Source organism: Spirillospora sp. NPDC029432, assembly GCF_040703975.1.
Taxonomy (GTDB): Bacteria; Actinomycetota; Actinomycetes; order Streptosporangiales; family Streptosporangiaceae; genus Spirillospora.
The window spans coordinates 115,344-173,014 of the sequence record NZ_JBEZWH010000006.1 but is presented as its reverse complement, the minus strand read 5'-3'; the positions used below and the strand labels follow the sequence as shown (position 1 = coordinate 173,014).

The following is a 57,671-nucleotide window of genomic DNA, read 5'->3' as shown; positions in this document are numbered from 1 at the left end:
CACATGAAGTGCTGACACCGCGGGAGGGCGCGGTGCACATGTCCGCTGAGATGCGCGCGCACTTCGGTCTGGAGTTCGACCCGGACGAGCTCCCGGACGGCGAGTTCCTGTCGCTCGATCGAATCAGCCTCACCACGCACACCGGAACGCACATCGACGCGCCCTCGCACTACGGCTCGCGGGCCCGCTACGGGAACGGGACGCCGCGGCACATCGACGAGATGCCGCTGGACTGGTTCTTCGCACCCGGTGTCGTCCTGGACCTCACCGCAGTGGACTCCAAGACGGTGGGGGCCTCCCATCTGGAGAAGGAACTCTCCCGCATCGGCCACCGTCTTGAGCCCTCGACCATCGTGCTCCTGCACACCGGCGCCTCGAGCTGGGCCGGCACGCAGCGCTACTTCACCGACTTCACCGGCCTGGACGGCTCCGCCGTGAACTTCCTCCTGGACGCGGGCGTGCGGGTCATCGGCACGGACGCGTTCAGTCTTGACGCCCCGTTCGGCCACATCATCTCCGCCTACCGGCGGACGGGTGACCGTTCGGTGCTCTGGCCCGCCCATTTCGCAGGCAGAGAGCGCGAGTACTGTCAGATAGAGCGACTCGCCAACCTCGACGCCCTGCCGGCACCGCACGGGTTCACGGTCGCCTGCTTTCCCGTGAAGATCACCTCCGCGGGCGCGGGATGGACCCGAGCGGTCGCCTTGATCGACGACTGACCGGCACCGCACACCGGGCCCACGGTGCCGCGGCCGCCCGTCCAGCGAGCCGGCCCCTCCGCCCGCAGCGCCCTCGACGCCGGACCCGGCCCCGGACCCGGTCCCGGCTTCGACGCCGCCGATCGATCGAGCGCGGGTGAGAGCCCTTCGCCGCCGTCCTGCCGCAGCAGGACGGCGAAGCGCTGCCGGGCCGCCCGACACGGGGAAAGCAGCCTCATCGAAATCCCCTCGACTACGAGTCGAGGGGTTATCGACGTCCGAGCCGCATGCTGCCATCGACGGCGAAGTCCACCAAAGAAGCTCCCGCGATGTTCTTCGAGGTCCCGGCGTCGGACGATCGCCTTGATCGACATCCCTGTCTTCGATCCGCCCGAGAACTCGTCCGCACGCGGCACTGAGGTAGAGGTTTCCATGGATTTTCGAGTGCTCGGCCCGGTGGAGATCATCCATGGACATCGCGATGTGATGCCGACCGCACCGAAGCCTCGACAGGTGATCTCCCTTTTGCTGCTCCGGGGAAACCGCGTCGTGCAGACCTCCGAATTGATCGACGAGCTCTGGGAGAGCGGCCCGCCGTCAAGCGCGATGACCACGCTGCAGACGTACATCTACAAACTGCGAAAGATCATGGCCGGCTGCGGGGCGGGGGAACGGCTGGAGACCCGTCCGGGCGGCTATCTGCTGACGGTTCCGGACTACTCGCTCGACCTGCGGCGATTCGAGCGCGAGGCCGATGAAGGACGCCGCCTGCTGGAGGACGGCGACCCCCAGCGCGCGGCGGAGGTGCTGAACGGCACCCTGGGCCTGTGGCGCGGCCCGGCGCTCGCCGACGTCGTCCAGGGCAAACTGCTCTCGTCCTACGTGACACGCCTCGAGGAGCTGCGGTTCCGAACGCTGGAGCTGCGGATCGAAGCCGACCTGCGCCTGGGCCGCCACCGTGAACTCGTCAGCGAGCTGAAGTCCCTCGTCCGTACCCATACGCTGCGCGAGGACCTGCACGGATCCTTGATGATCGCGCTCCACCGGTCCGGCCGGAGGCACGAGGCACTCGAGACCTATCGAGTACTCCGCGACAACATGATCGAGGACTTGGGGCTGGAACCGGGGCCCGAGCTCAAGCGGTTACACCAGGCGCTGCTGTCGGATTCCGTGCTCGATCCGCCGTCCACGCGCCACCGGGCCGGCCCGCCGCGCGAAACGATCGATCCGGTTCGGCGTGAAGTGGCCGATCTCGGTGGCCTGGGCGCCTGCCTTGGACCGTTCGATCACGCCGCCGTTCCCGCCCAGATCCCCGCCGACCTCGCGGACTTCACCGGCCGGGCGGCCATCATCGACGAGATCACCTCGTCCTTCGAGAAGGAAAGGGAACAGGACGCCGGCTCCGGCCGCACCGCGACCCGGATGGTACTGGTGACGGGCATGCCGGGGGTGGGGAAGACGGCGCTCGCGGTCCATCTCGCGCACAGACTCCGCCCGCACTTTCCGGACGGGCAGCTCTACGCGGAGTTGCAGTGCTCGACCGACGGCGGCCGGGACGTCTCAGGCGCGCTGTACGGGTTCTTGTACGCACTGGGGATCCCGGCGGACCAGATCCCCGATTCCACGAGGGAACGCAGCAAACTGTTCCGTTCGACCACGGCCGGCCGGCGCCTCCTGGTCGTTCTGGACGACGTCGTGTCCCCGAGCGAGGTCGCCCAGCTGTCGCCCGGCGACCCCCGGTGCGCGGTGATCGTCACCAGCCGCCGCAGAGTGCACGCGCTGGCGGCCGACTGGAAATTCGATCTCGACATCCTCGACGGCGACGAGGCCACCGAGCTGCTGGCCCGCATGGTCGGGGCGGCCCGGCTGGCGAGGGAGCCGCGGGCGGCGGCGAGGCTCGCGGAATTGAGCGGCAGGCTCCCGCTCGTGCTGCGATGCATAGGCGGCCGGCTGGCCGCGAGACCGGAGCTTCCGCTCGGCGAGATGGCCGACAAGCTCGCGCGGTCACCGCGGGTGCTGGACATGCTGCGCATCGGTGAGCTCGACGTGCGTTCCCGGTTCGACGGCAACTACGACAGCCTCAGCCGGCTGGAGCAGAGCGTCTTCCGGCTGCTCAGCATGCTCCCGTCCGCCGATTTCACGGTCGAGAGCGCGGCCGAGCTGCTCGGCTGGGAGAGCACCACCGTGGAACAGGTGATCGAGCGGATCGTCGACAATCACTTGATCAGGATCACCGGGTGCCGCGGCGAGACACGCTACGCCTTCCATACGGTGGTGCGGAGCTATGCGCGCGAGCGGCTGTCGGCGACGCTCAAGTACCGTCCGCCGGAGAAATCCCACCCGACGCTGAGTCTCGACCCGATGGTCGATGTGCGGCCGTGACGCCTCCTCGGCGTTGTCTGTGTACTCCAGCTCGATTCGAGTCGCGCGGATTACGTTCGGACGCCATGAGAGCTGCAGCGGACGACACCGTCCCCCCAGTTGTGATCGTGACCGGCGGCGGCACCGGCATCGGCCGGTCGACCGCGCGGGCCTTCGCGGACGAGGGCGCGCGCGTCCTCATCGTCGGGCGGAGCCGGTCCACCCTGGACGAGTGCGCCAAGGGGTACGACGACATCCACCCGGTCGTCGCCGACATCACCGACCCGAACTCGCCCGCCAGGATCGTGCGAGCGGCCCTGGACGGGTTCGGCCGGATCGACGTCCTGGTGAACAACGCCGCGGTCGGCCGGTTCGGGGGCCTGGCGGACATCGACCGGGAGACGGTCGAGGCGATGTTCGGCACCAACCTGTTCGCGCCGATCCTGCTCGCGCAGCAGGCGCTGGACGCCCTGGAGGCGACCCGCGGAGTCGTGGTCAACGTCGGAACCGCCGGCGCGCTCGGGTTGCGTTCCTGGCCGGACAACGCGCTCTACGGCGCGAGCAAGGCCGCCCTCGACTTCCTGACCCGGTCCTGGGCGGTCGAGCTCGCGCCGCGCGGCATCCGGGTGGTCGGTGTCGCGCCGGGGATCGTCAACACGGGGGTCGGCGTGCGCGCGGGCATGTCCCCCGAGGCCTACGACGGGTTCCTTGAGCACATGCGCGCGCGCATCCCGTCCGGGCGGATCGCGCGTCCGGAGGAGATCGCGTGGTGGATCACGCGGCTCGCGGGCCCCGAGGCCGAGTACGTGAACGGCACGGTGCTGGCGCTCGACGGAGCCCTGTCCGTCACGTGACCCCATGACGTGAGCCCGGTCGGCGACGGCAAGCCCACCCGTTCACACCCAAGAGGTATCCGCACGTAAAACGAGGGGATCGCCCACGATGTCGGAATCCGCGCCCGAGACCGGTGCGAATGGCACGGTCACGTTCGTCAACAGGTTCACCCTGCACGCCGCGCCCGAGGAATTCGAGCGGGTCTTCGCGGAGACCGCCGAGTTCATGGGCCGGCAGCCGGGCTTCCTCGAGCACACGCTGTTCCGGCAGCTCGATAAAGCCGACGGCTACCTGAACATCGCCCGGTGGCGGGACGTCGAATCCTTTCGCCGTGCCGTGGCGCACCCGGAATTCCGGCCGCACGCCGCCGCGCTCCGCGCGCTGAGCACCAGCGAGTCGAGTCTCTACACCCCGCGGCGCACTTTCGCTGCCGCCGAGGCGTCGCAGCGCCTGGAATAGGTGTCATCACGCCGGGCGGGACCGGGCGCCAAGGCATTTCCGGAAGCGCACTGCCGCGCGTCGTCGCCGATGGACATGCCGCGTATCTCTCGAGGCCGACTCGTGCCTCAATGCCTTTATCCGTGCTGATGATTCGAGTGAGCGTCGATTAATCGACGACTTCCGCTATGCGATGCTCAATAGGTCAAAGCCGATCATCCGAGGAGATGGCGATGAGTGATCAAATCCGTGCGGTGCGTCGAATGGTCAGCGCCTACAACACCGGCGACACCAACGACGTCGATGAGTACATCCACCCGGAGTATCTGAACCCGGGCGCGCTGGAACATGGGGACTGGCAGGGGCCGCAGGCCTTCGCGATGGCGGTCAAATGGCTGAAGCTGACCTTCTCGGAGGAGGCGCGCCTCGAGGAGGTCAAGATCGAGGAGCGCGGTGAGTGGGTACGCGCGTACCTCGTTCTCTACGGCCGGCACGTGGGGAATCTCGTGGGTTTCCCGGCCACCGGCCGCCCGTTCTCCGGCGAGCAGATCCATCTGTTCCGGTTCGTGGACGGGAAGATCAGGGATCACCGGGACTGGCCGGACTACCAGGGCACCTACCGGCAGCTCGGGGAGCCGTGGCCGGAGGCCGGCGGCTGGCGGCCATAGGACCGGGCGCTTCTTCCGGCCCTGCGGGTGCGAGGGCCCGACGGCCGGCACATGCCCGATCCGCGCGGCCTCCGGCCGGCCGCGCGGGCGCGGGTCCTGGCCGAACGCCGCGGGCCCGCCCGCCGAGCCATGGGCCCGGCCGGGACACCACATGCCGGGACGGCCCGTTCGCACATATGTTGGAGACATGTGCCGCAACATACGAGTCCTGCACAATTTCGAGCCGCCGGCGACGGAGGACGAGGTCCAGCAGGCAGCGCTGCAGTACGTCCGCAAGATCAGCGGGTCGACGCGCCCGTCGGCCGCGAACGCCGAGGCCTTCGACGCCGCTGTGGCCGCCGTCGCCGACGCCACCCGCACCCTGCTCGACGCGCTGGTGACCAAGGCGCCTCCACGCGACCGAGAGGCCGAGGCCGCCAAGGCGCGTGCCCGGGCCGCCGAGCGCTACGGGACCAGTCCGGCACGGTGACCGCACCGCCGGCGCCGCGGGTCTCCTGGTGCGATCGGAGAGGTTCGCGGGATCAGCTCACGGCCTGCTTGATGAGGGCGGTGAGCGTCTCCTCGGCCTTCTCGGTGAGCTCGGTGACGGCGTACGAGGTGGGCCACAGGCCGCTGAGATCGTCGAGGTTCGCCTCGGTGGTGAACCCGAACGACGAGTAGCGCTCCTTGTCCACGTTCCCGCTGCGGAAGAAGCAGACCACCTTGCCCTTCCTGGCGTAGGCCGGCTGGCCGTACCAGAGCTTCGGCGCCAGGTCCGGTGCGGTGCTGGTGACGATGGCGTGGATGCGTTCGGCCACCGCGCGATCGGACGGCTCCATCTCGGCGATCTTCGACAGCACGTCGAGTTCGGCGGCGGCGGCCTTGTCGCCGCGACCGCGGCTCGACTGCTTCTTCAGCTCCGCCGCGCGTTCCTTCATCGCGGCCCGCTCCTGCTCGGAGAAACCCGCCGACTTCTCGTCGCTCATGATCGTCGCCCTTCTGCTCGTGATGGTGTGCGGTGCTCGTCACGCTAGCGTCGCCGGGACGCCGGCGCTTCTCCGTTCCTGATCGATACCGCAGGAGCCCCGGTGGTCGGCCGCCGTCCTTCGCCTCCCGGTGCGGTGTGCCGCCGATGCCGGTCCTAGCGGCAAAGGCCGGCGGCTTCGGCCGCCTCGCTTCGCGGCGTTTTTCTGCTGGTCATGAAATCGTCGACCAGGGTGATGAATGCCTTCTTGTCCTCATCGGGCAAGGCGAAATATCCGGCGAGGACCTCGGCGGCGCCCGGGTGCACGAAGGTCATCGGCTGGTCGCGCCGGTGAAGCGGCTCGATGACGCACACGTCCTCCGGCCTCGTGCCGTGATAGGGCATGTCCGTCGCGACGGTGTGCCACAGCTGGTCCTTGGGGATGGCGCCACGGGCGCGCGCGACCGCCTGCTCCTTGATGCACCGCGGGGCGTGGCTGGCGGCGGAGATCTGCACCACCTTCTCGACGCCCCTCTCGGTGAACAGCTTCGCGGCGGTCTCGATCTCGTCCACGGTGTTCTTGATCTCGCGGGTGACGATGATGTTCTCCATGGTCGCGCGGAGCGCCGCCACCTGCTCCCGGCCGAGCCTCGCGAACAGGTGCCGTAATGTGGGGAACTCGTGAAGCCGGTCGAAATTGTCCAGCAGGAACCGTTTCGTGTAGTGGCCCTCGTCCAGCCCGTCTTTCCATGACGGCCCGCGGCCGATGACGACGCATTCGGCGTGTTCTGTCGGCTCCAGTTGCAGAAGAACCCGGGTCAGCGTCGCGATGTCACCCAGTTCGTCCCGCTCCGGTATGCCGCCTACCAGATCCTCCCAGGCCATGGTCGAAAGGTGTCGGCAGTGCACCAGAATACCAATCTTGGTCACTCATTCTCCCGGTTGTCCGCACCCTTGCCTTTCAAGGATTGTAGGGGCCGCCATCGTTCGTCGAAACACCCGCGGCGAAAGCCGAGCGCCGCCGGTCCGCGGTGCCGGTGTACGGCACCGCGGACCGGCGGCGCTTCGCTCTATTTCACGCGTCGCGGCGCTTGAGCAGGATCGCCGCGGCGGTGAGCAGGACGGCGGTCCACAGGCAGAACACCCCGAACCCCTGCCAGGGCGTGAGCAGGTCGTCCTGGGCCTGCTTGGCCTGCCCGATCAGCAGGCCGGCCTCCGTCGGCAGGTAGGAGTGGAGGTACTCGCCGGCCTTTCCGGGCACCAGCTGGACCAGCGGAGCCAGCACCAGCACGAACCCGATCACCCCGGTGATCCCGGCCGCCGTGTGCCGGACGAGGGCGCCGATGGCGAGGGAGAACAGGGCGAGCACGGTCAGGTAGAGCCCGCTGCCGACGACGGCCCGGAGCACCCCGGGGTCGCCGAGCGAGACCGAGATCTTGCCCTCCAGCATCGGGGCCCCGATGAAGTAGGAGACGAACGCGGTCGCGACGCTGACGACCAGCACCAGCAGGCCGAGCACCGCCGCCTTGGCCGCGAGCATGGGCAGCCGCGCCGGCACGGCCAGCAGGCTGGCCCGGATCATGCCGGTGGAGTACTCCGACGCGATCACCATGACGCCGAGGACGCAGATGGTCGGCTGGCTGATCAGGAAGCCGCTGCCGAGGATGACCGCGACCGGGTCCGCGGCCGCCAGGGCGCGGTCCTCCGCCGTCATCGCGTCCCACTCGGCGACGGTCAGCCCGACCAGCAGCGCGGTGAAGCCCGGGAAGAGCAGGGCGAGCAGGGCCAGCGTCCAGACGGTCGACCGGACCGACCGGATCTTGGTCCACTCCGACCGCATCAGCCGGCCGAAGCCGGCGCGGCCGACCGCGGGTCCCGCGGCCGTGCCGACGGTGGTGGCGGTCATTCGGCACCTCCCTGGCTCTTCGGCTCGGCGCCGGCGGCGCCGTACTCCACGCTCTCCCGGGTCAGCTGCATGAAGGCCTCTTCCAGCGAGCCGCGCTGCTGGACGACCTCGTGCAGCACGAGCCCGCCGGCCGCGGCGATCTCGCCGATCCGGGCCGCGTCCATGTCCGCGACGCTCAGCTCGCCGTCGGCGTCGCGGGTCACCGTGGCGCCCTCACGGGCGAGGGCCTTGGTCAGCCGCTCCGCGTCCGGGGTGCGCACCAGCACCGTCTGCTTCCTGCCGCGCTCGATGAACTCCTCCGTCGAGCAGTCGGCGATGAGGCGGCCCCGGCCGATGACGATGAGGTGCTCGGCGGTCACCGCCATCTCGTTCATCAGGTGGCTGGAGACGAACACGGTCCGGCCCTCGGCCGCCAGGTCCTTCATGAGCGTGCGGATCCAGACGATGCCCTCCGGGTCGAGCCCGTTGACCGGCTCGTCCAGGATGAGCACGGCCGGGTCGCCGAGCAGCGCGGCGGCCAGCCCGAGCCGCTGCCCCATGCCAAGGGAGAAGCCACCCGCCCGCTTGCGCGCGACGTCGTGCAGCCCGACCAGCCGGAGCACCTCCTCGACGCGCTTCTTGCCGATGCCCTGCGTCTGGGCCAGGCACAGCAGGTGGTTGTAGGCGCTCCGCCCGGAGTGGACGGCCTTGGCCTCCAGCAGCGCGCCGACCTTGCGGAGCGGCTGCGGCAGGTCCCGGTAGTGCCGGCCGTCGATGGTGGCGTCGCCGCCATGGGGACGGTCGAGGCCCAGCAGCAGGCGCATGGTCGTCGACTTGCCGGCGCCGTTGGGGCCGAGGAATCCGGTCACCTTGCCGGGCTCGACGGTGAAGGAAAGGTCGGCGACGGCGGTCTTATCGCCGTACCGCTTGGTGAGGTTCACGGCTTCGATCATCTGGTCCGTCCTGGGAAGTGCCGCTGGGAATGGGAGCGAGGCACCAGCACAGCCCGCTCTCGGGGTTCCGGTCTGGGGACAGGCTCACCGCTGACGCGGCTCGGTGAAGCGCGGCCTGTCGCCGGAGGGGACGCGGAGGGGACGCGGAGGGCGCGGTCGGAGACGCCGTACGGCCGGCCGCTCGGGTCCTGCGGCATCTCGGCGCCCGCGGAGCGGATCCGCTCGAAGGCGGCGCCGTGCGGCAGGCCCTCGGGCGGCCGCCCGATCATGGTCTGCGCGTCGGCGGGCGGGGCGCCCGGGCCGGCGGCAGGCGGTTCGAGGACGGTGTCCGCGTCCGGTCGTCGACCGCCGGGAGGCATTGTGACAACTTGATCTCCATGCGTCGGATGCTACGGAGGCGGATACGGGATTGGCTTCTCCATTCCTGACCGTTCACAGACCGATCTTGAAGACGCCGTTCCCGACGTATCGGGACCGCTGACGCGCCGCCAATTCCCGGTGGTCAGCCGGTGGCGAACTCGGCCAGAACCCGGCCGAGAACGTCCATCTCCACCCGGTGCCATGAACCGGGCAACTCCATTCCCCGGCCGTTGGGCAGCGCGGCCGCGGTCGCCCGCGCGGCGGCGCGCAGCCAGTCGCTGGTGCCGTCGCTGTTGACGACCAGCGCCGGCGTCCGGAGACCGGCCAGCCGCCGGACCGGGACGCTGTAGTCGCCGCAGATGGCGGTGTCGTAGGCGAGCGTGTGGGCGTTCGCCTCGTTCCCCGCCCACAGCGGGCCCCGGCGCCAGTCGGCGATCACTTCGGGGGAGAGGTCCATCAGCTCGGCGAGGAAGTACTCCGCGGCCTCGCCGCGCCTGCCGTCGGCCAGCATCGCCCGGAGGTTGTCCATGAAGTCGGCCGGGGGCCTCGGATGACCGTCGACCCGGTAGTAGGGCTCGTGCAGCGCGAGCTTGGTGATCGGGACGCCGGCCATGGCCGCCTCGAGCGCCAGGTTCGCGCCGCAGGACCCGGCGAACACCGCCGCCCGGCCGCCGGCCTCGCCGATCACGGCCTGGAGGTCCTCGATCTCGCGTTCGACGGCGTAGGCGGGGGAGTCGCCGCTCTCGCCGCGTCCCCGCCGGTCGTAGACGTAGGTGGTGCAATGCGGCGCCAACTCCGGAACGAGCTGATCGAAGATCGTGTGATCGCGGAACGCGCCGTTGAGGAGCACGATCGGCGGGCCGTCGCCCCTCTTCTCGTAGGCGATCGTGGTGCCGTCCGGCGAAACGACCTTGCGCATCGCGCTCTCCTCTCGCCGATGAAAGTGTTTCCGCGCCGTCAATTTCCGGCACACCGGTTGACGGCCGGTCGAGAAGCGGTCGCACCCCATCGCCCGCCGCGGCGCCGGTGCGCCGGCCGGAATGGATCACCGCTGCCGTCCGGAGTGATCATTCGGAGGCCAATGCGCGATCAGGCGAGTGGGCCGGGGCCGCTCGGGCCGCCGGGCGGGGCGAGAAAGCGAGGTCACGCGCACGGAGGCGCTGGTGAGAGACGCGCCGAGAGATTCGAGCGCCTATGTCTCGGACTCGGAGACGTTTAGTGAGCGGGTTTCCACGGGCCCGATCCGGAGGCTGTGGGAGCGATTCCAGACCCGTTTATTTGTGCCGGTAGATTAGCAGTAGGTGGACTCCGCAGCAAGGTGCGCGTCACCCGAGATGCTCTTTATCGAAGGTCCATGCGGAAATCGGCGCGGAAGCCTTTTGGCCCTGCTGTGGCGGAGGGCGGGGGCACGGTAGGACGACGACCGCGGCGTCCGCCTGTAGACGGGTTGATCGCCACAACCATGCCCCTGGAACCAGGAGTCGCGGGTGTTGGACGCCACTCTCGTCCACTGCGACCGGGTGGTCGCTGACCTGCCGCTACCTCGCAGGGGCCGGCGGCGTGGTCTTCGCCCCGCAATGAGCCTGGATCTCGGAAAGAGGCCAACCGCGCCCACGCCCGGCTGCGCGGACCGGGCGAGCGCGCCATGCCCTGCTCCGGCCGGCGCGTCTCGCGCAAGATCCACTCGGCCCGATCAAGGTCGGGCGCCCGTGCAAGACGATCATTGTCCCGCAATATCGGCAGGCAGCTCGCGCGGCCCAAGGATGAAAAGGTCCCGCGAGGGGCGGGTAAGAGGAATGTTACCTTGCGGAATGCGGGTGCCGGGTTATTATACTTTCTTTTTGCCTGACCTGCGGAGGCGCTATTCGCGGGTAGCTTGCGGGGAAAATCGAGGCGCCCATCGTAGTGTTTTGCCGTTGCCTGAAGTCCATGCCGAGTCGGGGGTGATACTCACTGGAAATTTGGTCTCCTGGAAGGCATGCTCAACTGGGACATGATCCGCCCGTGCACAAGGGGGAGACGACATGCACCCGGATCCCGGGCCACTCAGTATCGGCCTGCTTGGCGCCCTGTCCCTTCGACTCGGCCAGACACCGGTCAAGACCAGTGCGCCCAAGCAACGCCAGGTCCTCGCACTGCTCGCGCTGAACGCAGGCCGGGTCGTCACAGTACCGACGCTCATCGAAGAACTATGGGGTGAACGCCCACCGCGCAGTTACGCAACGACATTGCAGACTTACATTTTGCAGTTGCGCAACGCACTGGCCGCCGCCAGCTGCGGAAACCCGTACGCGCGCCAGATGCTCAGCACCCGCCACCACGGTTACCTCCTGGAGGAGGACGCCTGCCAGACCGACGTCGAGGTGTTCGACCGGCTGGCGCTCGCCGGCCGCGCCGCGGCCGAGGCGGGCGATCACCGCCTGGCCTCGGAGGAGCTCAGCCGGGCGCTGCGGCTTTGGCGCGGTCCCGCGCTGGTGGACGTCCGGATGGGCAGCGTCCTGGAGATCGAGGCGGCGTCGCTGGAGGAATGCCGGCTCGGGGCCCTGGAGCGGCGCATAGAGGCCGATCTGGCGCTGGGACGGCACGCGGACCTGTTGGGCGAGTTGACGCTCGTGACGGCCAGGAACCCGATGAACGAGAACCTCTGCGCGTTCCTGATGACCGCCCTGTACCGGGCGGGACACGTCGGGCGCTCGCTGCAGGCGTTCCACCGGCTCCGGTCGGTGCTGAACCGCGAGCTGGGCGTCGAGCCCGGCCCACGGCTGCAGCGCCTGCAGGCGGCCATCCTGTCGGGTGATCCCGCGCTGGAGGCCGGCTCGCGGCCTCGCGAGGAGGTCGCCGCGAGCCGCTCCGACGGCGTCCTTTGACCGAGACGCCGTGGGCTCGGCGGCGGATCGGCGATGCCGCCCCCGACGACGTCGGCGGACCCGGCCTGAGCGGCATTCTCCCCGCGTGTGCAGCGACGTTCCCGTCGCGAAGGCCGGTCCGCGGCGCCAATGGACAATGGCGGTGCCGGACCGCTGAAAGGAACGGAAACCCCCGGTGACGCGGCCGATCACAATGATCGGCCGGCGCGCACCGGGGGTTTCGCATTGATCGTCGACGGGGCATCGAAAGATCATTCGCGCCGCGCCGGAGGCGTGTCACATCGGGGGATTCCCGTGCTTGCGCGGCCGCAGGTCCGGCCGCTTCTCGCTGAGCAGGTCGAGTGCCCGGACGATCATGACGCGGGTGTCGGCGGGATCGATCACGTCGTCGACCAGGCCCCGCTCCGACGCGTAGTACGGGTGCATCAGCTCTTCGGTGTACTCGGCGATCAGCTGTGACCTGAGCCGGTCGGGGCTGTCGGCGGCGGCCAGTTCCTTGCGGTAGATCACGCCGACGGCGGCCTCGGCGCCCATCACGGCGATCTCGTTGGTCGGCCAGGCGAAGGACAGGTCCGCTCCGATGGACCGGGAGTCCATCACGATGTACGCGCCGCCGTAGGCCTTGCGGAGTATCACCTGTACCCGGGGGACCGTCGCGTCGCAGTAGGCGTACAGCAGCTTGGCCCCGTGCCTGATGATCCCGTGGTGCTCCTGGTCCACACCGGGCAGGAAGCCCGGCACGTCGACGAGCGTGACCAGCGGGATGCTGAACGCGTCGCACATCTGCACGAACCTGGCACCCTTCTGGGAGGCGTCGATGTCCAGGACGCCCGCGCGCACGACCGGCTGGCTGGCCAGGAGGCCGACGGTGCGGCCGCCCATGCGCGCCAGCGCGCACACGATGTTGGGCGCCCAGTGCTCGTGCACCTCCATGAACTCGCCCTGGTCGGCGATCTCCGCGAGGACCTCGCGCATGTCGTACGGGATCTTCGGATCGGCGGGCACGATGTCGGCGAGCCGGGGGCAGCGCCGGTCGGGCGGATCGCCGGTCTCATAGGACGGGGCGAGGTCGTGGCTGTTGGACGGCAGCAGCGAGATGAGGTAGCGGACCTCGTCCAGGCAGGCCGCCTCGTCGTCGCAGACGAAGGACGCGACACCGGACGACGCCGCGTGCACCTGGGCGCCGCCCAGCTCCTCGTGCGTGACCGACTCGCCGGTCACGGTCCTGATGACGTCGGGTCCGGTGATGAACATGTGCGAGGTGTCGCGGACCATGAAGGTGAAGTCGGTCAGCGCCGGTGAGTACGCCGCGCCGCCGGCGCAGGGCCCCAGCATGACGCTGATCTGCGGGATCACTCCGGAGGCGCGGACGTTGCGGGTGAAGATCCCGCCGTACCCGGCGAGCGCGGTGACGCCCTCCTGGATCCGCGCCCCGCCGCTGTCGTTCAGCGCGACGAGGGGGGCGCCGGCGGCGAGCGCGAGGTCCATCACCTTGTGGATCTTCGCGGCGTGCACCTCGCCGAGCGAGCCGCCGAGGACGCGGAAGTCCTGCGCGTAGGCGAAGACCCGGCGGCCGTGCACGGTACCGGAGCCGGTCACGACCCCGTCGGTGGCGGGCCCCGCGGGTCCCGGGCCGGTCGTCCGGCGCCGGAACAGGTCGAACTCGGTGAAGGAGCCGTCGTCGAGCAGGAGCTCCAGCCGTTGCCTGGCGGTGAGCTTGCCCTTGGCGTGCTGCCGCTCGGTGGCCAGTTCGTCCCCTTGGACGGCCCGCTTGCGGATCTCCGCCAGCCGGCGGACGTGGTCCCTGGTCGTCGCCGCGTGCCGCACCGAGCCCGGCGCCGCGTCGGAGGTCTGTTCGCTCATGGTCACGCGCCTTCCTCGTGCGGAGTGGAGCCGGCGGCCAGGCGGTCGTGCCGTACCGGCGCCCCCAGCACGTAGGCGGCGGCGGCCGCGCACAGCACCCCGGACAGCGTTTCGCCGTCGGTGGCGAGCGGGATGACGGGGACGCCCGGGCAGGTCTGGGCGGCGTGGACGGACAGCAGCCGGCCCGGGCCGACCTCCAGGATCAGGCTCACCTCGTCGCCCATGCGCTCGACCGCCTGGCTGAACCGCACCGGCTCGCACAGCTGCCTGACCAGGAGGCCGCGCAGGTCGGTGGCCGGCGGCAGGACGTGCCCCGTCACGGTCGACAGGACGCGCCGTTCGAGCGGGCGGAACCGCGTTCCCGCCAGGTGGGCGCGGAGCGGTTCCGCCGCCGGGGCCATCGCGGGGGAGTGGAAGGCGTCGGAGACCGGGAGGCCCGCCGCCCTGAGGCCCGCCGCGGCGGCGGCCTTCAGCACGCGGCCGACGGCGTCCCTGGGGCCCGCGACGACCGTCTGGGCCGGATTGTTGTAGCCGGCGACGACGACCGGTTCGCCGTGCAGCAGCGGCTCGGCCTCCGCCGGGGGCCCGCCGATCACCGCCATGGTGCCGGCGCCCGTGCACACGTCCATCATGATCCGGCCGTGCTCGGCCGCCAGCGCGAACAGCTCGGACTCGCTCATCGCCCCAGCCCACTGCAGAGCCGTCAGCTCCCCGAGGCTGTGACCGGCGGCCACCGACCCCTCGATGCCGAGTTCGGCGAGCGCGCGCACGCCCGCGATGGAGGAGGCGACGATCCGCGGCTGGACGGAGCCGAGCGCGGCGGGGTCGCCGGCCGCCGGTATCGGGACGGTCCGGTACAGGTCCCCGGCCGACTCGAACCGCCTCGTGAGCGCGTCGCCGTAGGTGCCGCTGTCGGATCCCTGGCCGGGGAAGAGGAAGCCGATCGCCGGCGTGCCGCCGGCCCGGCCCGCGAACACCCCGCCGTTGACGTCGAAGGTCGCCACGTCGCCGCCGCGCAGCGCCGCGGCCAGCCTGGCGAGGCGTTCGCGGGCCTCGTCCGGCGACGCGGCGACGACGCCCGCCCGCACCGGACGGTCCGCGAGTTCGCGCCGCGCGGTCGCGGCCAGGCCGCCGAGTCCGCCGGACGCCGGTTCCCCGAGCAGGTCGATCAGGTGCGCCGCGCGGTCGCGCAGGCCCGCCGCGGTCCCGGCGTCCAGCAGGAGGAGCCGGTGCTCGCCGGCGGCCGGATCCGGCCGGTTCCCGGGCCGGGCCGGGCCGCCGGCGGCGGTCGAATTCGCGTCATTAATGTCGGGCATGCTCCCCAGCGTGCGCCAATCGGCGGGCGCGTCCCTTCTCCTAGATTGCCCAACGGGTGCGCCACTAGTGCTGCTCGAGTTGACCGCGACGGCCGCGCGCCATCTTGATGCCGGGACGGGACGCAGTGAGGTGCCAATGGACAATGCAGTGGAAAAGGCGATCGAATGCATCTGGGAGCGCTACAGCGAGCCGCTGTCGCTCACCGAGATCGCCGAAAGCGCCCGGCTGAGCCGTTTCTATTTCGCCCGGCTGTTCAGGGACACCACCGGAATAACCCCCGGCCGTTTCCTCGCCGCGATCCGGATCCACCAGGCCAAGCGCCTGCTGCTGAGCACCTCGCTGAGGATCACCGACATATCGTTCGCGGTGGGCTACAACAGCCTGGGCTCGTTCACCAACTACTTCACGACCAGTGTCGGGGTCTCTCCCGGCCGGTACCGCCGGCTGTCGCGGACCGCGGGATTCGAGTTCCCCCGGCCGCAGCCCGATCCGCGCTTCGGGTTCGGCGCGGTCGCGGGGACGATCAGCCTGCCGGAGGGGCACGGCAACGCGCGCGTGTACGTGGGCGCGTTCCGGACCCCCATCGTCCAGCACCCGCCGGCCGCCGCCGTCATCGTCGACGTGCCCAGCGGCCGTCCGTCCTGCTACCAGCTGCAGGGCGTCCCCGAAGGCGACTGGTTCGTGCACGCGGTGGGCGTGGCCGACGGGGTCTGGCCCGACCCCTGGGCCCACCGGACCTCCCTGGTCGGCAGGCACGACTCGGTCACGGTCGCCGCGGACGACGTCACCAGCGTCGCGGTGCGCCTGCGCGCCGGCCGGCCGGCCGACCCGCCGATCCTGCTCGCGCTGCCCGATCTGGAACCCCGGCCCGCCCTCGCGGCCGCCGCCGGGTGCCCCGCCATCACTCCGCGCGCGGCGTCGGCGGGCCGGCGCCGCGCCGGCGGCCACCGGCGGACGGCGCCTCCGGTGCCGGTTCCGCCGCCGTCCTGATCCGCGGCGCGCCCGCACCGTCCGCGACCCGGAAATCGGAGTAATGATCGACCGACGCCCGCGCCAATTCTCGGTGACCTTTTCCCGGCCCGGTGGTGCACCCGTTCGACTGGTGACCCCGCGCGGTTGAACGCGGCGAACCGGAATCCGGATTCGGGTTATCACGGCACGTTCGAAGATGCCGGCGGACCGGACCTCTCCCACCATATGAGTGGACGGCAGATTCCGGCACTCGGTATCCGCTGAATCGACAGGGACACTCCGCGACCAGACGAAGTGGAGATCGACCGTGACCACCCAAGAAGTGCTGAGGCCCCGCGCCGGTGCCGGATTCGCCGAACGGCTGGCCCGCTCCGCGGCGGCGGCCGAAGGCGTCGGCATGCCGACCTCCGACGTGCCGGACTGGCTCGCCGCCCGGAAGCGGGCGCACCGGGCGCGAGTGCTGCGGATCCCGTTCGCCGAGCTGGACGGCTGGTCGTTCGCGGCGGACACCGGCGACCTCCGGCACCGCAGCGGACGGTTCTTCTCCGTCGAGGGCCTGCACGTCGTCCGCTCGGACACCGAATGGCAGCAGCCGATCATCATGCAGCCGGAGATCGGCATCCTCGGCATCCTGGCCAAGGAGTTCGACGGGGTCCTCCATTTCCTGATGCAGGCGAAGATGGAGCCCGGCAATCCCAACCTGGTGCAGCTCTCCCCGACCGTGCAGGCCACCCGCAGCAACTACACCAAGGCGCACGGAGGGGCGGCGGTGAAGTACCTGGAGTACTTCCTCCAGCGCGACCGGGTCAGGGTGCTCACCGACGTCCTGCAGTCCGAGCACGGCGCGTGGTTCTACCACAAGCGCAATCGCAACATGATCGTCGAGGTGGACGAGGCCGTGCCCGTCGCCGACGCGGACGCCGACTTCCAGTGGTTCACGCTGGGGCAGCTCGGCGAGCTGCTCCACCAGGACAACGTGGTGAACATGGACGCGCGCACCGTGCTGGCCAGCGCGCCGATGGCGCACGCGGGACGCACGGCGCTGTCGTCCGACACCGACCTGCTGTCCTGGTTCACCGAGGAACGGGCCCGCCACGACGTCCTCGCCCGCCGGACGCCCCTGAACCAGGTGGCCGAATGGTTCCGCGACGGCCGGTCCATCCACCGCGCCGACGGCCGGTTCTTCCGGGTGGTGGCGGTCGCCGTGGAGGGCGCCGACCGCGAGGTCTCCAGCTGGACCCAGCCGCTGTTCGAACCCGTCGGCCCCGGGGTCGTCGGCTTCGCGTACCGCGTCTTCGACGGGGTGCCGCACATCCTCGTGCACGCCCGGGTCGAGGGCGGCTTCCTCGACACCGCCGAGATCGGGCCGACCGTCCAGGGCGTCCCGGCGAACTACGTCCACCTGCCGGCGGCGCACCGCCCGCCCCTCCTGGACCTGATGCTGGACGCGGACCCGGCGCGCGTCCGCTACTCGGCGGTGCACTCCGAGGAGGGCGGCCGGTTCCTCAACGCCGAGAGCCGCTACCTGATCGTCGAGACCGACGAGTCGACGACCCCCACCGAACCCCCGCCCGGCTACCACTGGATCACCCCGGGGCAGCTGAACTGGCTGGCCGGCCACAGCCGCTACGTCAACGTGCAGGCCCGGACCCTGCTCGCCGTCCTCAACACGCGCACGCGAGTCCTCGCGTGACCCGGCCCGCGCGGGGGCGGCCGGCGGGGGCCCGCCGGTCCGGCCCCCGCCGTGCCGGTGCCGCCGCCGCGCTCAGCCGGGGGCGCCCGGGCCGGCCCCGTCGCTCACCTGGCCGCCCACCTGGCCGCTCATCTTGCCGATCACCTCGCGCATGGACTCGGTGTCATTGACGCGCGGGAAGTCGTCCGCCGGCACGTCGACTCCGAGGAATTCGCACAGCGGCTCCCACCCCTCCCGCACGTCGTAGACGAGCAGGTTGTCCGGGTCGATGTCGTTGACGACGCCCTGGTTGTGGTCGCGGAAGACCTCGATCGCGTGGTCCTTGTCGGAGAAGCGCCCGCCGAAGAGGCCGTCCCAGATCATGGTGTTCACCACGCGGAACAGCCGTGCCTGCTTGGACCCGGGCTCGGGAGGGTGCTCCTTGCTCTTGAGGGCGAACTGGTACAGCGTGTCGTAGGTGCTCCGGTACCAGAGCTCGCCGTCGCGGATGGTGAGGATGACCTTGGCCTCGGGGAACTCCTCCATGATCTCCCGGTAATAGACGGCGGAGGGACCGTCCACGGCGGAGGTGTAGCCGTCGAACACCGCTTCCCAGTCGGGTGCCCGCCCCTCGCAGACGATCTTCTCCCACTGCTCGAGCCGCTCTTCGCTGCCGATGACGTCGAACATGTGGTAGCAGGGGCCGAAACCGAGCCGTTCCAGCGCCGCCTGCAGCGACGTCGTGCCGGTCCTGCCCAGTCCGGCGTTGATGAGCTTCAACAATGCGGTGTCCCTTCCTCGGGGTGGCCGGTTCCATGGGTGGTGGCCGGCTCGTACGGGCGGCCCGTTCGGGCGGCCCGGAGTCGCTCAGCGCCAGTCGGCCGGCGCCTGCCTGGTGGAGACGTTGACGCAGTTCCAGAGGTTGACCAGGCCGATCTGCATGACCAGCGCGCCGAGTGCCTTCTCGTCGTAGTGCCGGGCGGCCTCGTCCCAGATCTCGTCCGGTACCGGGTCCTCGCGGCCGTCGAGGCGGCTGGCGGCCTCGGCCAGCGCCAGCGCGGCGCGCTCGGCGGCGTCGAAGTCGGGCGCCTCCCGCCAGTCCGCGACCAGGAGGAGCCTCCCGTCCGCGTCCCCCGACTTCCAGAGATCGTCGGGAAACGTGTAGACGCGGCCGTTGATCTGGCTGATCCGCAGCCGGACGAGATCGAGGGTCCGCTGCGGCACCCCGGCCTTGTTGATGGCGTCGGACAGGTCGAGCAGGGGCTGCAGGGCGTCGGGAACGACCAGGGACGGGTTGGTCATCCGTGGTGACATCGGATCCTCTCCTCTGATTCGTGGATCTGCTCCTCCGCCGCCATGGCCGGTCACGCGGAGGAACGCGCGGTCTCGCGGAGGGCGCGCCCGGCCGCTTCGGCGAGTGCCGAGTGAAGGCGGTCGTCCTCGGTATGTCCGGCCTCCCATTGCACGCCGATCGCGAATGGGTGGTCGGTCGCCTCGACCACCTCCACGATTCCGTCCGACGACCAGGCGGTCGCGGTGAGGCCGGTGCCGATACGGTCGATCGCCTGATGGTGATGACAGGCGGTTTCGGGAATGTCGTCGCCGAAGATTCCGGCGATCCGGCTGCCGGGCTTCAGGTCCAGCCGATATCGGCCGAGTGTGAACGCCGCTGTTTTCGGTGAATGGCCGTCGCCGCCGATGACATCGGGGAGATGCTGGTGCAGCGTTCCGCCGCGTTGCACGTTGAGCAATTGCATGCCGCGGCAGATGCCGAGGATGGGCAGGCCGGCGCCGAGCGCCGCCTCCACCAATGCCAGTTCGGCGGCGTCCACGGCCGGGTCGGCTCCACGGGTCTCGGGGTGCGCGGTGCCCCCGTACAGGGCCGGATCCAGGTCCGGGCCGCCCGGTATCAGCAGGCCGTCCAGTTGGCCGATGGCGTCCTCCGTGCCTGGTAGCAGGGGGAGCAGTACGGGGACGCAGCCCGCGGCGGCGAGCATGTCGACATGCGCCTGGAAGGCGAGGCTGACGGTCATGGCGGCGCCCTGCAGCGTGACCGGCGCCGTCCGCGCACATATCCCGACCACCGGCCGCCCGGCGGACCGCCGCGCGCTTCCCGAACCATTCCGCACTGAGTTCATCGCCATCCTCGTGCTTCCGGGTGAATTTCTCGTCACCGGGTCCGAGGGTAGAGCTGTATTTTGCTCCGCGCAATTTTGTTCCAGCCCGCCGATTGAACTGATGGCATCGTGCTCGGCGGGCGGCCGGTGGAGTCAACCCGTCCTTGACCGGGCCTAAAGAGGTCGCTGCCAGAATGCGAAAATCAGTGCACCCAAAAGGAGCGGGCGGAATGGCGGATCTCGGACGGCAGGCCACACGCGCAATCGAGGTTCCGGTGCTGATCGTGGGCGGTGGCGGATGCGGCCTGGCCGCGTCCAACCTCCTGTCCGACCACGGCGTCGGGCACCTGCTGGTGGAACGGCACGCGGACACGTCGAAAATACCGAAGGCGCATTACCTCAACCAGCGCTCGATGGAGATCCTCCGGCAGCACGGCCTCGCCGAGGAGGTGGCCGAGCAGGGGGCGCCGCTGGAGAAGTTCGGCAAGGTGCGCTGGCTGACCTCGCTCGGCGGCGACGGCAGGCTGGACGCGCGGGTGATCCATGAGATGGACGCCTTCGGCGGCGGCGCGCTGCGCGAGACGTACGCGGCGGCCGGGCCCGTCCTCCCCGTCAAGCTGCCGCAGGTCCGGCTGGAGCCGATCCTGCGCCGCCACGCCGAGCGGCGCAATCCCGGCCGCGTCCTGTTCGGCCACGAGCTGGGCGCCTTCTCCGACGAGGGCGACCGCGTGGTCGCCGAGGTGCGCGACACCGCGACCGGGGAGATCACCACGGTCTCGGCGCGGTACCTCGTCGCGGCGGACGGCGGCCGCACCGTCGGTGCCGCCGTCGGCCTGGAGATGCGCGGCCGGCCCGGTGCGCTGCACGTGACGACCGCGTACTTCTCCGCCGACCTGTCGCAGTGGTGGCACGAGGGCACGCTCATCACCCACTTCCTCAACCCCTACAGCCCGGAGCTGTCCAGCAACCTGATCGAGATGGGGCCGAGCTGGGGGAAGGACTGCGAGGAGTGGGTCCTGCACTTCCCTCCGGGCGAGCGGGCCCAGCCCGACGAGCGGGCGATCGTCCCGAAGATCCGGGAGGTCCTCGGCCTGCCGGACCTGGAGCTGACCATGCACCACGTGACGCAGTGGACGGTGGAGTCGCTGCTCGCCGACCGCTACCGGGTCGGGCGGGTGCTGCTCGCCGGCGACGCCGTGCACCGCCAGCCGCCGACCGTCGGGCTCGGCCTCAACACGGGGATCCAGGACGCGCACAACCTCGCGTGGAAGCTGGCCGCGGTGCTCACCGGCCGCGCGCCCGACGGCCTGCTCGACACCTACGAGGCGGAGCGGCGGCCCGTCGGCGAGCACAACGTCGACTGGGCCGTGTCCGCGGCCTCCCACCATCACGCGATCATCGGCGCCCTCGGCCTCGGCCACAACGTGCCGCAGCAGCGCAGGGGGCCGGCGTTCGACGCGTACTTCGACCCCTCCCCCCTGGGCGCGGCCGCGCGGGCGCGGGCGGCGGAGTTCTTCGCCACCCACCGCGGCGGATGCCAGGCGCACGACGTGGAGATGGGCTTCGCCTACGAGGAGGGCGCGGTCGTCCCCGACGGCAGCCGGCCGCCCGCCCGCGAGCCGCTGCGCGACGTGTACCGCCCGACGACCCGTCCCGGGCACCTGCTGCCGCACGCCTGGCTCGAACACGACGGCCGGCGCCTGTCGACCCACGACCTGACCGGTGCCGCGACCGGCTTCGCGCTGCTCACCGGCCCGGGCGGAACGCCGTGGTGCGAGGCGGCCGGACGGATCGCGGAGAAGTTCGCCGTCCCGATCTTCGCGGCCCGGATCGGGGACGGCGCGGAGTTCGCCGACGCGGACGGCAGGTGGGAGGCCGTCCGGGAGATCACCGGAGAGGGCGCCGTCCTGGTGCGCCCTGACAACCACGTGGCATGGCGCAGCATGGGCGCCTCTGAGAATCCCGAGGAGGTCCTGGCGGACGCGGTCGCCCGCGTCCTGGACCAGAACGCGATGCCGGCACTCCCGTAACACCGAGAACGGCCACCGACCGGATCGGCCCGCACGGTGAACGTGCGGGCCGATCCGGTCGGTTGGTCGTTTCTCGTGTTGTGGTCTCGGGCACGGCCTTCGCGTCCGGACCCTACGGCTTCGAGATCACCCCTTCGACGGTGCGGCGGCCTCGCTCCGCAACGAGCCCAGCACCTGGTCCACGGCCTTGCCGGCGGAGGCCACGCAGTTGCCGACCCCCACCCCGTCGTACGCGGCGCCGCACACGGCGAGCCCGGGCTGGGACGCCACCGAGTCGCGGATCCGTTCCACCCGGTTCAGATGGCCGACCGTGTACTGCGGCAGCGCACCGGCCCATCGGGTCACCCGGGTCGCCACCGGATCCCCGGTCGCCCCTGTGGCCTCGGCGAACTCGGACGCCGCCAGCGCGGCCAGGTCGGCGTCGTCGCGCCGCAGCGCGTCCTCCTCACCGACCCGCCCGACCGAGCACCGCACGATCTCGACCTCACCCGCCAGGTGCGGCCACTTCACCGTCGTGAACGTCACGTCCTTGACCGTCCGGCCGTCCACCGCGGGCACCCGGTAACCGCAGAACCCCGGTCCGCCGAGCCCGCCGGGGAAGGCCCGGCGGGGGTAGGCGAGCGTGATGATCAGCCGGTCGGCGTACGGGATCTCGGCGAGCCCGGCGGCGGCCTCGGCGGCACCGGGCAGCCCGGACAGCAGCCTGCCCGCGGGAGCGGCCGGCACCGCGATGATCACGGCGTCCGCGGAGATGTACTCCGGATCGGCGCCGGAACCGACGGTCACCCGCCAGCCGCCCTCGCTCCGCTCGAGACCGCTGACCGCGGCTCCGGTCCGGACGGCCGCTCCCGGCGAGGCGGCGAGCACGGCGTCCGCGAGCGCGCGCGGCAGCGTGCCCATCCCGCCGGTGAGGGTGGCCAGGCCCGTGGGGGGCTCCTCGCCCGGCGGCAGCGGCGGCGGTGCCAGCGAGCCCGCCGCCCCGGCCAGCGACGAGTGCTTGCGGGACGCGATGGCCAGCGGGGTCAGCATGGCCTCGAACGACAGGTCCTCGGCGCGGCCGGCGCAGACGTCGCCGACGAACGGGTCGACGAGACGGTCCACGACCTCCTGGCCGAGGCGTTCCGCGACGTACGCCGCGACGGAGACGTCCCCGTCGCGGACGGACGGAGGCAGCTCCAGGTCCTCGCGCGCCCTGGCCACCCCGGCGTCGGACAGCACGCCGGTCTTGGCGAGCTCGTCCATGTCGGAGGGCACGCCCATGAACTGGCGGCCGGGCAGCGGCCGCAGCGCGCCCCGGGTCCAGATCGCCGTGGACGTGGTGCCCGCCGACACGAGCCGGTCGTCGAGCCCGGCCGCACTGATCAGCCTCTTGGTCTTGGGGCGCCGGGCGTAGAGCCCTTCCGCGCCCTCGTCGACGTCGACGCCCGCCACCTGCGACACGGCCAGCTTCCCGCCGATCCTGGACGACCCCTCGAGTACCGTCACCCGTACCGGCTCGTCCCGCATGAGGAACGCCGCCGCCAGGCCAGCGATGCCGGCTCCGACGATGACCACGTGCGGGGGGCCGCTTCCCTGATCCTGTCCGTTGTCCACCATTTCGCCTGCCCTTTGTGGATGCGGTGTCGTGCGGTCCGGCGCTGTGGGCGCCTACCGTCCCGGTTCCTGCTTGTGCTTGAGCCGCTCGGCGAACAGGGTCCATTCCTTGCTGACGCTGTCGGCTATGGGAGCGAGGACGCTGTGCCAGTGCGCCGGGATGGCGTTGAGGAACTCCCGCCACCGGTCCGGATCGGTCGCGTGCAGCGTCATCCACCGGAGGAATTCCTTGCCGCCCTCGGAGTACCGGATGGCCGGGTCGTTGGCGACCTTGGCCGCCACCCCGCCCCAGGTGAGGGGAGCGTCGGTGTGGTTCTTGCGCCGCTCCTGCACCCCGTTGACGCGGGGAGCCGGGGCGAGGGCCTCCGCGACCTCGTCGCCCGGGTGCGTCTGCGTTCGTGCGGCGGCCGCCTGGTGCCCGTTGCGTTCCGGGCTGATCCCGCGGCGGAGCCGGGCGCTGACGTCGTGCACCGTGCCGAGCGACACGTCGGTCTCCCTGGCGACCTGCCTGAGCGGTGCGTCCGGATGGGCCTGGATGAACTCGGCGGCACGGCGCCTGCCCTCACCGATGTTCACCGGGCGCCGCCTCCCGTCCCGGCCGATCCGCTTGCCGCCGGCGTGCGTCCCGCCCGCCGACCGGTTGCGCAGCGACGCGATCGTCTTCGCGCTCAGCCCGGTGATGCCGGCGATGGCACGGTCCGACCATTCGGGATGCGTGGTCAGGACGCGTTCCGCCCCGGCGACGCGGTCGGCCTTCGACAGCGGCAGGCCGTGGGAGCTGTTGGCCTTCATCGCGAGGACGAGCGCCTCGGCGTCCGTGCAGTCGAGGAACCGCGCCTTGATGCTGTGGTCGCCGCGGAGCCTGGCGACCTCCAGCCGGTGCAGGCCGTCGATGACGCGCCAGCCCTCCTCCTGGACGAGAACGGGCGGGAGCTCGGCGGAGCCCGTCGCGTCGAGGAGCAGCTGGACGTGGGCGGCGTTCGTCCCGCCCTGGCGTAGATAGACCCCCGGCGACAGTTCGTCCACCGGTACCTCGCGTGCGAGCAGCCTTTCGAAGTTCCTCAGATCGAATCCGTCGCCGGCCACCGCCGCGTCGCCGTCCGGGCCGACGGAACCTAAGCCGCCTGCGATCAAGGCGGCGTGCCCATTGGGATGAGCCATCCGGTGTGCCTCCTCTCTGCTGCGGTTTCGACCAGCGTGGCCTGGGCGTCTTTAGCCGCAGTCGAGGGCGGGTGGACGTGCTCTAGGCGGACGGCGCGGTGCCGCTGACCATCGGACGGCCGGTGGTGCGGGGGGTGCCGAACCAGCGGGTGAGGGTGTCGGTGAGGGTGTCGTCGGTGCCGGGGGAGGTCCAGGCGATGTAGCCGTCGGGTCGGATGAGGAGGGCGTGGGGTGGGGGTTGGTGGGTGGTGGGCCAGGTGGGCCAAGTGCCGGTGATGATGTCGATGCGGTCGTTCCAGTTGTGGGCGTGGTGTGTGGGCGCCTCGGGGTCGGTGGTGATGAGGAGGCCGTGTGCGGTGTGGAGGAGGTCGGCGATGCGGGTGCGGGTGCCGTCGGGCAGGGTGAGTTCCTGGTGCGGTGGCATGCGCCGTCCGAGGAGGGGGTGGTCGCCCGTGCCGAGGTCGTAGCGGATCCCCAGTCCACTCAGCATCCCGGCGAGGTGCGCGGCCGCGTCCTTGCAGGCCGCCAGCTCGCCCATCACGCCGCGCACCGGGTCCATCTCCTCGCCGGTGAGCCGCAGTTCGATCGCGGCGCGGGCGTTGCGCGCCAGCTGCTCGCCGATCGGGTGGCGTTCGGTGTGGTAGGTGTCGAGCAGGTCGTCGGGGGCCCAGCCGTTGACCGTCGCCGCGAGCTTCCAGCCGAGGTTCACCGCGTCCTGCACGCCCACGCTCAGCCCCTGCGCCATGGCCGGAGGCTGCACGTGCGTGGCGTCTCCAGCCAGGAACACCCGGCCGCGCCGGTACTCGGCGGCGACCCTGGAGGCGTCGGTGAAACAGCTGATCCAGCGGCACTCCGCATGGTGGATGGACTCGCCCGTGAGCCGCTGCCACGCGTCGGCGAGGTGGGTGTAGGTCAGGGTGTCCCGGTCCCGCGGCGGCATGCCCCGCTCATGGACGACGACCCTGGTGACGCCGTTCTCCAGATCCATCGCCATGACCATGCTGCCGCCGGGCAGGTCCTCGCCGATGCGCCGGCGGCGGGTGTCGATCCCGGTGACGTCGGCGGTGTAGAACCCGCGGGTGGGCTCCGAGCCGGGGAAGTCGATGCCGGCCAGCCCGCGGACGATGCTCCGCCCCCCATCGCACCCGATCAGGTACTCGGCCGTGTCCTCGCCGGGGCCGTCCGGCCCGTCGAAGGACACCACGACGCCGTCCGGCTCCTCGCGGAAACCGGTCACCTCGTAGCCGCGCCGCACCGGCGCCCCGAGTTCGGTCGCCCGGCCTTCCAGCATCCGCTCGGTGCGGAACTGGGAGATGCCCCGGGCGGCGGAGTGGTCCTCCTCGAACATGCCGAGGTCGATCGGCACCCCGCCGAAATGGCCGTCGGCCGGCTCCGTCGCGCCGAGCCTGCCGAGCAGCCCGCGCTGATCGAAGCACTCGGCCGTGCGCCTGGTGAAGCTGGCGCCGCGCGACTCGCGCGGCGGCGTGGGCAGCTTCTCGTAGACGACGACGTCGGCGCCGCCGAGGCGCAGCTCGCCGGCCATCATCAGCCCGACCGGGCCCGCACCGACGATGATCACGTCCCTGTGCATGCTCACCCTCCCGTCCGGTCGGCGCCGCTGGTCACCGGCTGCGCGGCGGCCGTGGTGGCGGTGGTGCGGGGGGTGCCGAACCAGCGGGTGAGGGTGTCGGTGAGGGTGTCGTCGGTGCCGGGGGAGGTCCAGGCGATGTAGCCGTCGGGTCGGATGAGGAGGGTGTCGGATGGGGGTTGGTGGGTGGTGGGCCAGGTGGTCCAGGTTCCGGTGATGATGTCGATGCGGTCGTTCCAGTCGTGGGCGTGTTGTGTGGGTGTGTCGGGGTTGGTGGTGATGAGGAGGCCGTGTGCGGTGTGGAGGAGGTCGGCGATGCGGGTGCGGGTGCCGTCGGGCAGGGTGAGTTCCTGGTGCGGTGGCATGCGCCGTCCGAGGAGGGGGTGGTCGCCCGTGCCCAGGTCGTAGCGGATCCCCAGCCCGCTCACGATCCCGGCGAGGTGCGCGGCGGCGTCCTTGCAGGCGGCCAGTTCGCCCATCACACTCCGGATCGGGTCCATGTCGGCGTCGCCGAGGTACAGCAGCGACGCCGCCCGCGCGTTGCGTGCCAGCTGCTCGCCGATGGGGTGGCGTTCGGTGTGGTAGGTGTCGAGCAGGTCGTTGGGTGCCCAGCCGTTGACCGTCGCCGCGAGCTTCCAGCCGAGGTTCACCGCGTCCTGCAGGCCCGCGCTGAGTCCCCATGCGGCGAGCGGCGGTATCTCGTGCGCCGCGTCGCCCGCCAGGAGCACCCGGCCGCGCCGGTATTCGGCGGCGAGCGCGGACGCGTTGCCGCTGGCCCATAGCCACAGCGCCTGCGCGTGATGAACGGACTCCCCGGTGAGCCGCTGCCACGCGTCAGCGACCTGCGGGAACGTCAGCGCGCCGGGATCCGGGCGGGGCGGCAGGCCCTTGTCGTGGATCACGATGCGGTAGCGGCCCTCGCCCAGGGGCGTGCACACCACCATGCTGCCGCCGGGGAGGCGCTCGCCGATCGGCCGCGGGCGCAGCGCGACCCCGGCGATCTCCGCGGTGTACATGCCGCGGGTGGCCTCCCGGCCGGGAGCGGGGATGCCGGCCAGCGAGCGGACGGTGCTCCCCGCGCCGTCGCAGCCGACCACGTACGCGGCCGCGTCCTCGCCGGGGCCGTCCGGGCCGTCATAGGACACCACGACGCCGTCGGGCGTCTCGCGCAGGCCGGTCACCTCGTAGCCGCGCCGTACCGGGACTCCGAGTTCGGCCAGCCGGTCGCCCAGCATCTCCTCGGTCCGGGCCTGGGACAGGCCCAGCACACCGCTGTGATCCTCCTCCAGCATGCCGAGGTCGAAGCGGACGCCGCCGAAGTGCCCCATCGGGCCCCACCGGAAATCGCCCAGCCGGGAGAGCAGCCCGCGCTGGTCGAGCGACTCGGCGGCCCGCCGGTTGAAGCCGAGCGCGCGGGACTCCCCGGCCGGGGCGGTCAGCCGGTCATAGACGACGACCTCCGCCCCGCCCAGATGGAGCTCACCGGCCAGCATCGACCCGACCGGCCCGGCGCCGACAACTATCACGCCAGATTTCATTTCCGGCCCCCACTCACCGTTCCTGATAATCGCCTGCGACAAGCTACACATCTTCCTCGCCGGGTTCAATATCGCCGAAACCCGAGCGGCGGCCGGTAGGACGCCCCGCCGTTCAAGTGCGGATTTCCCCGCTTGAACGCCTTCGGTGGCCACCGCAACTTCGGAGATGCCCGCGGGCCGTGTGGTATTCCAAGGTGAACACGAGAATCATGGCCAGGTGAAGTGGCGGGACGGCGGAAAGGGACCCCGGACGTGCCAGGCGAGAAGATCGCGCTTATCACGGGCGCCAACAAGGGCATCGGATTCGAGATAGCACGGCAACTGGGCGGCCACCCGGGCGTCATCGTCCTCCTCGGCGCCAGGGACGAGGTGCGCGGCAAGCGCGCGGCGGACGCGCTGGCCGGCCACGGCGTCGCGGCCGTCCCGCTGCGGATCGACGTGACGGACGCGGCCTCCGTGGCCGCGGCCGCTGCGGAGATCGAGCGAGGCCACGGGCGTCTGGACGTCCTGGTGAACAACGCCGGCATCGCCGGCGGCTTCGCCGGGCCGCCCAGCGAGGCGACCGCGGCCGACATGCGGGAGGTGTACGAGACCAACGTCTTCGGCGTGGTGTCGGTGACCAACGCGATGCTCCCGCTGCTGCGCCGCTCGGCGGCCGGACGCATCGTCAACCTGTCCAGCCACCTGGGGTCGCTGACCCTGAATTCGGACCCGGGCTCCCCGTTCGCGGGAATCAACCTGATCGCCTATCAGTCCTCGAAAACCGCGTTGAACGCCATCACGGCCGGGTACGCGAAAGAGCTGCGCGGAACGAGGATCAAGGTCAATGCTGCCTGTCCTGGAATGGTGGCCACGGACCTGAACCGGCATCAGGGGAAAGGAACGCCAGCGGCGGGAGCGGTGATCGCGGTGCGGTTGGCACTGCTGGACGAAGGAGGGCCGTCGGGGGCGTTTCTCTCGGAGGACGGCATTGTTCCGTGGTAACGGGACAGCCGGCGGCGGGTGCGCGGAAATGACGGCGGGCGCAGGCTCGGCCGCCAGGCGAACGCCTTGGCGGGCAGCGGACAGGGAGGCATACGGTGGCGGTTGACGGGACGATCCTGGTGCTGGGCGGCACCGGCCGGCAGGGCGGTGCGACGGCCCGGGAACTGCTGCGCCGCGGACGGGCGGTGCACGCCCTGGTGCGTGATCCGCACGCACCCGCGGCGAAGGCGCTCGCCGAGGCCGGCGCGGTGCTCGTGCGCGGCGACATGGACGACGAGGCGTCGTTGCGGGCGGCGATGGCGGGCGTCCACGGGGTGTTCAGCGTCCAGACCTTCAGGGGCCCCGGCGGGGTGGCCGCCGAGGAGCGGCAGGGCAAGGCGGTCGCCGCCGCCGCGGCCGAGGCCGGCGTGGCGCACTTCGTCTACACCTCGGTCGGCGGCGCGGAGCGCTCGAGCGGCATCCCGCACTTCGAGAGCAAGTGGAACATCGAGCGGCGGATCCGCGAGCTCGGGCTCCCGGCCACCGTCCTGCGGCCGACCATGTTCCACGAGGTCTTCGAGGAGATCAGTCCCCGTCCCGCGGACGGCGGGCTGGTCCTCGGCCTGTGGCTGCGTCCCGAGGTGCCGGTGCAGCTCATCGCGACCGCCGACATCGGCGCGTTCGCCGCGGACGCCTTCGGCGACCCGCGGACCTGGCTCGGCCGGCAGGTCGAGATCGCCGGAGACGAGCTGACCGGCCCGCAGATGGCCGAGGCGTTCGAGCGCGTGTCCGGCGTCCCGACCCGGTACGCGCATCTGCCCATCGAGGGGCTGCGCGCGGCCCGTGCCGACCTGGCCACCATGTTCGACTGGTTCGACCGCGAGGGCTACCGCGCCGACCTGCCCGGGCTCCGCCGCCTCAAGCCGGACCTCGTCACCCTCGAAACCTGGCTGCGGAGCAACTGGACCGCACCGGTGGCCCAGCCGCGACGCTGACGGCACGCTGGAAGCGCGACTCCATCGAAAACCGTGGGCGTCCCGCCGGCACGGGCCGGACGGGACGCCCACGGCGGGCCACCGCCCATGGCTCAGGTGAAGATCGGACCGCGGGTGCGGCTCCGCTTCAGCTCGAAGAACCCGTCGGTCCCGGCCACCGCCAGGACACCGTCCCAGAGCCTGACCGCGGCCTCGCCGTGCGGGGCCGGGGACATCACGGGGCCGAAGAAGGCCACGTCTCCCACCGCGATGACGGGGGTGCCCACCTCGGTGCCGACCCGGTCGACGCCGTCCTTGTGCGAGGCGCGGACCGCCTCGTCGAACTCGCCGGACCATGCCGCCCCGGCGAGTGCGGCATCGAGGCCCGCGGCGGCCAGCGCCGCCTCGTAGGTGGAACGCGCCCGGGGCGCCTTCTCGTGGTGCAGCCGGGTGCCGAGCTCGGTGTAGAGCCGTCCCAGCACCTCGGATCCGTACTTCTGCTCGGCGGCGACGCAGACCCGCACCGCCTCCATCGACGTCGCCAGGCGCTCGCGATAGCGCTCGGGCACGTCGCGGCCCTCATTGAGCACCGTCAGGCTCATCACGTGCCAGCGCGGTTCCACGCGCCGGTGCTCCGCCACCTCGAGGATCCACCGGGAGGTGATCCACGCCCAGGGGCAGGTCGGGTCGAACCAGAAGTCCACCGGGACAGGGGCATCGTGCGGCACGCCGGCCTCCTCACCGAGTTCGCTCGCGTCATGCGACGGTCAGCCGCGCTGCTCCCAGTGGTAGAAGCGGGTGGCCATGGCATCGGCGGGCGAGGTCCAGGTCGCCGGGTCGTAGGCTTCGATGTAGGCCTTCAGATCGTCGCTGATCTTGATGAAGCGAGGGTCGGTCCGCGCCTGGAGAATGCGCTCGGCGCCGTATTCGCCGTCGAAGTCCTGCAGATGGAAGTACAGGCCTTGATAGCTGAAGAGCTCGCGGCGCCGGGTGCCCATCCGAAGCGGCATATCGGTCTGGTCGAACGCGCTGAAGAGCTCGGCGACCTGCGTCGACAATCGCGGTTGCATGCGGCCGACAATCAGGGTGCTGTGCATGTACGCTTACCGCCTTCGCTGCGAAACCGAGTGCGAACTGAAGGTGCCGGGATCTAGTAGTTCCCGAGGCCTCCGCAGACATTGATCGCCTGCGCCGTCATGGGCGCGGCCGCGTCGGTGACGAGATATCCGACGAGGCCGGCGACCTCCTCGGCGGTGGAGTAGCGGCCGAGCGGGATCTTCCCCTCGAATCGCGCGAGGATATCCTCCTCGGTCGTTTCGAAGTGCGCGGCATAACCTTGCCTCACCCGCTGCGCCATCGGGGTCTCGACGTAACCGGGGCAGACGGCGTTGACCGTGACACCGGTCTTCGCCAGTTCCAGTCCGAGCGCCTTGGTGAACCCGATGACGCCGTGCTTGGAGGCGGAGTAGGGGGCGCCGAGCACCACGCCCTGCTTGCCGCCGGTGGACGCGATGTTGATGATCCGGCCCCAGCCGCGCTCGCTCAGCCCGGACCTGAGCACCTCGCGGGTCACCAGGAAGACGCTGTTCAGGTTGGTGTCGATGACGTCGTACCAGAGCTCGTCGCCGATCTCCGCGGTCACGCCGCCGCCGTTGCGCCCGGCGTTGTTCACCAGGACGTCGACGTGCCCGTACCGCTCCACGGCCGCGCCCACGAGCCGCTCGACGTCCTGCGGGCGCCGCACGTCGGCGGCCACGCCGTCGGCCTCGCAGCCGTTGGACCGCAGCTTGCCGGCGGTCTCCTGGACGGCCTCGTCGTTCCGCGAGCAAATGAAGACCTTGAGACCGCGCCCCGCGAGGGTCTCGGCGACCGCTAGGCCGATTCCGCTCGTCCCGCCGGTGATCAGTGCGACTCGCTGCCCGTTGTCCGCCATTCCGACTGCTCCTTCGTGGACGGTGTCGCAGCAGCCTGGCGGACGTTCCAATAATCTCGGTCGAGCGTGAGTGGATTCGTTCGGTTCGACCGCGCCGGTTCTTCAGTTGAACGCCCCCGGCAACCGTTCATTGGTTCAACGCCCCTTTGAACGCAACTTTGAACGCCGCCTTGACGGTCGAGATTGAACGCGGCGCCGCGCACCGCAAAACCGAAGTTGCGGGCCGCAGAAGTGCCGACCTATCGTCTGGCGTCCAGAGGCCCCAAATTCGGGAGGCGAGTCATGTCCGCATTGCCCGCGGAGCGGGACCAGTCCGCCGCTTATTCACTGCTCGATCTGATTCAGGGCTCGGTCATCACGCAGGCCGTCTCGGTCGCGGCGAGGCTCGGCATCGCCGATGTTCTCGGTGCCGGGCCGCTGCGCGCGGAGGAGATCGCCAAGCGGGTCGGATCGGACCCCGAGGCGACGTACCGGCTGCTGCGGACGCTGTCCGGCTATTCGGTGTTCGAGTCCCGGCCGGACGGCCGGTTCGCGCTCACGCCGACGGGCGACGCGCTCCGCGAGGACGCGCCCGACTCGATGCGCGGCATCGCGATGCTGATGGGGCACCCCCTGCTCTGGGAGGAATGGGGCCACCTGCTCGAATCCGTGCGCACCGGCGAGCCCAACCTGCCGAAGCTGCGCGGCATGGGCGCCTACGAGTACCTCACGGCCAACCCCGAGTACGCGGCCGAGTTCTTCCAGGGCATGGGCAGCATGTCGCAGCCGGAGAGCGATCCGGTGGTGGCGGCGTACGACTTCACCCGGTTCGGCACCATCGTGGACGTCGTCGGCGGCCGCGGCGCCCTGCTGGCGAAGATCCTCGCGCGGGCCCCCGAGGCGCGCGGCGTCCTGTACGACTCCGAGGCCATGACGGCGGACGCGCCGGCGGTGCTCGACGCGGCCGGTGTCGGCGGCCGGGTCACGATCGAGAACGGCGGCCACTTCGACAAGCTGCCGGCGGGCGCGGACGCGTACGTCCTCAAGCACATCCTGCACGACTTCACCGAGTCCGCCTGCGTGGCCCTGCTGAAGAACGTGCGGGAGGCGATCGCCCCCGACGGCAGGCTGCTCGTGATCGAGTACGTGCTCGCCGAGGGCGGCGAGCGGCACATCGGCAACATCATCGACCTGTGGCTGCTGCTGCTCCTGGGCGCCAAGGAACGGACCCTGCCCGAGTACGAGGAGCTGTTCGCCAAGGCCGATCTGAAGGTCGTCCGGGCGGTCCCCACCACGTCGCCGGTCTCGATCATCGAGGCGGTACCCGTCTAGGGAACCGGCCCCCGACGCCCATTCGAGCTGAGGACAGGAAATGGACACTGACGTAATCGTTATCGGTGCCGGGCCGACGGGGCTGATGCTCGCCGGCGAGCTCCGTCTCGGCGGTGCGGACGTCACCGTCTTCGAACGGCGGGCCGAGCGGAGCTGGGAGTCGCGCGGCATCGGCTTCACGGCGCGCGCCGCCGAGATCTTCCATCAGCGCGGGCTGCTCGACCGGCTGGAGAACACCGAGATCACCAGGCAGGGGCACTTCGGCGGCATCCCCATCGACTACGGGGTGCTGGAGGGCTCGCACTTCGGCGTGCGCGGCGCACCCCAGTACAAGATCGAGGAGATGCTGGAGGACCGCGCCCTGGAACTGGGCGTGAAGGTGCTGCGCGGGTACGAGGCCACGGGCCTGGACGACACGGGGGACGGCGTCACCGCGACCGTGCGGGGGCCCGGCGGCGACGCCGAGCACACGGCCCGCTTCCTGGTGGGCTGCGACGGCGGCCAGAGCACCGTCCGCAAGCTCGCCGGCTTCGAGTTCCCGGGCTCCGACGCGACCCGCGAGATGTACCTGGCGGACGTCACCGGCTGCGACATCCGGCCGCGGATGATCGGCGAACTCCTCCCGAACGGCATGGTCATGGCGGCGCCGCTGGAGGAGGGCTACTTCCGCATCATCGTCTGCGAGAACGGGGTCTCGCCGGACAAGGACCGCCGGGCGACGTTCGCGGAGGTCGCGGACGCGTGGCAGCGGCTGACCGGCGAGTCCATCCACGGCGGGACGGCGCGCTGGGTGAGCAGCTTCACCGACGCCACGCGCCAGGCCGCCGAGTACCGGCGCGGCCGCGTGCTGCTGGCGGGCGACGCCGCGCACATCCACCTGCCGGCCGGCGGGCAGGGGCTGAGCATCGGGGTGCAGGACGCGGTCAACCTGGGCTGGAAGCTGGCCGCGACCGTCCGGGGCCGGGCCCCCGACGGCCTCCTCGACAGCTACCACAGCGAGCGGCACCCGGTGGGGGAGCGGGTGCTGCGCAACACGCGCGCCCAGGGGACGCTCAACCTCAGCGGCTCGTCGGTCGAGCCGCTGCGGACCGTCATGTCGGAGCTCATCGCGATCCCGGCGGTGGCGCGGCACCTGTCCGGCATGGTGAGCGGGTTCGACATCCGCTACGACATGGGCGAGCAGGGCCATCCGCTGGTGGGCGGGCGCATGGCCGACCGCGAACTGGACCTCGCCGGCGGCGGCCGCGAGCGGATCGCGCGGCTGCTGCACGGGGCGCGGGGCGTCCTGATCACCGCCGACGCCTCGGACGGGACGAGCCGGTCCGCGGCGGGCTGGTCCGACCGCGTCGACGTGGTCCGGGTGGAGCGCTTCCCGGCCGGGCCGGAAGAGGGCGGGGCCGCGACCGAATCGGTGCTGATCCGTCCCGACGGCTATGTCGCCTGGGCCGCGCCGGGCGGAGGCGCGCTCGACGAGGCGCTGCGGCGCTGGTTCGGCGCGGCCGTGCCCGCCTCGGGAACGCCGCAGGCCGAGGGCTCCGAGCCGCTGGCGTCCGCCCGCTAGACGTTCCGCCGCTCAGACCGTTACTCAGAGGAGAAGAATCGTGACCACGAGCGCGGTGCGCGAAACGGAACACGCCATCGACGTCGCCGCTCCGGCCGAGCGGGTGTACGCGCTGATCGCCGACGTGACCAGATGGCCGGAGATCTTCCCCCCGACCGTGCACGCCGAGTGCGTGGAACGGGACGGGAACGCCGAGCTGATCCGGCTCTGGGCGACCGCGAACGGCACCCCGAAGACCTGGACGTCCCGGCGTTCGCACGACCCGGAGCGGATGAGCGTCTCGTTCCGCCAGGAGCGGTCCCAGCATCCGGTCGGCGGGATGGGCGGGACCTGGGTGGTGGAGCCCGGTTCCGGGTCCGGCTGCCGGGTGCGCCTGCTGCACGACTACTCCGCGGCGACCGGCGACCCGGCCGATCTCGACTGGATCGGCCGGGCGGTCGACCGCAACAGCGAGGCGGAGCTCCAGGCGCTCAAGACCAGCGCGGAGCTGACCGGGCCCGACCGGCTCGTCACGTTCGACGACACCGTGACCATCGACGGCGAGGCCAAGGAGGTCTACGACTTCCTCAACGAGGCCCAGCTGTGGCAGGAGCGGCTCCCGCATGTCGCCAGGGTGGTGTTGGAGGAGGAGACGCCCGGGCTGCAGATCCTCGAGATGGACACCAGCGCCAAGGACGGATCGGTGCACACCACGCGGTCCGTGCGCGTGTGCCGGCCGCACACCAGCATCCTGTACAAGCAGACCCTCCTGCCCGCGCTGCTGACGCTGCACAACGGGCAGTGGCTCATCGAGGAGGCGGACGGCGGGGGCGTGGCCGTGACGTCGCGGCACACGGTGCGCGTCAACCCCGAACGGGTCGCCGAACTCGGCGGCGGCATGGACCTGCCGACCATGCAGGAGAACGTCCGCAGGACCCTGAGCGCCAACAGCCTGGCCACGCTGCGCGCCGCGAAGGCCCACGCCGAGGGCTCCGGCCGCGGGCGCGCGGCGCCGTGACACCCCCCGGGGCGGCCGCGCCGGTCGTCATCGCCGGCGCGGGGCCGGTCGGGCTGCTGCTGGCCTGCGAGCTCGGCCGGGCCGGGGTGCCCGCCGTCGTCGTGGAGCGCCTGGGCGAGCCGATGACCGAGTCGCGGGCCGCCCAGCTCACCACGCTCACCGCCGAGCTGCTGCACGAGCGCGGGTTCGACGGCTTGCTCGGTGAGGCCGTCCACGAGCCCCGGGGGCACTTCGCCGGGCTGGGGTTCGACGCGTCCGTGCTGGACAGCGAGTTCGCGGGCAACTGGAAGGTGCCCCAGTACCGCACCGAGGCCGCCCTGGGCGAGCGCGCCGTGGCGCTCGGAGCGACCGTGCTGCGGGCACACGAGCTGACCGGGATCACCGAGCGGGCGGACCATGCCGTCTGCGAGGTCGTAGGTCCCGGCGGGCCGCTGCGGATCCGGGCGGAGTACGTGGTCGGCTGCGACGGAGCCCGCAGCACCGTGCGCCGGCTGTGCGGTTTCCCCGTGTCGGCCACCGCGCCGACCAAGGAACTGCTGAGGGCCGACGTGACCGGCATCTCGATCCGCGACCGCAGGTTCGAGCGGCTCGACGCCGGGTACGCGGTGGCGGCGACCCGCGACGGCGTCACGAGGGTGATGGTGCACGCGACCGGCCAAGCGCCCGCCGAACGCACCGGGCCGCCGCGGTTCGACGAGGTCATCCGGCTCTGGGAGAAGGTGACCGGCGAGGACATCTCCGGCGGTAACGCCATCTGGCTGGACTCCTTCGACAACAGCATGGGGCAGGCCCGCTCCTACCGGCGGGGCCGCGTGCTCCTGGCCGGCGACGCCGCCCACTGGCACATGCCGATCGGCGGCCAGGCCCTGAACGTCGGGCTGCAGGACGCGGTCAACCTCGGCTGGAGGCTCGCCGGGACGGTACGCGGCTGGGCGGCGGCCGGGCTGCTGGACGGCTACCACGACGAGCGGCATCCCGTCGCGGCGCGCGTGCTCGACCATGTCGCGGCGCAGGAGATCCTGCTGCTCGGCGGTCCCGAGATCGAGCCGCTGCGCGCCGTCCTCACCGAGCTGACCGGCCTGGACAAGGTCCGCGCCCACCTGGCGAGCGTCGCCGGCAACCTCGCCGACCGGTACGGCCCGCCCGGCCCCGAGCCGATCGGGCGGCGCATCACCGGCCACCGGCTGCGGACGGAGTCCGGCCCGCTGCGGGCGGCCGGCACCGAGCCCGTCCTCGTGCGGCTCGCACCCCCGTCCGGCGACCCCGGCCGGTTCACCATCCCCACGATTCACGCGATCGACGAAGCGGATTCCCTCCCGGGGATCACCACCATCCTCCTGCGGCCCGACGGCTACGTCGCCTGGGCCGGTGACGGCGAGGACGACCTGGACCAGGCGATCGGGCAGCTCTGCGCGGAAGGTAGGAAGGAAAATGCGAGACTTTGATGCGGACGTCATCATCGTGGGAGCCGGCCCCACCGGGCTGATGCTCGCCGGAGAGCTGGGCCTGGCCGGAGTGCGGGCGATCGTCCTGGACCGGCTGGCCGAGCCGATGAAGCAGTCGCGCGCGCTCGGCTTCTCCGCCCGCGCCATCGAGGAGTTCGACCAGCGCGGGCTGCTGCCGCGCTTCGGCGGCGTGGACACCATCCCCTTCGGCCACTTCGGCGGGCTGCTCATCGACTACCAGGTGGTCGAGGGCGGCTCCTACGGCGCGCGGGGCAAGCCCCAGTCGCTCACCGAGGAGGTCCTGGCCGAGTGGGCCGCCGAACAGGGCGCCGTGGTGCGCCGCGAGCACGAGGTGACCGGGCTGCGGTCGGATGACGACGGGGTCGAGCTGGAGGTCGTCACCCCGGCGGGCCGCGAGCACCTGCGCGCCCGCTACGTGGCCGGCTGCGACGGGGCCCGCAGCAGCGTCCGCAAGCTGATCGGCGTCGACTTCCCCGGCACGGACCCGGTCATCGAGATGTGGTTCGCGGACGTGGCCGGGTGCGATCTGCGGCCGCGCTTCGCCGGCGAGCGCGTCCCGGGCGGGATGGTCATGGTGCTGCCGCTGGGACCCGGGGTCAACCGCGTGGTCGTGTACGAGCGCGGCATGACGCGGCCGGGTGACGGCGCGCCGGGCTTCGACGACGTCGCCGCCGCGTGGAACCGGCTGACCGGCGAGGACATCAGCGGCGGGAAGCCCCTCTGGACGAGCTGGACCACCGACGCGAGCCGGCAGGCGGCGCAGTACCGGCGGGGGCGGGTGTTCCTGCTCGGCGACGCCGCGCACATCCACCTGCCGGTCGGCGCCCAGGGGATGAGCGCGGGCATCGGCGACGCCATGAACCTGGCCTGGAAGCTCGCCGCCGAGATCGGCGGCCGCGCGCCGGCGGACCTGCTGGACACCTACCACGACGAGCGGCACCCGGTCGCCGCCCGCATCCTGACCAACACCCTCGCCCAGCGCATCCTGTACCTCGGCGGCGACGAGATGGACCCGATGCGCGAGGTCATGACCGAGCTGCTGGCCCACGAGGAGGTCCAGAAGCTGCTGGTCGGCATGGTCACCGGCCTGGACATCCGCTACGACGTCGGCCCGGGCGACCACCCGCTGCTCGGCCGGCGGCTGCCGAACGCCGAACTCACCGCCGGCCCGCCGCACGGCGAGGGGGACGCCTTCCGCTTCCTGCACGCCGGCCGCGGCGTCCTGTTCGACCTGGGCGGTGACGAGAAGGTGCGCGACGCCGCCGGGCCGTGGACGGACCGGATCGACGTGGTCACCACGGCGTCCCGTCCGGACGGCGCGCTCGCCGGCGTCGACGCCGCGCTGGTGCGGCCGGACGGCTACATCGCCTGGATCGGCTCGGAGGGGTCCGGCCCGGCCGGGCTGCCGGACGCCCTGACCCGCTGGTTCGGCCTCCCGCACGACACCGACCTGGCCGCGCCCCCCGCCGCGGCGGGGGCCCGGCCGTAGCAACCGCCACCGAAGGATGCGAGGACCATGCCATTCATCAATCCCGAGAACGGCTATCTGACGGTCATCAACCTGTTCAGGACCGACGCGCCGGAGAACGTCGACCGGCTGGTCAGCGAGATGCGCGCGATCGTCGACACCGCGGCGTTCCCCGGCTGGATCTCCAGCACCGTCCACCGGGGCCAGGACGAGCCGGGGACCGCGAACTTCATCCAGTGGCGCGGGAAGGAGGACCTGGAGTCGCGGTACGCCGGTGACGAGTTCAAGCACCGCACCGTGCCGGTGTTCCATGAGATCACGACGTTCATGCGGCTGATGCAGACGGAGGTGGAACTGAGCCTGCGCCACCCCGACCAGGGCGACGTCACCGAGATCTCGCCCGACCGCGACGACTACACGGTCATCGAGATCCTCGGGGTGGCACCCGCCGACCAGAGCGAACTGATCGCCGTGCTGGGCTCGGCCTACGACTGGCTGGTGGACGTGCCCGGCTACCGTTCGCAGAGCGTGCTGCGCGGGATCCGGTCCCGCAGCCCCGGGGGCGGCGGCGACCTGGCGGCCGTCGGCACGGACAACGACTTCGTGGTGGTCTACTCGCAGTGGGACGGCAAGGAGTCCTACGACGCGTTCCGCGCGCCGGCCGGGGACGAACCGCCGGTCGCGCGCCGCAAGTCCCAGGACAAGCGGAACGCGCTGGTGACCGCCACCGACGTGAACACCTACCGCGTCGTCCACACCCGGTCCGCGTCAGAGTCCGCGCTCGCCTGACCGGCCGCACCCACGCCCGCGGCCCCCGGCTTGCCATAGCCGGGGGCCGCGGGCTCTTGCGTTCAGCGGGCATGGTCACCAGGCGATCGTCTCCCAGTGCCACTTGGAGTCGAACTCGGTGATCTCGATGTCCGCGCCGCCGGCGGCCAGCGCGGCGGCGAGGCCCGTGGCCTTCGCGACGAGGCCCGAGACGCGATGCGCGGCCAGCAGGTCCTGCTCGTCGAACGGCAGCCCCTCGCAGCGCAGCAGCCGCAGGTCGACGAACCCGTCGAACGTCCGCCCGAGCACCTCCACCGCCTGCGGGCTGCGGATGCTGTAGCGCACCTTGGCGGCGACATGGCCGTGATGGTGCTGGTCGGAGTGGTAGGCGATGTCCGGGATCGTGGGCGGTACGAAGTGGTCACGGGCCACGACCTCGGGAACCTTCGGGAGGTTGCCGGCCAGGAAGTGCCACGAGTTGTACTGCATCCGCGCGGAGATCGACCACGCGGTGTCGGCCAGATGCGCGGGCGACTCCCCGAAGTACTTCCGGGCCTCCGGGGCGGGCACGACGCAGCAGAAGAAGTGCGGCATGTCCCAGGTGACGATCTTGGGCCAGTCCCGCGCGCGCAGCGCCTCGATCAGCGCGGTCGGCGACCGCATGCCGCGGCTCATCGCGAAGTCGGCGTCGAACGCCGCCGTCGCCGCGCGCACGGTCTCGTACACCAGGGACCCCAGGCCGGTGCCGAACCCGCCGTGCGGCTCGGCCAGCCAGCCGGGCGACGCCTCGATCCCGGTGCCCATCTCCCCGAGCGTGCCGCCGGAGACCGGGAGCCGGTCGCGCAGGCGCGCGCACAGCTCCGCCTCCAGCCGCCGCGCGTCGCCGGAGGGGGCGCCGGCGATCCGCTCGACCTTGTGCATCAGCGGGCCGTGGATCTCGCGGTAGAGCCGGACCTTAGCGGAGATCTCACGGCGCCGCCCGGCGATCGCCCCGGCGAGGTCGTGCAGCGCCGCCACCCTGGTCGAGGCCGCGGGCGGGACCGGCCGCCCGCCGGGGACGCCGTTGTACGCCAGGCGGATCCGTTCGAGCAGGCGGGCCACGTGGTCGATGGTCAGCTGCGTCCCGTTGGCCTCCTCGATCCGGGCGAACCCCGCCGACCGGATCAGCAGCGTGAGGCAGACCACCATCAGCACGTCGTCGTCCGACCACAGCTCCAGCGGGACGTCCGCAAGGCTGCTCAGCGCGCAGTCCGGATGTCCCGGCCACAGCGTCTTCCCGGTCAGCGTGTTCCGGTCGCGGAAGTTGGTGTACCGCCGGTCCCCGGCGTACAGCACGAACGGCGCCGTGCGGAGGGCCGCCTCTTTCAGGTCGTCCAGCAGGTCCCGGCGGCCGCCGGTGCCCGCCGCGGCCAGCCACGCGCGGCAGTCGGCGACCGACTCGCGCGACCGTGCGGCGGCGCTGGCCAGTTCGGCCTGGTAGTCCGCCAGATCCCGGGCGGACCACGGCACCCGCAGCACGCCCCCCACGAGGTCCTCCGCGCCGGACAGCGGGCCCTTCGACGGGACGCGCACGACGACGCGCCCGCTCGTGTTCAGCCCGATCTCGCCGAGGAACGCGGCCCCGGCGCCACCGCCCGGCGGATCGCAGGCCCGTCCGTCCTCCCGCCAGGACCGGCCGAACAGGACCTTCAGCGCGCACTCGTCCGGAAGGGGCAGGGCGCGCAGTTGGACGTCCGCCGGGACGTGCCCGGCGAGCGTGAGCAGCGTGTCCACGGCCGCGGGCAGATCGGGTGCGGCGGCGGCCTGCCGCCAGGTCCGCTTGAGCAGCCCGGGGAACCCGGCGTCCGCGGCCACCGGGTAGTCCGGCTCGGCGGCCGTTCCGGCCCGCCGGCCGAGCCGGCTGGGCCGGCGGCTCTGCCGCGCCTTCGCCAGCGCGGCCTTCCGGGACAGCGCGGTGTCCCGCTCGGTGGGCAGGGTCATGCCGATCCTCCGGCCGTCAGTTCGATGTGATCCCACAACTGGTCGCCGGTCGGCGCCCACTGCTCGTCCACGTAGATGCAGTCCACGGGGCAGACCATTACGCACACCGGGCAGCCGGAGCACAGCTCGGGGACGATCACCACGTCGAGGCCGCGATCGAATATCGCCCCGAATTCGGGCGGGCAGTTGCGCAGGCACAGATCGCACGTGATGCATTCCGACGTCTCGATGCGACGCGGTGGCTTCTTCCAGTTCTCGTTGCGTGATCGCTGCATGATCCGCTCGGCACGCCCGGTGCCGGCATTGGCGGTACTGTCCTTCGCCCACGGCATTTCTTGCTCTCACCTCGGCTTCCTGGTGCGGCCCGGGCCCGTGTCGCAGGGCCCCGGGCGTGAGATCAGGCCGCTCTCAGCGGGCGCGCTCGAGGAGCGCGCCCAGGATGCCGTCCCACAGCCGCGTCCGGGCCGCGAGCGCCAAATTGATCGTCTCTTCGCACTCCGCCCACTTGGCGTCGTCCGCGCCGCACAGGTCCGCGAGCATCCGCATCGCCATCGGCGTGTGCTCCTCGCTGTCCACCTGGATGTGCCTGCGCAGGTAGTCGACGAAGGTCGACAGCGCACCGGCCTCGGCGTTGAGCGCGGCGACCTGGTCGAACATGTCGGGGATCAGGTCCTCGCGGCCGAACGCGAAGGCCGCGGCCTGGCGATGCACGGGGGCGTTGCCGATGAGCTCCCACGTCGTGGCCACGAACTCGGCCGCGGGCTCCGGCACGCCCGCCTCCCGCACCGCCGGCGGCACCGGCCGGCCCGCCCGCAGCAGGCCGATGAAGGCGTCGACGCGCGCCGTGTCGGCGCCCGCCTGGCGCATGCCGTCCAGGTACAGCTCGAAATGGCTGATGAAGCCGTCGCCGAGTTCGTCGCTCTCCTCGACCAGGACGATGTCGTTGATGAGCCTGCGGCTGCCGGTGTGCCCCGACGGAACCCAGGGCACCTGGACGCAGGTCAGGTGGCGCTGCAGCGACTTCAGCAGCGACATGAAGTCCCACACCGCGAACACGTGGTGCTCCATGAACGTGACCACCGCGTCCACGGTGTTCAGCTGGTGGTACAACGGGTGGCCGATGACCTTCTGGCGGGCCGGCTCGATGGCGTCTTTGAGCTTGTCGATGGCGGAATGGGTCTCGCCCCAGTCGTACCGTGACACGGCGGTTCTCCCTCTCGTCAGGGTGGCCGGAAATTCCGGTTTCAGAAGACACCGAAGTATTCGCGGTGCTCCCATTCGGTGACCTCGGCCGCGATCTCGCCGGCGGTGAGGCCTTCTGCCGCGCACCATGCGTCGAACCGCGCGGCCTCGCTTTCCTTGAGCTTCGTCAGGCAGGTCTTGAGCGGTGCTCCGAGCAGTTCCTCGGCGCGGACGCTCCCGCGGAACGCGTCCAGCGCCTCGCGGAGCGACCCCGGCAGGGCGGGACGGCCGGTCCGGTTCGCCGGAGCGCCGGAGAGCAGCCCCTCCAGGCCGGCGTGGAGCTGGGAGGCGATGGCCAGGTAGGGGTTCGCGCACGGTTCCCCGATCCGGTTCTCGACGTGCGTCGCGCTGTCGCCGCTGAGCACGCGGACCATCGCGCTGCGGTCCTCGAAGCGCCAGTCGGCCGCGGTGGGGGCCAGCGTGAACCCAGGGGCCATCCGCCGGTAGCCGTTCACGGTCGGGACCGACAGCAGGACGAACTCCCGCGCGTGCGACAGCAGGCCCTCGACATAGCCCTCGCCCTCGGGGGAGATGGCGTCCGGCGCGCCGCCGCCCGGCGCGAACACGTTGCGGTCCGTCTTCGTGCTCGTGACGGACTGGTGCAGGTGCCAGCCGCTGGGGTCGAAGCCGTCCAGGCGCGGCAGGGTCATGAACGACGCGTGGAAGCCGCGGCGCCTGCAGGCCCGCTTGACCTGGGTGCGGAGCAGCAGCATCGCGTCGGCCGCGTCCATGGCCAGCATCGGGCCGAAGGTCGTCTCGAGCTGCCCGGGCCCGGACTCGTGCTCGATCGAGCGTAGCGGCAGGCCGAGCGCCATGAGCATCGTCGCCAGCGGGTCCGCCACCTCGGCCACCGAGTCGTAGTGGGCGTCGAGGTTGAACTGGTAGCCGGAGTTCACGGCCTCCACCGCCGGGGCGGGGCCCTGCAGGCCGAAGCCGTTCCCCGCGTTGCCCGGCGGCCCGCCGGCCAGGCGCGTGAGGTACCACTCGACCTCCAGCCCGATGACCGGGGCCAGATCGTGTTTGGCGTACTCGGCGACGACACGGCGCAGGACGTCGCGGGAGGCGAGCGGGTGCGGCGAGCCGTCGCGCAGGTACTCGTTCCCGAGCACCCAGGCCGTCCTCGGCTCGCTCCCGGGCAGGACCTGGAACGTGCGCGGATCCGGGACGAGGACGAAGTCGCCCGCGCCCAGCAGCTCGCCGACCCCCACGCCGGAGTCGGCGAGGAAGTCCACGGCGACGGCATGGCCGGTGTCGAAGAGGAACGGCCCGGCGCTGAAGTCCATGCCGTTGCGCAGCACCGTGCGGAAGACGTCCGCGGGTACGGTCTTGGACCGGGCCAGCCCGTGCGGGTCGCCGAACACGACCCGCACGAGATCGACCTCGTCCAGCTCCACCTCGACCCGCTCGGCCGCGGCGGCCTGCCGGTCGTCCCAGAGCGCGAACTCGGTCACGAACGCGGGTCGCCCGACGCCGCCGTCGCCGCCGCGCAGGGACCATGGCCGGGAAAGCACGATCATTCTCCTTTCGGTCGCGGGGCCGGGGGCATCGGCGCGGGGCCGAGCTCCGCCTCGACGCGGCCGGCCGCCGACAGCACCAGGTCGTCGTCGCCGACCCGGCCCACGAGCTGCAGCCCGACCGGGAGCCCGCGGGCGGTGACGCCGACGGGAAGTGACAGGGCCGGCTGGCCGGTGATGTTGAACGGGTAGGTGGCGGGCGACCATCCGAGCCATAGCAGGTCGTCCGGGTCGGCCGCCCAGGGCGGCGCGATCGCGTCGGCGGCGAACGGCTCCGCGGGGACGGTCGCCATGGCCAGCAGGTCGTAGCCCTCCATCACCGAGCCCAGCCTCGCCCGCAGGGCCAGCCGGGCCTCCGCGGCGCGCATGACCGCCGCGCCGCTCAGGGTGCGCCCGTAGCGCACGATCGCGAGCCGGCCCGCGTCGCACCACTGCTCGTCCTGCGGCGGCGTGCCGGCCGCCTCGGCCGCGGCGAGCACGTCCACCAGGGCGGCGTACGGGTCGGGGAACGGCACATCGAGGCGGTCGACGCGGTGCCCCAGCCCGGCCAGCACCGGCAGGACGTCCTCGGTGACCCTGCGGACCTCGCCGGACGTGCGCGGGAACTCGATCCAGCCGATGCGCAGCGCGGCGGGCTCCGTGGCGGGGACGGGAGGGCCGGTCACCGAGTCCGGGTCGCGCGGGTCCGGGCCGGCCAGCACGGGCATGAGAGCGGCGACGTCGGCCACGCTGCGCGCGAGCGGCCCGACATGGGCCAGCCCGTCAGCGCAGGGCGGCACGTAGGGGACCCGGCCGAAGGACGGCTTGAACCCGACCACACCGCAGAACGACGCCGGGATGCGGACCGACCCCGCCCCGTCGGTACCGATCGACGCGGTGCACAGGCCCGCCGCCACCGCGGCGGCGGACCCGCCGCTCGATCCTCCGGCGGACCTGTCGCGCGCCCAGGGATTGCGGGTGGGGGCGGCCACCCTGCTCACCGTGCTCGCGCTCCACCCGTGCTCCGACGTCGCCGTCTTGCCCACCACGATCGCGCCCGCCGCGCGGAGGCGGGCCACGGCGGGCGGGTCGGCGGCGCCGCGGTGGTTGGGCAGCAGCGACCCCCGCCGGGTGGGGAGGTCCCGCGTCTGGATGAGGTCCTTCACCGACACCGGCACCCCGAGCAGCGGCCGGTCGCGGAAGGCGGCCTCGCCGAGGCGGGCGATGAGCCGGTCGGCCGCCTCCGCCTCCCGCAGCGCGCCGGCGCCCGCGACGGCGACGAACGCGCCCAGTTCCGCGTGGGTTTCGTGGATGGCGTCGAGAACGGCCCGCGTGTGCTCGGCGACGGTGGCATGGCCCCGCAGAAACGACCGCCTCGTCTCCCGTATATCGCGGCAGATCGGCTGCCTGTCTCTCGCGACGTTGATGACTGACACGGGGACAACTACAGGACATCGGCTAATGTCGTGCAAGTGGCGGACCGGCGGGGAAAGGGAATGCGCGGCAAGCTCGGAGAAAAACGCCGCCATCAGCGGAGATTCGGCCCGTTCAACCGTTGTTCGAACCGATGATTGAACGGGAGCACGGACGGAGAAAGTCGACGGTCCGCAAAAGTCCGGCTATACACCGCGCCGAGTCGATGAGTATCCTGCCGCAGGCGGATATGCCTGGGGAGGGCCACGAAATGATAGCTCGCTATTCGCTGCCCGAGATGGCGGAACTCTGGACCGATCAGGCCCGCTATGCCACCTGGGCCGAAGTGGAAGTCCTGGCGTCGCAGGCGCAGGCGCTGCTCGGCCGGGTCCCGGAGGACGCATTGGCGGACATCCGGCGCGCCCGGGTGCCGTCGGCCGCGCGGGTGGCGGAACTCGAACGCGAGCGCGACCACGAGATCCTCGCCTTCCTCGCCGCCTTCTGCGCGGACATCCCGGACGACTCCGCCCGGTGGGTGCACCTGGGCATGACGAGCTATGACCTCGTGGACACCGCGCTGGGCCACACCCTCGCCCGCGCCTGCGACCTCCTGATCGGTGCGGTGGCACGGCTTCGCGGCGTCCTGGCCGACAAGGCGGCCGAGCACCGGAACACGGTGTGCATCGGGCGCACCCACGGGATGCACGCGGAGCCCACGACGTTCGGCCACAAGCTCGCCGGGTTCGCCTTCGCGATCGACCGCTCCCTCCGGCGGCTCGAGGCCGCGCGCGAGGAGGTCGCGGTGGGCACGATCTCCGGGTCCGTCGGGACCTACGCGCTGATCGACCCGTTCGTCGAGGAGTACGTGTGCGGGCGGCTCGGCCTCGGCGTGGAGTCCGTGCCGAGCCAGGTCGTGGCCCGCGACCGGCACGCCCAGCTCGTGCAGGCGGTGGCGGCGCTCGGCGCGTGCGTCGAGCAGATCGCCACCGAGGTGCGGCTGCTGTCGCGCACCGAGGTCCGCGAGGTCGAGGAGAGCCGGACCGGCGGCTACCAGGGGTCGAGCGCCATGCCGCACAAGCGCAACCCGACCACCAGCGAGCGCCTGGCCGGGCTGGCCCGGCTGCTGCGCGGGTACGCGGGGACGATGCTGGAGGACGTGGCGCTCTGGCACGAGCGGGACCTGTCCCACTCGTCCGTCGAGCGGGTGGTCCTGCCGGACGCGATGATCCTGGCGCACTACCAGGCGACCGCGGCGGCGGACCTGGTCGCCGGGCTCCAGGTGTTCCCGGACCGGATGCGCGCCGCGATCGACCAGACCGGCGGCGTGGTCTACAGCTCGGCCGTGCTGGCCGACCTGCTGGAGGGCGGCACGGAGCGGGAGCGGGCCTACCGGGCCGTCCAGGCGGCCGCGGACGGCGCCGTCTCCTCCCGCGCGGATTTCGGCACCCTGCTCCGGGCCGAGGGGATCGATATCGGCCCGCTTCGCCCGGAGCGTTTCCTGGCCCACCATGATGTGGTCTTCAAGCGATTGGAATCCCTCCGTGACATGGGACATTAAGCGCGAGAATGGCACCGAGCTGAACCTGGACGACGTCCTCGAGGTGTACCGGTCATCGGGTCTGGGCGAACGCCGGCCGATCGCGGAGACCGAACGCATGGCGGCGATGGTGCGGAACGCCAACCTGGTCCTCACGTGCCGGATCGAGGGCGCGCTCGTGGGCATCGCGCGCAGCATCTCCGACTTCTCCTACGTGACCTATCTCTCCGACATAGCGGTCACGCGTGCGCACCAGCGGTCCGGTATCGGGCGCGCCCTCATCGACGCGACGCGCAAAGAGGCTCCGCAGGCCAAGATCGTGCTGCTGTCGGCGCCCGCCGCGACGGACTACTACCCGCACATCGGATTCACCCGGCACGATTCCGCCTGGGTGCTGAACCCGTAGCAGGCCCCCGCCGATCCGGTCGGGTGTTCGTCCGCGCGTTCTCCTCAGTTGAACCCGGTCAGGCCGTCCGTCGCCGTCAGGCGCCCGCGGTCGTTCATCTCCGCGTCACGGCGGACGAGCGCCGCGTAGTGGCCGCCGAGGGCGAGCAGCTCGTCGTGCGTGCCCCGTTCGGCGATCTCGCCGGCGTCCAGGACGATGATCTCGTCGGCGTCCCGGATCGTGGAGAGCCGGTGCGCGATCGTGATCGTGGTGCGGCCCGCGCTCGCCGCGTCGATGGCCTCCTGCACGGCCTGCTCGGTCTGCGTGTCGAGGGCGCTGGTGGCCTCGTCCAGCACGAGGATGGGCGGATCGCGCAGGATGGCGCGGGCGATCGCCAGGCGCTGCTTCTCCCCGCCGGAGAACCGGTATCCGCGCTCGCCGACCATCGTCGCGTAGCCGTCGGGCAGCGACATCAGGTGGTCGTGGATGTGCGCGACCCGCGCCGCCGCGACGAGCTCCTCGTCGGTCGCGTCGGGCTTGGCGAACCGCAGGTTGTCGGCGACCGAGGCGTGGAAGAGGTAGGTCTCTTGGAAGACCATGCCGACCGCGGCGGCGAGCGCGTCAAAGGACATGTCCCGCACGTCGGTGCCGTCGATGGTCACCCGGCCGGACGTCGCGTCGTACAGCCGCGGGACGAGGTAGCTGAGGGTGGTCTTGCCCGATCCGGTCTCGCCGACGATCGCCAGCGTCCGCCCGGCGGGGACGGTCACGTCGATGCCGTTGAGCGTCGGCCGCTCCACGCCGGGATAGGAGAAGCGGACACCGTGCAGGCTCAGCTCCCCGCGCGGTCTCGCCGCGGCGACGGGGTGCCGCGGCTCGGCGATGTCGACGGGCAGGTCGAGGTACTCGAAGATGCGGCCGAACAGTTCCAGCGAACTCTGGATCTCCACCCCGGCGTCCATGAGCGAGACCGCCGGCCGCAGCAGGTTCTGCTGCAGGGTGGTGAACGCGACCAGCGTGCCGATGGAGACCGCCATGTGGTCGCCGCGGCCGGTCAGCCCGGCCACCCAGTAGACCACCGCGGGCATCGAGGCCATCACGATCCACGTCAGCGACTGCGTCCAGCGGCCCGCCATGTTGGAGCGGACCTCCAGATCGGAGAGCCTGTCTGATTCGCGGGCGAAGTTCTCGGTCAGCGACCGGGAGCGGCCCATGGTGTGGCCGAGCAGGATGCCGCTCACCGACAGCGACTCCTGCACGATCGATGAGATCGCGGCGTGCTGGCGCTGCCGGTCGCGCGTGATGCGGCGGCGCTCGGCCCCCACGCGGCGGCTCACCCAGACGAAGAAGGGCACCATCACCACCGACACGAGCGTGAGCCGCCAGTCCAGGACGGTCATGGCGACGACCGTGGCGACCACGATGGTCAGGTCGGACACCAGCGTCGTCGCGGTGGTCGTCACGGTCGCCTGCATGTCGCCGATGTCGTTGGCGATGCGCGACTGCACCTCGCCGGTGCGGGTCCTGGTGTAGAACGCCAGCGACATGCGCTGCAGGTGCGCGTACACGGCGGTGCGCAGGTCGTGCATGACGCGCTGGCCGACCTTGGTGGACACGTAGGCCTGCAGGACGCTGATCGAGCTGTTGGCGATCGACACGACGATCATGCCGAGGGCGAGCAGGCTCAGCAGGCCCGTCCGTCCCCGGGGCAGGGCGACGTCCACGATCTCTCGGATCAGGAACGGGTTGACGAGCGAGACCAGCGACGAGGCGCCGACGAGGACGGCGACGAACAGCAGGCTCCACCGGTACGGGCCGAACAGCCGGACGATGCGCCGCACCGACACCTGAGAGGCGGCGGCGGTCGATTCGGCGGAATTCACAAGGGCTCCTCATGGTCGGTCAGGGAGTACGAGCACCCCGGCCGGCGCAGGAGTCCATGGCGATTCCGCGAGCCGAGGGCGACGCCTACCGCAAGCGCTTCACCATCGCCGCCCATTCGGCGCGCTCCGCTTCCGAAAGCGCCGGCTCGGGCCGCTCCTCCGGGTCGTCGCCTGCCTCGTCCGTCCGAGGGTCGATCCACAGGGGCCCCATCAACATCGGCCCCATCAGCATCAGTCCCTCGCCGATCTGCTCGAACGCGGCGAGCAGCGCGGACCTGATCCGCCGGCATCTCATCGGCATCCCCTGCGTGACCTGGAAAAAGGCGATCGGCCTGCCGGGCTAGTCCGCGGGGGCGGGCGAGACGTACACGTCGCCGTCCTCGACCTTGACCCGGTAGGTGGCGACCGGCCGGGTCGCCGGCGGGTTGGTGGGCTTGCCGGTGCGCAGGTCGAAGCAGGATCCGTGCAGCCAGCACTCGATCGTGCCGTCGTACACCTCGCCCTCGGTGAGGGCGACCTCCGCGTGCGAGCACAGGTCGTCGAGCGCGTAGACGCCGTCGCCGCTGCGCACCACCGCGATCGGCGTGTCGTCGTCGAGCCGCGCGGCGATCGCGCCGTCGGCCGGAATCTCATCGAGCGGGCAGACCTTGATGAAGCTCATCGGTCCGTCTCCGCCCCGATCGCCCATTCCGAGGCGGGCAGGCGACGATCCACGGCATTCTCCATCCGTAGGGCGGGCAACCGGCCATCGTCACTGTGCGGGACGGCTCTCAAGGGAGCCCCGAGGGAGGGTCGAAGCATCCTGGAGCCGCGTCCGCCCGCCCCGGACGCGAGGGTGTGCCCGGCCCCGGCGTGGCCGGCCGGTCAGGAATGGAGAAGCGCCGCCGATCGGCCCGCGGCTAGCGTGACCTGCATGGACATCGCCATTCGAGGGAGCCTCCCGCCGCGGCTTCCAGGAACGGGCCTGCCGGGATCACGGGTTCGCGCCTGCGGCGTACCCGATCCCGCGGGCACTATGGTCCGCATCCAGGAGCTGCGCTGAGCGGCCGTCGATCAGGCCCGCCCGACAGATGGAGTCATGATGAACATGGTCACGGGGACGGACACGCGGCCCGCCGAGCCGCACGCCGCCGACGTCCACGATCTGATCCGCGTGCACGGGGCGCGGGAGAACAACCTCAAGGACGTCAGCGTCGAGATCCCGAAGCGTCGGCTGACGGTGTTCACGGGGGTCTCCGGCTCGGGCAAGAGCTCGCTGGTCTTCGCCACGATCGCCGCCGAGTCGCAGCGGCTGATCAACGCGACCTACAGCGCCTTCGTGCAGGGCCTGATGCCGACGATGGCGCGGCCCGAGGTGGACGTCCTGGACGGGCTGACGACGGCGATCATCGTGGACCAGGAGCGGCTGGGCGCCAACGTCCGCTCCACGGTGGGCACCGCGACCGACGCCAACGCGATGCTGCGGATCCTGTTCAGCCGGCTCGGGCGGCCGCACATCGGCCCGCCGAACGCGTTCGCCTTCAACGTCCCCTCGGTCAGCGCCAAGGGCGCCATCACGGTCCAGCGCGGCGCCGACAAGGGCAAGGCCGTGAAGGCGACCTACACCCGCACCGGCGGCATGTGCCCGAACTGCGAGGGCCGCGGCACGGTCTCCGACATCGACATCGCCCAGCTGTACGACGCGTCCAAGTCCCTCACCGAGGGAGCGATCACCGTCCCGGGCTACAAGGCGGACGGATGGTCGGTGCGCTACTTCACCGCTTCGGGCTTCCTCGACCCGGACAAGGCGATCCGGGACTACACCGAGCAGGAGCTCCACGACTTCCTCTACAAGGAACCGACCAAGGTGAAGATCGAGAAGACCAACATCACCTACGAGGGGCTGGTGCCGCAGATCCGCAGGTCGTTCCTGTCCAAGGACCCGGAGACGATGCAGCCGCACGTCCGGGCGTTCGCGGACCGGGCGGTCACCTTCACCGACTGCCCGGAGTGCGGCGGCACCAGGCTCGCGGAGCCGGCCCGGTCGTCGAAGATCAAGGGGATCAGCATCGCCGACGCCTGCGCGATGCAGATCAGCGACCTCGCCGGATGGGTGCGGGAGCTGGACGAGCCGTCGGTGGCCCCGCTGCTGACGGCGCTCGGGAACACCCTGGACTCGTGCACGGAGATCGGGCTGGGCTACCTGTCGCTGGACCGGCCCTCCAGCACGCTGTCGGGCGGCGAGGCGCAGCGCATCAAGATGATCCGCCACCTCGGGTCGTCGCTCACCGACGTGACCTACATCTTCGACGAGCCGACCATCGGGCTGCACCCGCACGACATCGACCGGATGCACCACCTGCTGCTGCGGCTGCGGGACAAGGGCAACACGGTGCTGGTCGTGGAGCACAAGCCGGAGACGATCGCGATCGCCGACCACATCGTCGACCTCGGTCCCGGCGCCGGCACGGCGGGCGGCACCATCTGCTTCGAGGGGAGCCCCGCGGGGCTGCGGGCCGGCGACACCATCACCGGCCGCCATTTCGACGACCGGGCACGGCTCAAGGACGAGGTGCGCCGCCCGGCCGGCCGGCTGGAGATCCGCGGCGCGAACGCGCACAACCTGCAGGACGTGGACGTCGACGTCCCCCTGGGGGTGCTGGTCGTGGTCACGGGGGTGGCGGGCTCGGGCAAGAGCTCGCTGATCCACGGCTCGATCCCGTCCGGCGCGGGCGTGGTGGCGATCGGCCAGGGCGCGATCAAGGGCTCGCGGCGCAGCAACCCCGCGACCTACACCGGGCTGCTCGAACCGATCCGCAAGGCGTTCGCGAAGGCCAACGGGGTGAAGCCGGCGCTGTTCAGCTCCAACTCCGAGGGCGCCTGCCCCACTTGCAACGGCAACGGCGTCATCTACACCGAGCTGGGATTCATGGACACCGTCTCCACCCCCTGCGAGGACTGCGAGGGCAAGCGGTTCCTGGCGTCGGTGCTGGAGTACCACCTCGGCGGCCGCGACATCGCCGAGGTGCTGGCGATGCCGGTGGCGGAGGCCGCGGAGTTCTTCGGCGCGGGCGAGGCGCGCACGCCCGCGGCCCACAAGATCCTGCAGCGGCTCGACGACGTCGGGCTCGGCTACCTCAGCCTGGGCCAGCCGCTCAGCACGCTGTCCGGCGGCGAGCGGCAGCGGCTCAAGCTCGCGACCCACATGGCCGAGGACGGCGGGGTCTACATCCTCGACGAGCCGACCGCCGGCCTGCACCTGGCCGACATCGAGCACCTGCTGGGCCTGCTCGACCGGCTCGTGGACGCCGGCAGGTCGGTCATCGTGATCGAGCACCACCAGGCGGTCATGGCGCACGCCGACTGGATCATCGACCTCGGCCCCGGCGCCGGCCACGACGGCGGCCGGGTCGTCTTCGAAGGCACGCCGGCGGACCTGGTCGCCGCCCGATCCACCCTCACCGGCGAGCACCTCGCGACCTACGTCGGAGCGTGACCGGCGCCGCCGGACCGTGGCGGCGCCCGTCCGGCGGAACGAACGGCACGACGGTCAGGAACGGAGAAGCGCTGATCACCGAACCGAATCTAACCTGACTTCAACGGCCCGCCGACGGGCCCGACCGGCAGCAGAGACGAACTCGATCTCGGGGCCCGCTCACCCGGCGCCCTCCCGCCAAAGGAGTCGAACATGACGCTCTCGCTCGACGTGATCACCCTCGGAGTCCCGGATGTGGGGACGGCGCACGCGTTCTACACGTCCGCGTTCTCACCCACCGCCGCCGACCGCGGCGGGCAGGTGGACCTGGACATGAACGGGACCGGGCAGGTCGCGCTGCGGGGGGCCGAGGCGCTCGCCGCGGCCGCGGACGCGAAGCCGGTGACATCGGGCTTCCGCGGCTACATCGCGTCCGCCGTCGTCGAGCAGCCCAGCGAGGTCGAGGCCCTGCTGGACGCGGCCGTCAAGGGCGGGGCGAAGGTCCTCAAGCCCGCGAAGAAGGGGCTGTTCGGCGGATTCACCGCGGTGTACCAGGCGCCGGACGGCGCCATCTGGAAGCTGGCGGCGCCCTCCAAGAAGGACACCGGCCCCGCGAGCGACCCGCCGAAGCTGACCGAGACCATCGCCATCCTGGGCGTCCCCGACCCGAAGTCGTCCAAGGAGTTCTACGCCGCCCTGGGCCTCGCGGTCGACAGGGACTACGGCAGCAAGTTCGTCGACTTCAGCCTGAGCCCCGGGAAATGCAGGCTGGGCCTGATGCAGCGCAAGGCCCTCGCGAAGGACGCGGGCGTCGACGAGGAGGGATCCGGCTTCGGCGCCGTGGTCTTCGGCCACCGGGCCGGGTCGCGCGAAGAGGTCGACGCCCTCCTGGCGAAGGCGGCCTCCGCCGGCGGCGAGATCGCCGTCGCGGCGGGAGAGAACGAGCAGGACGGCTACGCCGGGCACTTCACCGACCCGGACGGCTTCCGGTGGAAGGTGTCCTCCTCATAGCGCCGGCGGGCGGAAACGCAGGACCCGGAAGTCCTGCGTTTCCGCCCCATCGGCACACCTTCTACCGGTTCTGCCAGTTCTACCGGGTTCTACCGGCTCAGCGCGGGGACGCGGCCGGGACCGCCGGGACCGCCGGGTCCGGCTCCGGGCCGGCGGCGCAGCGGGCGTCGGCGCCCTCCCTGGAAGCAGGGCGGGTGCCGTCCCTCAGGTAGGCGATGACGTGACCGTTGACGCACGCGTTGGCGTTCGCCGTCAGGGAGGCCCCGTGGAAGACGCCCCCGAGTTCCAGGACGAACCTGGAGTTCGGGAAGAGCCCGTGGACCTCGTGGGCACCGCCGACCGGGGTCGCGGCGTCGTTCTCCGGCTGCACCAGGAGCATGTCCACCTTGCGGTGGCCGACCTTCTGCGGCTGGCCGGAGGGCGCCGGCCAGTAGGCGCAGGGCGCGTTGTACCAGGCGTTGTTCCACGTCATGAACTTGTTTCCCTCGCCGTACTGGCGGGTGAAGTCGTCGTGCCAGCGCTGCCAGTCACGCGGCCAGGAGCCGTCGTTGCACTGGATCGCGCTGGACATCGCGACGGTGTTCCGCGCCGGGTAGTCCGGCTCGACGAGGTTCTCCAGCAGCCCCGCCGGGTCCTTGCGCAGCACCCAGTCGGCCAGCACCTGCGCGTGGTAGGTCCAGATGTAGGTGCGGTACGCGTTCACCACGAAGATGTCGTTGTACTCGGCCGGGCCGACCTTGCCGCCGATCGGCTGCTCACGGACCATCTCCATGCCCTTGTAGTAGTTCGCCTCGACCTCGGCCTGGGTCTTGCCCAGGTGGTAGTACGAGTCGTGCTTGGCGATCCAGGCGAAGAAGATCTCGACGCGCCGCTCGAACGCTGCGTTCTGGTCGAGCACGGACCGGTACCCGGCGGTGCTGGGCTTGACCACGCTGTCCAGCACCATCCGGCGAACTCGGTTGGGGAACAGCGAGGCGTACACCGAGCCCAGGTACGTGCCGTAGGAGTAACCCAGGTAGTTGATCTTCTGCTGGCCCAGCGCCCGCCGGATCAGGTCCATGTCCCGGGCGGTGTCCTCGGTGCTGAGGTGCCTGAGCGTGTCGCCGTACTTGTCGCCGCAGCTCTCGGCGAAGTTGCGGGCCTTGGCCTGCCACACCTGCTCCTCGGCGGCCGAGCGCGGCACGTAGTCCGGCCTGGCCTGGCCCGGGTAGAGGTAGTAGGGCTCGCAGGTGACCATCGGATCGCTGGCCCCGACGCCGCGCGGGTCGAAGCCGATCCAGTCGTAGGTGGAGCCGACCGCCGTCGGCAGCCCGGTCGAGCCGTCGGCGAACCGTGTCGGCAGGTCCCGGCCGATGGCGCCGGGCCACAGGCCGCGGTTCACCAGCACGACGCCCTGGTACCGCGACTCCGGAGCGGTGTGCCTGGCCCTGGTCAGCGCCAGGTCGATCTGCCGGCCCTGCGGCCGGGCGTGGTCGAGCGGCACCTTCAGCGTGCCGCATTCCAGTCCCTTGAGATATTCCCCCATGATCGGGTCGTTGTCCGGACAGGGTGCCCAGGCGATGCCGCCGGCCGGTGGCTCCGGTGGTGCCGCTTCGGCCGTCGCCACCGCGGTGGCCGGGGCGGCCAGGCCGACCGCGGCCGTCGCCATGATCGCTAGGAGCTTCTTCACAGATCCCCCTTCTGTAGGCGGGTTCGCCAAAACAGCCCGATGTACGGGCATTGCCGGCGGGGGACGGCGGAATTAAACAATCACGGAAAGCCGGAAATGAGAAGGACTCGAAGTGAGCGGTGGCCGAACCGTGACTGGTCGCCCGGGATCGGTCCGAATCCCCGGAGTTCGGGGCCTCATCCGGACGGCAAAGAGCCCCCGATGTTCATCGGAGGCTCTTGCGGTGGACCTGGTGAACGGCCCCGGGAAGGGCCCCGCCGATTATGCGGCGCTTCCCAGGACGCTTCCCTGGACGCTCGCCTGGACGTGCTCGCGCATCCCGTTCACCAGGTGCAGGCGCCGGCGTGGCCGGCCCTGGCCGGTTCCGGCTCGACGTCGTAGAAACCCGGGCCGTCCAGATAGCGAATGGTGCCGATGTCGCGCGCCACGACTTCGTCCGAGGGGTCCATAAGTGTGACGATCACCGGGTAGCTGAGGTCGTCGACCGTTCGGCGCAAGCGGCCCTGCGGTTTCACGAGGAGTTTCATGTCGTGGAGACTCTCCAGGGCCCGGATCTCCTCCGCGCCGCGATACTCCCGGAGCGTCCCCTCATAGGGCGACACCATGGCGACCATGGCGCAGAACCTGCGGACCTCGTAAGGCCGGCCGCAGCGTTCATGGAAGCGCTCCGGCCGGACATACGCGTCCACGGTCCAGTCGATCTGCGACTCGCCGATGCCGAGCGAGGCGTAGTAGGGGATGTCGCCGCCGGCGATCCGTGCGCCCACCTCGACCAGGCACGGACCGTCCGGGGTCATCCTGATCTCCACATGGGCGGGCCCGTGGCGGATCCCGAGCGCGTCCAGCACCCGGCCGGCGTAGGCGGTGAGGGCGGGCACCTCCTTCTCGTCGGACGCGATCAGGCGGAGCGCGTCGCAGAGATCGGTGATCCCGTTGGCGTTGATCCGCGTGGTCTTCCAGATGTCGCAGACATGGTGGCGGCCGTCCCTGCTGACCGTGTTCACCATGTACTCGGTGCCCGGCAGGTACTCCTGCGCCACCACGCTGTCGTTGCGCCCGGCGAAGATGTCGCGGGACCCGAGGAGCGCGCGGTAGGCCCGCACCGACTCGGCCGGAGTGTCGCAGAAGGAGACCCCGTCGCCGCCCGCACTGCGCAGCGGCTTGATCACTACGCGCCCGCCGAGGTCGCGATGCCAGTCCGCCAGCTCGTCCGCGTCCGCGACACGGAGCTGGCGCGCGCCGCGCAGCCCGGCCCGCTTGATGGTCTCGACCATCGTGTGCTTGTCCCGCCGCGCGGCGCTGAGCGAGGTGCCGTTGGCGGTCGGCGTTCCGAGGCGCTCGCTCAGCAGGTCGCAGAACTCCACACCGACCTCACCGCCGGGGACGACGGCGACCGGATCGAAGGCGGCGACGGCCTCCACCGTCGCGGCGACGTCGCCGTCGTGCACGACCGAGGCGACGTAGTCGTCGTGCCGCACCTGATCGGAGGCGAACAGGGGCGGGGGCTCGGGCGTGCTCTGCACCCGCACGCAGCGGTAGCCCAGCGCGCGGAACCGGGGGGCCAGCAGCCGGGTCGGCGTGTAGGTGTCGACCAGGACGACATGCCGTCGGTCACTCATTCATCTCTCCTTGTGCGATCGAGCCTCCAGGCGCCGCGCCAGCTGGCCGAGGGGCAGCGTGATGATCAGGTAGCACAGCCCGGCGACCACGATCGGGGTGGTGTTCGCCGAGGTGGCGGCCAGGTCGCGGCCGAACTTGGCGAGCTCCCGCTCGCTCAGGACGACGCCGAGGAACAGCACGAGCGAGGACTCCTTGAACAGGAGCACGAACTCGTTGGTCAGCGGAGGGATCATCATCCGGACCGCCTGCGGGAGGATGATCCAGCGCATCGCGGCGGCGTCGGTCATGCCGATGGACTTGGCGGCGTCCACCTGGCCGCGCGGCACCGCCTCGATCCCGGCGCGCATCGTCTCGGCGACATAGGCCGCGGAGATCAGGCCCAGCGCCAGCGCCACCTTGCCGTAGGTCCCACCGGGGATCTGCGCGCCGGGAAAGGCCAGCGGAACGCCGACCCCGACGAAGATGAAGACGAGCAGGGACGGCAGGCCACGGAAGACCTCTACGTAGAGCAAGGCCGCAACGCGGTACACGCGGATCCGCGACATCCGCATGACGGCGATCACCAGGCCGAGCGACAGCCCGAAGGCGAAGCCGCTCAGCGTGTAGACCAGCGTGTTGACGAGAGCGACGGTGAGGATCTGCGGGAAGAGCGCCCGCGCCAGGTCGGGCTGGGCGAACTGCCGGC

The 57,671-nt window shown here is 71.3% G+C and carries 50 protein-coding genes (2 of these 50 cut by a window edge); 23 read left to right on the top strand and 27 right to left on the bottom strand.

Going from position 1 to position 57,671, the window contains the following annotated elements:
* From AB0881_RS07030 to AB0881_RS07005, 6 genes are all read left to right on the top strand, one after another.
* Window positions 1-719: the 3' portion of a cyclase family protein gene (locus AB0881_RS07030; RefSeq protein WP_366614921.1), read on the top strand. Its footprint begins 61 nt before the window's first position; 719 of the gene's 780 nt are visible here — the last part of the coding sequence; the start codon falls outside the window, past its left edge; the stop codon is at window positions 717-719.
* A 342-nt stretch (window positions 720-1,061) separates the two neighbouring features.
* A complete protein-coding gene (locus AB0881_RS07025; protein ID WP_366614920.1) occupies window positions 1,062-3,080 on the top strand; it encodes a BTAD domain-containing putative transcriptional regulator in 2,019 nt (672 codons plus the stop codon).
* A gap of 65 nt (window positions 3,081-3,145) precedes the next feature.
* Window positions 3,146-3,913, top strand: coding sequence for an SDR family oxidoreductase (locus tag AB0881_RS07020; protein WP_366614918.1), 768 nt, complete (start codon window positions 3,146-3,148; stop codon window positions 3,911-3,913).
* 88 nt (window positions 3,914-4,001) lie between these two features.
* On the top strand, window positions 4,002-4,352 hold the full coding sequence (locus AB0881_RS07015) for an antibiotic biosynthesis monooxygenase family protein (protein WP_366614916.1): 351 nt from the start codon (window positions 4,002-4,004) through the stop codon (window positions 4,350-4,352).
* A 212-nt stretch (window positions 4,353-4,564) separates the two neighbouring features.
* The gene (locus tag AB0881_RS07010; RefSeq protein ID WP_366614915.1) at window positions 4,565-4,999 is read left to right on the top strand and encodes an ester cyclase; all 435 of its coding nucleotides are present in this window, start codon (window positions 4,565-4,567) and stop codon (window positions 4,997-4,999) included.
* Window positions 5,000-5,186: 187 nt separating this feature from the next.
* Complete coding sequence (locus AB0881_RS07005) at window positions 5,187-5,468, top strand: DUF2277 domain-containing protein (protein ID WP_366614913.1); 282 nt, start codon at window positions 5,187-5,189, stop codon at window positions 5,466-5,468.
* 52 nt (window positions 5,469-5,520) lie between these two features.
* Here AB0881_RS07005 and AB0881_RS07000 read toward each other — a convergent pair whose 3' ends face one another.
* The 5 genes from AB0881_RS07000 to AB0881_RS06980 all read right to left on the bottom strand — a co-directional run bounded on the left by AB0881_RS07000 (window position 5,521) and on the right by AB0881_RS06980 (window position 10,059).
* On the bottom strand, window positions 5,521-5,964 hold the full coding sequence (locus AB0881_RS07000; protein ID WP_366614912.1) for a DUF1801 domain-containing protein: 444 nt from the start codon (window positions 5,962-5,964) through the stop codon (window positions 5,521-5,523).
* Window positions 5,965-6,119: 155 nt separating this feature from the next.
* Window positions 6,120-6,872 (bottom strand): hypothetical protein, encoded by a 753-nt coding sequence (locus AB0881_RS06995; RefSeq protein WP_366614910.1) that lies wholly within the window; start codon window positions 6,870-6,872, stop codon window positions 6,120-6,122.
* Between the two features lie 145 nt (window positions 6,873-7,017).
* The gene (locus AB0881_RS06990; RefSeq protein ID WP_366614909.1) at window positions 7,018-7,848 is read right to left on the bottom strand and encodes an ABC transporter permease; all 831 of its coding nucleotides are present in this window, start codon (window positions 7,846-7,848) and stop codon (window positions 7,018-7,020) included.
* Complete coding sequence (locus AB0881_RS06985) at window positions 7,845-8,780, bottom strand: ATP-binding cassette domain-containing protein (RefSeq protein ID WP_366614908.1); 936 nt, start codon at window positions 8,778-8,780, stop codon at window positions 7,845-7,847. The genes AB0881_RS06990 and AB0881_RS06985 overlap by 4 nt, the downstream gene beginning before the upstream one ends.
* A gap of 502 nt (window positions 8,781-9,282) precedes the next feature.
* Window positions 9,283-10,059 carry an alpha/beta fold hydrolase gene (locus AB0881_RS06980; RefSeq protein ID WP_366614907.1) on the bottom strand — a complete coding sequence of 259 codons (777 nt, stop codon included), beginning with the start codon at window positions 10,057-10,059 and terminating at the stop codon, window positions 9,283-9,285.
* Between the two features lie 1,105 nt (window positions 10,060-11,164).
* On the opposite strand from AB0881_RS06980, the gene AB0881_RS06975 reads away from it, so the two are divergent.
* Window positions 11,165-12,007, top strand: coding sequence for an AfsR/SARP family transcriptional regulator (locus AB0881_RS06975; protein ID WP_366614905.1), 843 nt, complete (start codon window positions 11,165-11,167; stop codon window positions 12,005-12,007).
* 276 nt (window positions 12,008-12,283) lie between these two features.
* Here AB0881_RS06975 and AB0881_RS06970 read toward each other — a convergent pair whose 3' ends face one another.
* Window positions 12,284-13,870, bottom strand: a complete 1,587-nt coding sequence (locus AB0881_RS06970; protein WP_366614903.1) for an acyl-CoA carboxylase subunit beta — start codon at window positions 13,868-13,870, stop codon at window positions 12,284-12,286.
* 2 nt (window positions 13,871-13,872) lie between these two features.
* The gene (locus tag AB0881_RS06965) at window positions 13,873-15,186 is read right to left on the bottom strand and encodes an ACP S-malonyltransferase (RefSeq protein WP_366614901.1); all 1,314 of its coding nucleotides are present in this window, start codon (window positions 15,184-15,186) and stop codon (window positions 13,873-13,875) included.
* A gap of 136 nt (window positions 15,187-15,322) precedes the next feature.
* Between AB0881_RS06965 and AB0881_RS06960 the strand changes: the two genes are divergently transcribed.
* Window positions 15,323-16,177: an AraC family transcriptional regulator gene (locus AB0881_RS06960; RefSeq protein ID WP_366614899.1), complete on the top strand. Its 855-nt coding sequence runs from the start codon at window positions 15,323-15,325 to the stop codon at window positions 16,175-16,177.
* Between the two features lie 289 nt (window positions 16,178-16,466).
* Window positions 16,467-17,852 carry an NDP-hexose 2,3-dehydratase family protein gene (locus tag AB0881_RS06955; RefSeq protein WP_366614897.1) on the top strand — a complete coding sequence of 462 codons (1,386 nt, stop codon included), beginning with the start codon at window positions 16,467-16,469 and terminating at the stop codon, window positions 17,850-17,852.
* Window positions 17,853-17,924: 72 nt separating this feature from the next.
* Here the strand turns inward: AB0881_RS06955 and AB0881_RS06950 are convergent, their stop codons facing one another.
* From AB0881_RS06950 to AB0881_RS06940, 3 genes are all read right to left on the bottom strand, one after another.
* The gene (locus AB0881_RS06950; protein ID WP_366614895.1) at window positions 17,925-18,611 is read right to left on the bottom strand and encodes a sulfotransferase family protein; all 687 of its coding nucleotides are present in this window, start codon (window positions 18,609-18,611) and stop codon (window positions 17,925-17,927) included.
* Window positions 18,612-18,698: 87 nt separating this feature from the next.
* On the bottom strand, window positions 18,699-19,145 hold the full coding sequence (locus AB0881_RS06945; protein WP_366614894.1) for a carboxymuconolactone decarboxylase family protein: 447 nt from the start codon (window positions 19,143-19,145) through the stop codon (window positions 18,699-18,701).
* Between the two features lie 50 nt (window positions 19,146-19,195).
* Window positions 19,196-19,969: a gamma-glutamyl-gamma-aminobutyrate hydrolase family protein gene (locus AB0881_RS06940; RefSeq protein WP_366614892.1), complete on the bottom strand. Its 774-nt coding sequence runs from the start codon at window positions 19,967-19,969 to the stop codon at window positions 19,196-19,198.
* Between the two features lie 209 nt (window positions 19,970-20,178).
* Between AB0881_RS06940 and AB0881_RS06935 the strand changes: the two genes are divergently transcribed.
* Entirely contained in the window at window positions 20,179-21,978 is a 1,800-nt protein-coding gene (locus AB0881_RS06935) for an FAD-dependent monooxygenase (protein ID WP_366614890.1), read from the top strand.
* Between the two features lie 126 nt (window positions 21,979-22,104).
* On the opposite strand, the gene hemG is transcribed toward AB0881_RS06935, so the two are convergent.
* The 4 genes from hemG to AB0881_RS06915 all read right to left on the bottom strand — a co-directional run bounded on the left by hemG (window position 22,105) and on the right by AB0881_RS06915 (window position 27,846).
* A complete protein-coding gene (gene hemG / locus AB0881_RS06930; RefSeq protein ID WP_366614889.1) occupies window positions 22,105-23,532 on the bottom strand; it encodes a protoporphyrinogen oxidase in 1,428 nt (475 codons plus the stop codon).
* A gap of 93 nt (window positions 23,533-23,625) precedes the next feature.
* Entirely contained in the window at window positions 23,626-24,732 is a 1,107-nt protein-coding gene (locus AB0881_RS06925; protein WP_366614888.1) for a ParB/RepB/Spo0J family partition protein, read from the bottom strand.
* Between the two features lie 82 nt (window positions 24,733-24,814).
* Complete coding sequence (locus AB0881_RS06920) at window positions 24,815-26,323, bottom strand: FAD-dependent monooxygenase (RefSeq protein WP_366614887.1); 1,509 nt, start codon at window positions 26,321-26,323, stop codon at window positions 24,815-24,817.
* Window positions 26,324-26,325: 2 nt separating this feature from the next.
* Entirely contained in the window at window positions 26,326-27,846 is a 1,521-nt protein-coding gene (locus AB0881_RS06915) for an FAD-dependent monooxygenase (RefSeq protein WP_366614885.1), read from the bottom strand.
* A gap of 264 nt (window positions 27,847-28,110) precedes the next feature.
* Between AB0881_RS06915 and AB0881_RS06910 the strand changes: the two genes are divergently transcribed.
* Both AB0881_RS06910 and AB0881_RS06905 read left to right on the top strand, forming a co-directional pair.
* Window positions 28,111-28,842 carry an SDR family oxidoreductase gene (locus tag AB0881_RS06910; protein ID WP_366614883.1) on the top strand — a complete coding sequence of 244 codons (732 nt, stop codon included), beginning with the start codon at window positions 28,111-28,113 and terminating at the stop codon, window positions 28,840-28,842.
* Window positions 28,843-28,937: 95 nt separating this feature from the next.
* Window positions 28,938-29,816 (top strand): NmrA/HSCARG family protein, encoded by an 879-nt coding sequence (locus tag AB0881_RS06905; RefSeq protein ID WP_366614881.1) that lies wholly within the window; start codon window positions 28,938-28,940, stop codon window positions 29,814-29,816.
* Window positions 29,817-29,908: 92 nt separating this feature from the next.
* Here the strand turns inward: AB0881_RS06905 and AB0881_RS06900 are convergent, their stop codons facing one another.
* The 3 genes from AB0881_RS06900 to AB0881_RS06890 are packed head-to-tail and all read right to left on the bottom strand — an operon-like array spanning window position 29,909 to window position 31,728.
* Complete coding sequence (locus tag AB0881_RS06900; RefSeq protein ID WP_366614880.1) at window positions 29,909-30,523, bottom strand: DsbA family protein; 615 nt, start codon at window positions 30,521-30,523, stop codon at window positions 29,909-29,911.
* A gap of 39 nt (window positions 30,524-30,562) precedes the next feature.
* The gene (locus AB0881_RS06895; protein WP_366614878.1) at window positions 30,563-30,892 is read right to left on the bottom strand and encodes a TcmI family type II polyketide cyclase; all 330 of its coding nucleotides are present in this window, start codon (window positions 30,890-30,892) and stop codon (window positions 30,563-30,565) included.
* A 53-nt stretch (window positions 30,893-30,945) separates the two neighbouring features.
* Window positions 30,946-31,728, bottom strand: coding sequence for an SDR family NAD(P)-dependent oxidoreductase (locus AB0881_RS06890; RefSeq protein ID WP_366614877.1), 783 nt, complete (start codon window positions 31,726-31,728; stop codon window positions 30,946-30,948).
* Between the two features lie 282 nt (window positions 31,729-32,010).
* Between AB0881_RS06890 and AB0881_RS06885 the strand changes: the two genes are divergently transcribed.
* The 6 genes from AB0881_RS06885 to AB0881_RS06860 are packed head-to-tail and all read left to right on the top strand — an operon-like array spanning window position 32,011 to window position 39,320.
* Entirely contained in the window at window positions 32,011-33,039 is a 1,029-nt protein-coding gene (locus AB0881_RS06885; RefSeq protein ID WP_366614875.1) for a methyltransferase, read from the top strand.
* 40 nt (window positions 33,040-33,079) lie between these two features.
* Window positions 33,080-34,600, top strand: a complete 1,521-nt coding sequence (locus AB0881_RS06880) for an FAD-dependent monooxygenase (RefSeq protein WP_366614873.1) — start codon at window positions 33,080-33,082, stop codon at window positions 34,598-34,600.
* Between the two features lie 40 nt (window positions 34,601-34,640).
* Window positions 34,641-35,597 carry an aromatase/cyclase gene (locus AB0881_RS06875; RefSeq protein ID WP_366614871.1) on the top strand — a complete coding sequence of 319 codons (957 nt, stop codon included), beginning with the start codon at window positions 34,641-34,643 and terminating at the stop codon, window positions 35,595-35,597.
* On the top strand, window positions 35,594-37,042 hold the full coding sequence (locus AB0881_RS06870; protein ID WP_366614870.1) for an FAD-dependent monooxygenase: 1,449 nt from the start codon (window positions 35,594-35,596) through the stop codon (window positions 37,040-37,042). The genes AB0881_RS06875 and AB0881_RS06870 overlap by 4 nt, the downstream gene beginning before the upstream one ends.
* Window positions 37,029-38,552: an FAD-dependent monooxygenase gene (locus tag AB0881_RS06865; RefSeq protein WP_366614868.1), complete on the top strand. Its 1,524-nt coding sequence runs from the start codon at window positions 37,029-37,031 to the stop codon at window positions 38,550-38,552. Before AB0881_RS06870 ends, AB0881_RS06865 begins: the two co-directional genes overlap by 14 nt.
* 27 nt (window positions 38,553-38,579) lie before the next feature.
* Window positions 38,580-39,320 (top strand): hypothetical protein, encoded by a 741-nt coding sequence (locus tag AB0881_RS06860; RefSeq protein ID WP_366614867.1) that lies wholly within the window; start codon window positions 38,580-38,582, stop codon window positions 39,318-39,320.
* A 75-nt stretch (window positions 39,321-39,395) separates the two neighbouring features.
* On the opposite strand, the gene AB0881_RS06855 is transcribed toward AB0881_RS06860, so the two are convergent.
* The 5 genes from AB0881_RS06855 to AB0881_RS06835 form a co-directional block, all read right to left on the bottom strand.
* Window positions 39,396-41,279, bottom strand: coding sequence for a hypothetical protein (locus AB0881_RS06855; RefSeq protein ID WP_366614865.1), 1,884 nt, complete (start codon window positions 41,277-41,279; stop codon window positions 39,396-39,398).
* Window positions 41,276-41,611 carry a 4Fe-4S dicluster-binding protein gene (locus tag AB0881_RS06850; RefSeq protein ID WP_366614863.1) on the bottom strand — a complete coding sequence of 112 codons (336 nt, stop codon included), beginning with the start codon at window positions 41,609-41,611 and terminating at the stop codon, window positions 41,276-41,278. Before AB0881_RS06850 ends, AB0881_RS06855 begins: the two co-directional genes overlap by 4 nt.
* Window positions 41,612-41,687: 76 nt before the next feature.
* On the bottom strand, window positions 41,688-42,482 hold the full coding sequence (locus AB0881_RS06845) for a DUF3050 domain-containing protein (RefSeq protein WP_366614861.1): 795 nt from the start codon (window positions 42,480-42,482) through the stop codon (window positions 41,688-41,690).
* A 41-nt stretch (window positions 42,483-42,523) separates the two neighbouring features.
* Window positions 42,524-44,032 (bottom strand): glutamine synthetase family protein, encoded by a 1,509-nt coding sequence (locus AB0881_RS06840; protein ID WP_366614860.1) that lies wholly within the window; start codon window positions 44,030-44,032, stop codon window positions 42,524-42,526.
* Window positions 44,033-44,034: 2 nt separating this feature from the next.
* Complete coding sequence (locus AB0881_RS06835) at window positions 44,035-45,450, bottom strand: amidase family protein (protein WP_366614859.1); 1,416 nt, start codon at window positions 45,448-45,450, stop codon at window positions 44,035-44,037.
* A gap of 248 nt (window positions 45,451-45,698) precedes the next feature.
* Here AB0881_RS06835 and purB point away from each other — a divergent pair, with 248 nt between their 5' ends.
* Together purB and AB0881_RS06825 are read left to right on the top strand one after the other, a co-directional pair.
* Window positions 45,699-46,985: an adenylosuccinate lyase gene (purB, locus tag AB0881_RS06830; RefSeq protein WP_366614858.1), complete on the top strand. Its 1,287-nt coding sequence runs from the start codon at window positions 45,699-45,701 to the stop codon at window positions 46,983-46,985.
* The gene (locus AB0881_RS06825) at window positions 46,969-47,370 is read left to right on the top strand and encodes a GNAT family N-acetyltransferase (RefSeq protein ID WP_366614857.1); all 402 of its coding nucleotides are present in this window, start codon (window positions 46,969-46,971) and stop codon (window positions 47,368-47,370) included. The genes purB and AB0881_RS06825 overlap by 17 nt, the downstream gene beginning before the upstream one ends.
* A 44-nt stretch (window positions 47,371-47,414) precedes the next feature.
* Here AB0881_RS06825 and AB0881_RS06820 read toward each other — a convergent pair whose 3' ends face one another.
* Entirely contained in the window at window positions 47,415-49,232 is a 1,818-nt protein-coding gene (locus tag AB0881_RS06820) for an ABC transporter ATP-binding protein (protein ID WP_366614855.1), read from the bottom strand.
* Window positions 49,233-49,288: 56 nt separating this feature from the next.
* Between AB0881_RS06820 and AB0881_RS06815 the strand changes: the two genes are divergently transcribed.
* Window positions 49,289-49,576: a hypothetical protein gene (locus tag AB0881_RS06815; protein WP_366614854.1), complete on the top strand. Its 288-nt coding sequence runs from the start codon at window positions 49,289-49,291 to the stop codon at window positions 49,574-49,576.
* Here AB0881_RS06815 and AB0881_RS06810 read toward each other — a convergent pair.
* The gene (locus AB0881_RS06810) at window positions 49,573-49,893 is read right to left on the bottom strand and encodes a non-heme iron oxygenase ferredoxin subunit (RefSeq protein WP_366614853.1); all 321 of its coding nucleotides are present in this window, start codon (window positions 49,891-49,893) and stop codon (window positions 49,573-49,575) included. The genes AB0881_RS06815 and AB0881_RS06810 overlap by 4 nt on opposite strands.
* A gap of 420 nt (window positions 49,894-50,313) precedes the next feature.
* On the opposite strand from AB0881_RS06810, the gene AB0881_RS06805 reads away from it, so the two are divergent.
* Window positions 50,314-52,707, top strand: coding sequence for an excinuclease ABC subunit UvrA (locus AB0881_RS06805; protein WP_366614851.1), 2,394 nt, complete (start codon window positions 50,314-50,316; stop codon window positions 52,705-52,707).
* A gap of 192 nt (window positions 52,708-52,899) precedes the next feature.
* Window positions 52,900-53,697, top strand: a complete 798-nt coding sequence (locus tag AB0881_RS06800) for a VOC family protein (RefSeq protein WP_366614850.1) — start codon at window positions 52,900-52,902, stop codon at window positions 53,695-53,697.
* A gap of 97 nt (window positions 53,698-53,794) precedes the next feature.
* Here the strand turns inward: AB0881_RS06800 and AB0881_RS06795 are convergent, their stop codons facing one another.
* The 3 genes from AB0881_RS06795 to AB0881_RS06785 form a co-directional block, all read right to left on the bottom strand.
* Complete coding sequence (locus AB0881_RS06795) at window positions 53,795-55,366, bottom strand: alpha/beta hydrolase (RefSeq protein ID WP_366614849.1); 1,572 nt, start codon at window positions 55,364-55,366, stop codon at window positions 53,795-53,797.
* 323 nt (window positions 55,367-55,689) lie between these two features.
* Window positions 55,690-56,985 (bottom strand): ATP-grasp domain-containing protein, encoded by a 1,296-nt coding sequence (locus tag AB0881_RS06790; protein WP_366614848.1) that lies wholly within the window; start codon window positions 56,983-56,985, stop codon window positions 55,690-55,692.
* On the bottom strand, window positions 56,986-57,671 hold the 3' portion of the coding sequence (locus tag AB0881_RS06785) for an amino acid ABC transporter permease (RefSeq protein ID WP_366614847.1). Its footprint extends 136 nt past the window's final position; 686 of the gene's 822 nt are visible here — the last part of the coding sequence; its start codon lies beyond the right edge, outside the window; its stop codon occupies window positions 56,986-56,988.

Coding starts and splice junctions, on each gene's coding strand:
- AB0881_RS07020 (WP_366614918.1), top strand. CDS start 3,146: ATGAGAGCTGCAGCGGACGACACCGTCCCCCCAGTTGTGATCGTGACC.
- AB0881_RS07015 (WP_366614916.1), top strand. CDS start 4,002: ATGTCGGAATCCGCGCCCGAGACCGGTGCGAATGGCACGGTCACGTTC.
- AB0881_RS07010 (WP_366614915.1), top strand. CDS start 4,565: ATGAGTGATCAAATCCGTGCGGTGCGTCGAATGGTCAGCGCCTACAAC.
- AB0881_RS07005 (WP_366614913.1), top strand. CDS start 5,187: ATGTGCCGCAACATACGAGTCCTGCACAATTTCGAGCCGCCGGCGACG.
- AB0881_RS07000 (WP_366614912.1), bottom strand. CDS start 5,964: ATGAGCGACGAGAAGTCGGCGGGTTTCTCCGAGCAGGAGCGGGCCGCG.
- AB0881_RS06990 (WP_366614909.1), bottom strand. CDS start 7,848: ATGACCGCCACCACCGTCGGCACGGCCGCGGGACCCGCGGTCGGCCGC.
- AB0881_RS06985 (WP_366614908.1), bottom strand. CDS start 8,780: ATGATCGAAGCCGTGAACCTCACCAAGCGGTACGGCGATAAGACCGCC.
- AB0881_RS06980 (WP_366614907.1), bottom strand. CDS start 10,059: ATGCGCAAGGTCGTTTCGCCGGACGGCACCACGATCGCCTACGAGAAG.
- AB0881_RS06975 (WP_366614905.1), top strand. CDS start 11,165: ATGCACCCGGATCCCGGGCCACTCAGTATCGGCCTGCTTGGCGCCCTG.
- AB0881_RS06970 (WP_366614903.1), bottom strand. CDS start 13,870: ATGAGCGAACAGACCTCCGACGCGGCGCCGGGCTCGGTGCGGCACGCG.
- AB0881_RS06965 (WP_366614901.1), bottom strand. CDS start 15,186: ATGCCCGACATTAATGACGCGAATTCGACCGCCGCCGGCGGCCCGGCC.
- AB0881_RS06960 (WP_366614899.1), top strand. CDS start 15,323: ATGGACAATGCAGTGGAAAAGGCGATCGAATGCATCTGGGAGCGCTAC.
- AB0881_RS06945 (WP_366614894.1), bottom strand. CDS start 19,145: ATGTCACCACGGATGACCAACCCGTCCCTGGTCGTTCCCGACGCCCTG.
- AB0881_RS06940 (WP_366614892.1), bottom strand. CDS start 19,969: ATGAACTCAGTGCGGAATGGTTCGGGAAGCGCGCGGCGGTCCGCCGGG.
- AB0881_RS06935 (WP_366614890.1), top strand. CDS start 20,179: ATGGCGGATCTCGGACGGCAGGCCACACGCGCAATCGAGGTTCCGGTG.
- AB0881_RS06925 (WP_366614888.1), bottom strand. CDS start 24,732: ATGGCTCATCCCAATGGGCACGCCGCCTTGATCGCAGGCGGCTTAGGT.
- AB0881_RS06920 (WP_366614887.1), bottom strand. CDS start 26,323: ATGCACAGGGACGTGATCATCGTCGGTGCGGGCCCGGTCGGGCTGATG.
- AB0881_RS06895 (WP_366614878.1), bottom strand. CDS start 30,892: ATGCACAGCACCCTGATTGTCGGCCGCATGCAACCGCGATTGTCGACG.
- AB0881_RS06890 (WP_366614877.1), bottom strand. CDS start 31,728: ATGGCGGACAACGGGCAGCGAGTCGCACTGATCACCGGCGGGACGAGC.
- AB0881_RS06885 (WP_366614875.1), top strand. CDS start 32,011: ATGTCCGCATTGCCCGCGGAGCGGGACCAGTCCGCCGCTTATTCACTG.
- AB0881_RS06880 (WP_366614873.1), top strand. CDS start 33,080: ATGGACACTGACGTAATCGTTATCGGTGCCGGGCCGACGGGGCTGATG.
- AB0881_RS06865 (WP_366614868.1), top strand. CDS start 37,029: ATGCGAGACTTTGATGCGGACGTCATCATCGTGGGAGCCGGCCCCACC.
- AB0881_RS06860 (WP_366614867.1), top strand. CDS start 38,580: ATGCCATTCATCAATCCCGAGAACGGCTATCTGACGGTCATCAACCTG.
- AB0881_RS06855 (WP_366614865.1), bottom strand. CDS start 41,279: ATGACCCTGCCCACCGAGCGGGACACCGCGCTGTCCCGGAAGGCCGCG.
- AB0881_RS06850 (WP_366614863.1), bottom strand. CDS start 41,611: ATGCCGTGGGCGAAGGACAGTACCGCCAATGCCGGCACCGGGCGTGCC.
- purB (WP_366614858.1), top strand. CDS start 45,699: ATGATAGCTCGCTATTCGCTGCCCGAGATGGCGGAACTCTGGACCGAT.
- AB0881_RS06815 (WP_366614854.1), top strand. CDS start 49,289: ATGGCGATTCCGCGAGCCGAGGGCGACGCCTACCGCAAGCGCTTCACC.
- AB0881_RS06810 (WP_366614853.1), bottom strand. CDS start 49,893: ATGAGCTTCATCAAGGTCTGCCCGCTCGATGAGATTCCGGCCGACGGC.
- AB0881_RS06805 (WP_366614851.1), top strand. CDS start 50,314: ATGAACATGGTCACGGGGACGGACACGCGGCCCGCCGAGCCGCACGCC.
- AB0881_RS06800 (WP_366614850.1), top strand. CDS start 52,900: ATGACGCTCTCGCTCGACGTGATCACCCTCGGAGTCCCGGATGTGGGG.
- AB0881_RS06790 (WP_366614848.1), bottom strand. CDS start 56,985: ATGAGTGACCGACGGCATGTCGTCCTGGTCGACACCTACACGCCGACC.